Source organism: Streptomyces sp. NPDC005962, assembly GCF_040629205.1.
Taxonomy (GTDB): domain Bacteria; phylum Actinomycetota; class Actinomycetes; order Streptomycetales; family Streptomycetaceae; genus Streptomyces.
In genome coordinates, this window is sequence record NZ_JBEXVE010000002.1 from 402,696 (window position 1) to 460,366 (window position 57,671).

42 protein-coding genes and 2 pseudogenes (2 of these 44 cut by a window edge) are annotated in these 57,671 nt (G+C 72.8%); 34 read left to right on the plus strand and 10 right to left on the minus strand.

Annotated features, from left to right (window positions below; genetic code table 11):
- On the plus strand, window positions 1–848 hold the end of the coding sequence (locus ABZ370_RS05360) for an aconitate hydratase (RefSeq protein ID WP_358616739.1). 1,129 nt of this gene lie to the left of the window's left edge; 848 of the gene's 1,977 nt are visible here — the last part of the coding sequence; the start codon falls outside the window, past its left edge; its stop codon occupies window positions 846–848.
- A 178-nt stretch (window positions 849–1,026) separates the two neighbouring features.
- Here ABZ370_RS05360 and ABZ370_RS05365 read toward each other — a convergent pair whose 3' ends face one another.
- Window positions 1,027–1,713 carry a GAF and ANTAR domain-containing protein gene (locus ABZ370_RS05365; RefSeq protein WP_358616742.1) on the minus strand — a complete coding sequence of 229 codons (687 nt, stop codon included), beginning with the start codon at window positions 1,711–1,713 and terminating at the stop codon, window positions 1,027–1,029.
- A gap of 40 nt (window positions 1,714–1,753) precedes the next feature.
- On the minus strand, window positions 1,754–2,359 hold the full coding sequence (locus ABZ370_RS05370) for an aconitate hydratase (RefSeq protein ID WP_358616745.1): 606 nt from the start codon (window positions 2,357–2,359) through the stop codon (window positions 1,754–1,756).
- A gap of 189 nt (window positions 2,360–2,548) precedes the next feature.
- Here ABZ370_RS05370 and ABZ370_RS05375 point away from each other — a divergent pair, with 189 nt between their 5' ends.
- The 16 genes from ABZ370_RS05375 to ABZ370_RS05450 all read left to right on the plus strand — a co-directional run bounded on the left by ABZ370_RS05375 (window position 2,549) and on the right by ABZ370_RS05450 (window position 18,901).
- On the plus strand, window positions 2,549–3,511 hold the full coding sequence (locus ABZ370_RS05375) for a LysR substrate-binding domain-containing protein (protein WP_358616748.1): 963 nt from the start codon (window positions 2,549–2,551) through the stop codon (window positions 3,509–3,511).
- Window positions 3,508–4,611, plus strand: coding sequence for an enolase C-terminal domain-like protein (locus ABZ370_RS05380; RefSeq protein WP_358616751.1), 1,104 nt, complete (start codon window positions 3,508–3,510; stop codon window positions 4,609–4,611). The genes ABZ370_RS05375 and ABZ370_RS05380 overlap by 4 nt, the downstream gene beginning before the upstream one ends.
- 65 nt (window positions 4,612–4,676) lie before the next feature.
- A complete protein-coding gene (gene catA / locus ABZ370_RS05385) occupies window positions 4,677–5,543 on the plus strand; it encodes a catechol 1,2-dioxygenase (RefSeq protein ID WP_358616754.1) in 867 nt (288 codons plus the stop codon).
- A gap of 6 nt (window positions 5,544–5,549) precedes the next feature.
- Window positions 5,550–5,846: a muconolactone Delta-isomerase gene (gene catC, locus ABZ370_RS05390; RefSeq protein ID WP_358616756.1), complete on the plus strand. Its 297-nt coding sequence runs from the start codon at window positions 5,550–5,552 to the stop codon at window positions 5,844–5,846.
- A gap of 44 nt (window positions 5,847–5,890) precedes the next feature.
- Window positions 5,891–7,075, plus strand: coding sequence for an FAD-dependent monooxygenase (locus ABZ370_RS05395; protein WP_358616759.1), 1,185 nt, complete (start codon window positions 5,891–5,893; stop codon window positions 7,073–7,075).
- A gap of 160 nt (window positions 7,076–7,235) precedes the next feature.
- Window positions 7,236–9,647 carry a glycoside hydrolase family 44 protein gene (locus tag ABZ370_RS05400; protein WP_358616762.1) on the plus strand — a complete coding sequence of 804 codons (2,412 nt, stop codon included), beginning with the start codon at window positions 7,236–7,238 and terminating at the stop codon, window positions 9,645–9,647.
- Entirely contained in the window at window positions 9,644–10,765 is a 1,122-nt protein-coding gene (locus tag ABZ370_RS05405) for a glycosyl hydrolase 53 family protein (protein WP_358616764.1), read from the plus strand. The genes ABZ370_RS05400 and ABZ370_RS05405 overlap by 4 nt, the downstream gene beginning before the upstream one ends.
- 72 nt (window positions 10,766–10,837) lie before the next feature.
- A complete protein-coding gene (locus ABZ370_RS05410) occupies window positions 10,838–11,464 on the plus strand; it encodes an alpha-ketoglutarate-dependent dioxygenase AlkB (protein WP_358616767.1) in 627 nt (208 codons plus the stop codon).
- A gap of 86 nt (window positions 11,465–11,550) precedes the next feature.
- On the plus strand, window positions 11,551–12,309 hold the full coding sequence (locus ABZ370_RS05415; RefSeq protein ID WP_358616770.1) for an IclR family transcriptional regulator: 759 nt from the start codon (window positions 11,551–11,553) through the stop codon (window positions 12,307–12,309).
- Between the two features lie 325 nt (window positions 12,310–12,634).
- On the plus strand, window positions 12,635–13,975 hold the full coding sequence (locus ABZ370_RS05420; RefSeq protein ID WP_358616773.1) for an MFS transporter: 1,341 nt from the start codon (window positions 12,635–12,637) through the stop codon (window positions 13,973–13,975).
- The gene (locus tag ABZ370_RS05425; RefSeq protein WP_358616776.1) at window positions 13,939–14,409 is read left to right on the plus strand and encodes a nuclear transport factor 2 family protein; all 471 of its coding nucleotides are present in this window, start codon (window positions 13,939–13,941) and stop codon (window positions 14,407–14,409) included. The genes ABZ370_RS05420 and ABZ370_RS05425 overlap by 37 nt, the downstream gene beginning before the upstream one ends.
- Window positions 14,406–14,750: a hypothetical protein gene (locus tag ABZ370_RS05430; protein WP_358616779.1), complete on the plus strand. Its 345-nt coding sequence runs from the start codon at window positions 14,406–14,408 to the stop codon at window positions 14,748–14,750. The genes ABZ370_RS05425 and ABZ370_RS05430 overlap by 4 nt, the downstream gene beginning before the upstream one ends.
- 8 nt (window positions 14,751–14,758) lie before the next feature.
- Entirely contained in the window at window positions 14,759–16,042 is a 1,284-nt protein-coding gene (locus ABZ370_RS05435; protein ID WP_358616781.1) for an aromatic ring-hydroxylating dioxygenase subunit alpha, read from the plus strand.
- On the plus strand, window positions 16,032–16,574 hold the full coding sequence (locus ABZ370_RS05440) for an aromatic-ring-hydroxylating dioxygenase subunit beta (RefSeq protein WP_358616784.1): 543 nt from the start codon (window positions 16,032–16,034) through the stop codon (window positions 16,572–16,574). The genes ABZ370_RS05435 and ABZ370_RS05440 overlap by 11 nt, the downstream gene beginning before the upstream one ends.
- 12 nt (window positions 16,575–16,586) lie before the next feature.
- Entirely contained in the window at window positions 16,587–17,531 is a 945-nt protein-coding gene (locus tag ABZ370_RS05445) for a PDR/VanB family oxidoreductase (RefSeq protein ID WP_358616787.1), read from the plus strand.
- 35 nt (window positions 17,532–17,566) lie between these two features.
- Window positions 17,567–18,901 (plus strand): amidase, encoded by a 1,335-nt coding sequence (locus tag ABZ370_RS05450; protein WP_358616789.1) that lies wholly within the window; start codon window positions 17,567–17,569, stop codon window positions 18,899–18,901.
- A gap of 21 nt (window positions 18,902–18,922) precedes the next feature.
- On the opposite strand, the gene ABZ370_RS05455 is transcribed toward ABZ370_RS05450, so the two are convergent.
- On the minus strand, window positions 18,923–19,363 hold the full coding sequence (locus tag ABZ370_RS05455; protein WP_358616792.1) for an Lrp/AsnC family transcriptional regulator: 441 nt from the start codon (window positions 19,361–19,363) through the stop codon (window positions 18,923–18,925).
- A gap of 80 nt (window positions 19,364–19,443) precedes the next feature.
- Between ABZ370_RS05455 and ABZ370_RS05460 the strand changes: the two genes are divergently transcribed.
- From ABZ370_RS05460 to ABZ370_RS05500, 9 genes are all read left to right on the plus strand, one after another.
- Window positions 19,444–20,205 carry an AzlC family ABC transporter permease gene (locus tag ABZ370_RS05460; protein WP_358616794.1) on the plus strand — a complete coding sequence of 254 codons (762 nt, stop codon included), beginning with the start codon at window positions 19,444–19,446 and terminating at the stop codon, window positions 20,203–20,205.
- Window positions 20,198–20,524, plus strand: coding sequence for an AzlD domain-containing protein (locus tag ABZ370_RS05465; protein ID WP_063726969.1), 327 nt, complete (start codon window positions 20,198–20,200; stop codon window positions 20,522–20,524). The genes ABZ370_RS05460 and ABZ370_RS05465 overlap by 8 nt, the downstream gene beginning before the upstream one ends.
- Window positions 20,525–20,992: 468 nt before the next feature.
- Window positions 20,993–28,087, plus strand: a complete 7,095-nt coding sequence (locus tag ABZ370_RS05470; RefSeq protein ID WP_358616796.1) for an SDR family oxidoreductase — start codon at window positions 20,993–20,995, stop codon at window positions 28,085–28,087.
- Between the two features lie 2 nt (window positions 28,088–28,089).
- Complete coding sequence (locus tag ABZ370_RS05475; RefSeq protein ID WP_358616798.1) at window positions 28,090–33,201, plus strand: beta-ketoacyl synthase N-terminal-like domain-containing protein; 5,112 nt, start codon at window positions 28,090–28,092, stop codon at window positions 33,199–33,201.
- Window positions 33,202–33,278: 77 nt separating this feature from the next.
- Window positions 33,279–33,578 carry a phosphopantetheine-binding protein gene (locus ABZ370_RS05480; protein ID WP_358617424.1) on the plus strand — a complete coding sequence of 100 codons (300 nt, stop codon included), beginning with the start codon at window positions 33,279–33,281 and terminating at the stop codon, window positions 33,576–33,578.
- A 2-nt stretch (window positions 33,579–33,580) separates the two neighbouring features.
- A complete protein-coding gene (locus tag ABZ370_RS05485; RefSeq protein WP_358616800.1) occupies window positions 33,581–34,462 on the plus strand; it encodes an alpha/beta hydrolase in 882 nt (293 codons plus the stop codon).
- Window positions 34,459–35,733, plus strand: coding sequence for a glycosyltransferase (locus ABZ370_RS05490; protein WP_358616802.1), 1,275 nt, complete (start codon window positions 34,459–34,461; stop codon window positions 35,731–35,733). The genes ABZ370_RS05485 and ABZ370_RS05490 overlap by 4 nt, the downstream gene beginning before the upstream one ends.
- On the plus strand, window positions 35,730–36,842 hold the full coding sequence (locus ABZ370_RS05495) for a class I SAM-dependent methyltransferase (protein ID WP_358616804.1): 1,113 nt from the start codon (window positions 35,730–35,732) through the stop codon (window positions 36,840–36,842). The genes ABZ370_RS05490 and ABZ370_RS05495 overlap by 4 nt, the downstream gene beginning before the upstream one ends.
- A gap of 268 nt (window positions 36,843–37,110) precedes the next feature.
- Window positions 37,111–38,985, plus strand: coding sequence for an RICIN domain-containing protein (locus tag ABZ370_RS05500; RefSeq protein ID WP_358616806.1), 1,875 nt, complete (start codon window positions 37,111–37,113; stop codon window positions 38,983–38,985).
- A gap of 207 nt (window positions 38,986–39,192) precedes the next feature.
- Here the strand turns inward: ABZ370_RS05500 and ABZ370_RS05505 are convergent, their stop codons facing one another.
- The 3 genes and pseudogenes from ABZ370_RS05505 to ABZ370_RS05515 all read right to left on the minus strand — a co-directional run bounded on the left by ABZ370_RS05505 (window position 39,193) and on the right by ABZ370_RS05515 (window position 42,311).
- Window positions 39,193–40,542 (minus strand): MFS transporter, encoded by a 1,350-nt coding sequence (locus ABZ370_RS05505; protein WP_358616808.1) that lies wholly within the window; start codon window positions 40,540–40,542, stop codon window positions 39,193–39,195.
- A gap of 229 nt (window positions 40,543–40,771) precedes the next feature.
- The gene (locus ABZ370_RS05510) at window positions 40,772–40,852 is read right to left on the minus strand and encodes a putative leader peptide (RefSeq protein WP_358617426.1); all 81 of its coding nucleotides are present in this window, start codon (window positions 40,850–40,852) and stop codon (window positions 40,772–40,774) included.
- Between the two features lie 86 nt (window positions 40,853–40,938).
- Window positions 40,939–42,311: pseudogene (locus ABZ370_RS05515) on the minus strand (FAD-linked oxidase C-terminal domain-containing protein).
- A gap of 279 nt (window positions 42,312–42,590) precedes the next feature.
- On the opposite strand from ABZ370_RS05515, the pseudogene ABZ370_RS05520 reads away from it, so the two are divergent.
- The 7 genes and pseudogenes from ABZ370_RS05520 to ABZ370_RS05550 all read left to right on the plus strand — a co-directional run.
- Window positions 42,591–43,406: pseudogene (locus ABZ370_RS05520) on the plus strand (hypothetical protein); the annotation flags it as partial.
- 176 nt (window positions 43,407–43,582) lie between these two features.
- Complete coding sequence (locus tag ABZ370_RS05525; protein WP_358616810.1) at window positions 43,583–44,392, plus strand: glucose 1-dehydrogenase; 810 nt, start codon at window positions 43,583–43,585, stop codon at window positions 44,390–44,392.
- 33 nt (window positions 44,393–44,425) lie between these two features.
- A complete protein-coding gene (locus ABZ370_RS05530) occupies window positions 44,426–45,796 on the plus strand; it encodes an MFS transporter (protein ID WP_358616812.1) in 1,371 nt (456 codons plus the stop codon).
- A 31-nt stretch (window positions 45,797–45,827) separates the two neighbouring features.
- Window positions 45,828–46,688 carry an isocitrate lyase/PEP mutase family protein gene (locus ABZ370_RS05535; RefSeq protein WP_358616814.1) on the plus strand — a complete coding sequence of 287 codons (861 nt, stop codon included), beginning with the start codon at window positions 45,828–45,830 and terminating at the stop codon, window positions 46,686–46,688.
- Window positions 46,689–46,696: 8 nt separating this feature from the next.
- Window positions 46,697–47,713 (plus strand): C-terminal binding protein, encoded by a 1,017-nt coding sequence (locus ABZ370_RS05540; RefSeq protein ID WP_358616816.1) that lies wholly within the window; start codon window positions 46,697–46,699, stop codon window positions 47,711–47,713.
- Window positions 47,710–49,590, plus strand: coding sequence for a TIM barrel protein (locus ABZ370_RS05545; RefSeq protein ID WP_358616819.1), 1,881 nt, complete (start codon window positions 47,710–47,712; stop codon window positions 49,588–49,590). Before ABZ370_RS05540 ends, ABZ370_RS05545 begins: the two co-directional genes overlap by 4 nt.
- Before the next feature lie 38 nt (window positions 49,591–49,628).
- Window positions 49,629–50,357, plus strand: a complete 729-nt coding sequence (locus ABZ370_RS05550; protein WP_358616821.1) for a GntR family transcriptional regulator — start codon at window positions 49,629–49,631, stop codon at window positions 50,355–50,357.
- 15 nt (window positions 50,358–50,372) lie between these two features.
- Here the strand turns inward: ABZ370_RS05550 and ABZ370_RS05555 are convergent, their stop codons facing one another.
- From ABZ370_RS05555 to ABZ370_RS05565, 3 genes are all read right to left on the minus strand, one after another.
- The gene (locus tag ABZ370_RS05555) at window positions 50,373–51,650 is read right to left on the minus strand and encodes a DUF1266 domain-containing protein (RefSeq protein ID WP_358616822.1); all 1,278 of its coding nucleotides are present in this window, start codon (window positions 51,648–51,650) and stop codon (window positions 50,373–50,375) included.
- 39 nt (window positions 51,651–51,689) lie between these two features.
- Complete coding sequence (locus ABZ370_RS05560) at window positions 51,690–52,250, minus strand: hypothetical protein (RefSeq protein ID WP_358616825.1); 561 nt, start codon at window positions 52,248–52,250, stop codon at window positions 51,690–51,692.
- Between the two features lie 130 nt (window positions 52,251–52,380).
- The gene (locus tag ABZ370_RS05565; RefSeq protein WP_358616827.1) at window positions 52,381–53,370 is read right to left on the minus strand and encodes an FkbM family methyltransferase; all 990 of its coding nucleotides are present in this window, start codon (window positions 53,368–53,370) and stop codon (window positions 52,381–52,383) included.
- Between the two features lie 312 nt (window positions 53,371–53,682).
- On the opposite strand from ABZ370_RS05565, the gene ABZ370_RS05570 reads away from it, so the two are divergent.
- Entirely contained in the window at window positions 53,683–55,248 is a 1,566-nt protein-coding gene (locus ABZ370_RS05570) for a GMC family oxidoreductase N-terminal domain-containing protein (protein ID WP_358616829.1), read from the plus strand.
- Between the two features lie 89 nt (window positions 55,249–55,337).
- On the opposite strand, the gene ABZ370_RS05575 is transcribed toward ABZ370_RS05570, so the two are convergent.
- Window positions 55,338–57,671, minus strand: partial view of a SpoIIE family protein phosphatase gene (locus ABZ370_RS05575; RefSeq protein WP_358616833.1) — the 3' portion only. It continues 366 nt past the right edge of the window; 2,334 of the gene's 2,700 nt are visible here — the last part of the coding sequence; its start codon lies beyond the right edge, outside the window; its stop codon occupies window positions 55,338–55,340.

Genomic DNA, 57,671 nt, shown 5'->3' on the forward strand with positions numbered 1-57,671 from the left:
GGCGCAACTCGCTGCGTACCTTCCCGCGCAACTTCCCCGGCCGCTCCGGCACCGAGGACGACGCGGTGTGGCTGTGCTCGCCGGAGACCGCCACGGCCTCCGCGCTGACCGGCGTCATCACGGACCCGCGCGACTGGGCCGACCGCCTGCCGGTGGCCCCTCCCGCACCGGACACCCCCGTACCGGCGTCGGTCAACGACGCCATGCTGGAGCCACCGCTGCCGCCGGACGAGGCCCACCGCGTCCGGCTGCGGCGCGGCCCCAACATCTCGGCCCTGCCCGACCTCGACCCGCTGCCGGACACCCTCGAAGGCCCGGTGCTCCTCAAGGCCGGTGACGACGTCTCGACGGACGAGATCTCCCCGGCCGGGGCGAAGGCCCTGCCCTACCGGTCCAACATCCCGAAGCTGGCCGAGTTCACCCTCACCCGGCTGGACCCCGACTACCCGCGGCGTGCCGCGTCGGTACGGGACGACGGCGGGCACCTCATTGTCGCCGGTGAGAACTACGGGCAGGGCTCGTCCCGCGAACACGCCGCCATCACCCCGCGCTACCTCGGGCTACGAGCCGTCATCGCCAAGACGTACGCCCGCATCCACTGGCAGAACCTCGCCAACTTCGGTGTCCTCGCCCTCGAATTCGACGATCCCGGCGACTACGAGCGCATCGGGGCCGACGACCGGCTGCGGCTGTCCGGTCTGCACGAGGCCCTCGCCCGGACGGACGACCGTACCCTGCGGGTACGCAATGTCACCCGGGACGAGGAGTACCTGCTGCGCCACCGACTCTCCCCCCGGCAGTGCGAGGCGGTTCTCGCGGGCGGCGTCATCCCCGCGCTCGCCCGCTGAGGGGTTCTCGTCCGCCGACGGGCCGTCATCGGGCCCCGCGGGTATGCATACGGGTCCGGGCGCCGGGTACCCGCGCCCCACGCTGTCGGCGAGTCCCCCGGGGGAACACGATGGCCAGGCTCTTCCGGTCCAGAATGAGGGCCGGTGGAGCCGCCTCCAGGGGCGGCGGCCGGTCGTATCAGTCGTCCAGGCCGCCGCTCTCACAGACCTGGCGGGCGATGTCCCGCAGCTTGATGTTGCGTTCCTGGGACACCCGCCGCAGCATATTGAAGGCGTCGTCCTCGCCGACCTTGAGGCGTTCCATGAGGATGCCCATGGCCTCGCCGATGGCGTGCCGGGTGGAGAGCGCCTGCTGGAGCTGGTCGGCGGTGCGGGCGCTGGAGAAGGCGACCGCGGCGTGCGAGGCCAGCAGCCACCCGGCCGTCTCGCTGCCCTTGGTGAAGGCGCCCGTGCTCCGCGAGTAGAGATTCAGCGAACCGAGTTCCTCTTCCCGGGTGTAGAGCAGGAACCCCATCATGCTCCCGATGCCCAGCGCATGGGCCCGGCGCCCGTACTCGGGCCACCTCTCCTGGGGCTCGGCGACATCTCTGATCCGGTAGACGGGTTCGCTGCGGAGCGCGGCGTCGAAGCACGGGCCTTCGCCGGTGTGCTCCTGCAACTGATCGGAGCGGACCACCAGCCCCTCGGTCGGGGCCAGGGTTTCCACCCGCTGACCGTGGAGGACCAGGATTCCGGCCGCGTCGCACCCCTCGACGTTCTCCACGGCGCCCGCGGTGATCCGCTCCAGCGTCGCGTCCACCGAGTCCTGCGCCAGCAGGTCCCGCGCCATCACGGCCATCCGCTCCGCGAAGCTCTCCCAGTCCATGCCCACCGTCTCTCTTCGCCGTCATCCGCCCGCAGGGTCATCATGGGCCCTGAAGGTAACGGCGGACCACGTAGGGCAGGATGCCGCCGTGGCGGAGGTAGGCCAGTTCCTGACGGGAGTGGACGCGCAGCCGCAGTCCGGCCGTGGTGCGCCGGCCGTCGCTGCGGTGGAGGTGCAGGTCCACCCGGTTGGTGCCGACGCGCAGCCGGCCGAGACCTTCGAAGGAGAGCTCCTCCTCTCCGGTGAACGCGTGCGCCGACGCGCTGTCGCCCTCGGCGAACTCCAGCGGCAGGACGCCCATGCCGATCAGGTTGCTGCGGTGAATGCGCTCGTACGACTCGGCGACGACCGCGCGCACTCCCAGCAGGGCCTGTGCCTTGGCCGCCCAGTCGCGGCTGGAGCCCGCGCCGTAGTCGCGGCCCGCGACGACGACCAGGTCGTAGCCCGCCTCGCGGTAGGTGGGCGCGGCCTCGTACACGGGCAGGACGCGGGTGCGGTCGGCCGTGTACGTGTGGGCGCCGCGTCCCGCCTCGGTGCTGCGGCGGGTGGCCAGCGCCGGCAGGCAGGTGGTGTCGTGCAGCATGATCCGGTTCGGGTGCACCGGCACGTCGCAGCCCCCGCCACCGGCCCGGCCCCGGCCGACCACGTCCGCCAGCGCACCGGGAGCCCGCCGGGCGACGTTCTCCAGCAGGACGCGGACCGCGTACGGGAGGGTGTGAGCCGACCAGCCGCCGGCCCTATTGATATCTCTCGCGTCTCAATAGGCTGCGACCAGGTATTTGTGGTGTATGGGACGTGTTCCCTACGCTGAGGCGCAGTGTGAGGGGAGTTTCCGATGGAACTCAGGCAGCTCCGGTATTTCGCGGCCGTCGCCGAGACCCGGCATTTCGGGAGGGCCGCGGAACGGCTGCACATGGCCCAGCCCCCGCTCTCCCAGGCGATCCGGCGGCTGGAGACGGAGCTGGGGGTGGAACTGTTCGCCCGTACCACCCGGCACGTCGCGCTGACCGGGGCCGGTGAGGTGTTCCGTACCGATGTGGAGCGGATTCTCACGGCGGTCGACGAAGCGGTGGCCCGGGTCGGACGGTTCGCCTCCGGCGCGGAGGGCGTGCTCCGCATCGGGCTGACGGGCTCCGCCTCGTACCGCCAACTGCCCGCGCTGGCACGGCTGGTGAAGCGCGAGCTGCCGCAGGTGATCCTGGAGGTGCACACCGACATGCTCACCCCCGCCCAGGAAGCGGGGCTGGCCGAGCGCCGCCTCGACGTCGGCGTGCTGCGCCCGCCGGTGCGGCGGGAGGGCCTCGTCCACCGCCCCATCGCCACCGAACCCCTGGTGGCCGCCGTCCCCGAGGGGCACTGGCTGGGTGAGGCGGACTCCGTACGGGTGGAGCAGCTGCGCGACGAGAACTTCATCATGTACGCGGCCCAGCTCGGCTCCGTCGTGGGCGACGCGGTGGTCCGCAGCTGCCTCGCCTCCGGCTTCTACCCGCACCGCGCCTACGAGGTCACCGAGACCTCGGCGGCCCTGGCGCTGGTCGCCGCGGGGCTCGGGGTGGCCGTGCTGCCGGACTCGATCCGCTCCGCGCCGCGCGAGGGAGTGGTGTGCAAGGACATCGAGGACGCCCTGTGCGTCCGGCTGGACCTCGCCTGGCGCGCGGACGACGACTCACCGCTGCTGCGGAACCTGCTGAAGGCGCTGGAGCAGAACGACGTGTTTCTCGAAGGAGAGCCCGCAGGGGAGCTCGAAGGCGAGCCCGCAGGAAGGCCTGAAGGAGAGCTCGAAGGAGAGCGGCATTGAAGATCGTCAAGGTGGAGGCCATCCCCTTCGCCATTCCCTACGAGAAGCCCCTGAGGTTCGCGAGCGGTGAGGTCCACACCGCCGACCACGTCCTGGTCCGTGTCCACACGGACGAAGGCCTGACGGGGACCGCCGAGGCGCCACCGCGGCCGTACACCTACGGAGAGACCCAGGAGTCGATCGTGGCGGTGATCGACAAGATCTTCGCGCCGCAGATCCTGGGCCTGACGCCGCTGGAGCGGGAGGCGGTCCACGAGAAGCTCGACCGGACCGTGGGCAACCCGACCGCCAAGGCAGCCGTCGACATGGCCCTGTGGGACATCCTCGGCCAGGCCGCGGGCATGCCGGTGTCCGGACTGCTCGGCGGCTTCGGCGACCGGATGCGGGTGAGCCACATGGTCGGGTTCGCGCCCACCGGGCAGATGGTGGACGAGGCGCTGCGGGTCCGGGACACCTACGGCATCACCACGTTCAAGGTGAAGGTCGGACGGCAGCCCTACCGCGCCGACGTCGACGCCTGCCGGGCGCTGCGCGAGGCCCTCGGCCCGGACACCGGGCTGTACATCGACGGCAACCGCGGCTGGACCGCCTCGGAGTCGGCGCGCGCCCTGCGCGAGATGGCCGACCTCGGCCTGACCTTCGCCGAGGAGCTCTGCCCCGCCGACGATGTGCTGGGGCGGCGCTGGCTGGTCGCCCAGAGCCCCATCCCCTTCATCGCCGACGAGAGCGCCACCCGGGCCGCCGAGGTCACCCGCGAACTCCTCGGCGGCTCCGCCACCGCCATCAGCATCAAGACCGCCCGCACCGGGTTCACCGCCTCCCAGCGGGTGCTGCACCAGTGCGAGGGGCTGGGCGTCGAAGTGGTCATGGGCAACCAGATCGACGGCCAGATCGGCACCCTGTGCGCGGTCGCCTTCGGCGCCGCCCACCGGACCGCCTCCCGGCACGCGGGCGAGCTCTCGAACTTCCTCGACATGACGGACGACCTCCTCGCCGAGCCGCTGACCATCGCGGACGGCACCCTGCGCGTCCGCGAGGGCGCCGGGCTCGGCATCGACATCGACCCCGCCAAGCTGGCCCGCTACCGCCGCGACCGCTGACCCGGCCCCGACACCACGCCACGCCACGCCACGCCACCCACGACCGACGGACAAGGAACGCGATCATGACCGATATCAGCACCGACGCCCCCGCCGAGCAGGCCACCGCGGCCGCCTCCGGAGCCGCCGCTACCGAGCGGTTCCGCACCAAGGGGCACACCGGCGCCGCCGGGGCCGACACCTCACGCGTGGACACCCTGGTCTCCGAACTCCTCGCCGCCACCCACGACATCATCCGCCGCCACAAGCTGAGCTACGCCGAGTACGACGCGCTCAAGTCGTGGCTGATCCAGGTCGGCGAGGACGGCGAGTGGCCGCTCTTCCTGGACGTCTGGGTCGAACACGTCGTGGAGGAGGTCGCGGGCGAGAACCGCGAGGGCAGCAAGGGCACCATCGAGGGCCCGTACTACGTCTCCGGCGCCCCGAGCCTGCCCGCCGAGGCGACCCTGCCCATGCGTGACGGCGAGGAGGGCACCCCGCTGCTCTTCCAGGGACAGATCACCCGCGTGGACGGCACCCCGCTGCCGGGCGCCGTGATCGAGATGTGGCACGCCGACAACGACGGCTACTACTCCCAGTTCGCCCCGGGACTGCCCGAGTGGAATCTGCGCGGCACCGTCGTCGCCGACGGACAGGGCCGCTTCGGGATTCACACCATCGAGCCCGCGCCCTACCAGATCCCCACCGACGGCTCCTGCGGCAGGCTCATCGACGCCGCGGGCTGGCACGCCTGGCGCCCCGCACACCTCCATCTGAAGGTCTCGGCGCCCGGCCACCAGCTCGTCACCACCCAGCTGTACTTCAAGGGCGGCAGCCATGTCGCGGACGACATCGCCCGGGCCGTGAAGCCCGAACTCATCCTCGACCCCGGCCCGGCGGCGGACGGCGGCGGCCGCGAGGTCACCTACGACTTCGTTCTCGACAAGGTGTGACGCACGATGCTGTTCGCGGTACGGATGGACGTCGACATACCGCGCGACCTCGACCCCGAGGTGCGCACGGATCTGGTGGCGCGTGAGAAGGCGTACTGCCGGGACCTGCAGAAGGCAGGCACCTGGGTGCACATCTGGCGCTGCGTCGGGCAGTACGCCAACGTCAGCGTCTTCGACGTCGAGGACAACGAGGAACTCCACCGCGTCCTGTGGAACCTGCCCCTCTTCCCCTACCTGACGATCGAGGTCACACCGCTGGCCCAGCACCCCTCCGACCTGGCGGCCGACGACGCCGGGGCATGAGGGAACGAACGACGAGCAGAGAACTGACGAAGGAGGCGGACACCATGGGGACGGCCGCACCACGCGTGGCCATCGTGGGCGCGGGGATCGGGGGACTGACCCTCGGGCTCTTCCTGCGGCAGCGCGGCATCGACGCCGAGATCTTCGAGCAGGCGGAGGAGCTGAAGGAGACCGGCGCCGCGGTGGCGCTGTCCGCCAACGCCACTCGGCTGCTGGACGAACTCGGCCTCGGCACCGCACTCGCGCGACACTCCGCCGAGCCCACCGAACTGGTCTACCGCCACTGGCGGGACGGCCACCGGGTGGCCGCCCACCCGGTCGGCGAGGTGTACCGCGAGCGGTACGGCGGAGCCTACCGAGGTGTGCACCGGGCGGTGTTCCAGACCATCCTGAGCACGGCGTGGGGCCGGGACGGGCTGCACCTCGGCGCGCGGGTGCGCGGCCTGGCCGAGGAGCGGGACGGAATGCGCCTGGAGCTGGATGACGGCCCCGGCGCGGCCCGCTTCGACCTCGTGGTCGGCGCCGACGGTGTCCACTCCGCGGTCCGCCGCTGGATACACCCCGGTGAATCCGCCGTGTACTCGGGCACCAGTGGCTTCCGGGGCCTGGTGCCCGCCGAACGGGTGCCGTCGCTGCCCGATCCGCGGGCCATCCAGTTCTGGATGGGGCCGGGCGGACACGTCCTGCACTACCCGATCGACCGGCAGGGCACGGTCAACTTCCTCGCGGTGCTCCGGGGACCCGCCCGGTGGACCGCCGGTTCCTGGCGCGCCGAGGCCGCGCCGGGCGAGCTCGCCGCCGCGTTCGACGGATGGCATCCGGCGATGGCCGAGATGGTCACCGGCGCCCCGCAGAGCGACCGTTGGGCCCTGTTCGGCCAGGACCCGCTGCGGAGCTGGGCCCGTGGGCGCGCGGTGCTGCTCGGGGACGCCGCGCACGCCATGCTGCCGCACCACGGCCAGGGCGCCAACCAGACCATCGAGGACGCCGCCACCCTGGCCGACTGCCTGGCCGGGACTGCCGGGCCAAAGGCCCGCGGCGCCGCGCTGAGCCGTTACGAGCGGCTGCGCCGCGCCCGTACCCGGCAGGTGCAGCGCAGCTCGTGGGTGACCTCGGACCTGCTGCATCTGCCCGACGGGCCCGCGGCCGAGCGGCGTGACCGCAAGCTGGCCACCGTGCCCGAGGACTTCGGCTGGATTCACGCGTACGACGTACGACGCGCCGGGTGACGCACGGCGGGTGCCGCGCGGGGACTGCTGCCGGGTTCGGTTGAGACGGTTGACAGTCCTGCGCGGCTCCCCGACCATGCGCTGAGATGGGAGCGCTCCCACCGTCTCGTCCCGCCATGTCCCGTCGTCAGCACGGCCGTTGAGAAGGAGACCCCCGCGCATGACTCGAAGAGCCGCGTCGGCGGCCGTGGTGCTGCTGGTGGCCGCCGCCGGTCTGGCAGGCCCCCAGGCGAGTGCCTTACCGGGCGGGGGAGTGCGGCCCGCCGCCTCCTCCGTCGCCGAAGGCCCCGCCCTCAGCGTCGACACCACCACCGGCCGCAAGGCGATCGACCCGCACATCTACGGGATCAACTTCGCCGACGAGGCACTGGCCGAGGAACTGCGCCTGCCGGTCCGGCGCTGGGGCGGCAACGCCACGACCCGCTACAACTACCAGCAGGACGCGTACAACGCGGGCGCGGACTGGTACTTCGAGAACCTCTTCTACAACAACGGCACCGCCCAGCTGCCGGACGGCTCGGAAGCGGACAAGTTCGTCGAGCAGAACCGCCGCACCGGCACCGACACCGTGCTGACCGTGCCGATGAGCGGCTGGACGACGGCCGAGCGCAACGCCGCCTGCGGCTTCAGCATCGCCAAGTACGGCCCCCAGAAGGCGAGCGACGCCCAGTGGCGGCCGGACTGCGGCAACGGCGTGAAGGCCGACGGCACGAACGTCACCGGCAACGACCCGGCCGAGACCAGCGTCCCCGCGGGCCCGGAGTTCACCAAGGGCTGGGTCGAGTATCTGAAGCGCACCTACGGCGCCGCGGACTCCGGCGGCGTCCGCTTCTACAACCTCGACAACGAGCCCGACCTGTGGTGGAGCACCCACCGCGACGTCCACCCGGCGGGCACCGGCTACGACGAGATGCGCGACAGCACGTACGCCACCGCCGCCGCCATCAAGGACGCCGACCCGGGGGCGCGGACCCTCGGCCCGGTCGGCTGGGGCTTCAACTCCCTCATCTACTCCGGCCTCGACCAGAAGACCTGCAACGAGAAGGGCGGCGACTGCTGGTCCAACCCGCCCGACCGGGCGGCCCACGGCGGGCAGCTGTTCGCGCCCTGGTACCTCCAGCAGATGAAGGCGTACGAGGAGAGCCACGGCCGCCGCATCCTGGACTACTTCGACGAGCACATCTACCCCCAGCAGACCGGGGTGTTCGGCGGCGGTGTGGACGAGGCCACCCAGGCGCTGCGGCTGCGTTCCACCCGGCAGCTGTGGGACCCCACCTACGTCGACGAGAGCTGGATCAACCAGCCCATCCAGTTCATCCCGCGCATGCGCTCCCTGGCCGACGAGAACTATCCGGGCACCAAACTCGCCATCACCGAGTACAACTGGGGCGCGCTGGACCACATCAACGGGGCCCTCGCCCAGGCCGATGTGCTCGGCATCTTCGGACGGGAGGGGCTGGACCTCGCCACCCTGTGGGACCCGCCCACCTCCACCGAGCCCGGCGCCTTCGCCTTCCGCATGTTCCGCAACTACGACGGCGAGGGCGGCTCCTTCGGCGACACCGCGGTCCGCGCCGCCAGCGCCGACCAGGACAAGCTCGCGGTCTACGCGGCCGAGCGCAGCGGCGACAAGGCGCTGACCGTCATCGTCGTCAACAAGACCACCGGCGATCTGACCGCCCCGGTGTCCATGACCGGCACCACCGCGCCGGGCGGCGCGGCGCAGGTCTACCGGTACGGCCAGGACGACGTCACCGCGATCAGGCACCTGGCCGATCAGCCGCTGACCAACGGCGGTTTCACCGCCACCTTCCCGGCCTACTCCATCACCGAGTACGTCCTGCCCGCCGGATCGCCGGAGGCCGAGCCGCCCACCGCGCCCGGCACCCCCGCCGCCACCGCCGTCGGCTCCGACCGGGCCACCCTCGCCTGGGGCGCGTCCACCGCCGGATCGTCCCCGGTGGCGCGGTACGAGGTGTACTCCGGCGACACCACGGGCGCCCCGGTCGCCACGGTCGACGCCCCCGCCACGAGCGCCACCGTCACCGGACTGTCCCCGGCCACCGCCTACACCTTCCGCGTCGTGGCCAAGGACACCGCCGGGCGCAGCTCCCCGCCATCCGCCGCGGTGAAGGTGACCACGGCCGCGGCCCCGGCGGCCTCCTGCACGGTCGGCTACACCGTGGGCACCGACTGGGGCAGCGGCTTCACGGCCACCGTCACGATCACCAACAAGGGACCCACGGTGAACGGCTGGCAGCTCGGCTTCTCCTTCACCGGAAACCAGAAGGTCACCCAGGGCTGGAACGGCACGTGGAGCCAGAACGCCAGCGCGGTCACCGTGAAGGACGCGGGCTGGAACGCCACCCTGGCCACCGGCGGCTCCACCGCCATCGGCTTCAACGGCGCCTACACCGGCACCAACCCCGCGCCACGGGACTTCACCCTGAACGGCAAGCCGTGCACCGCCCCCGGCACCGCGGCCGCCGCACACATCGCGGCCCCGGTCGGCCACGCGCCCGGCGCCGACGCCGTACGAGGAGAGAACCCCGACCGGAGGAGGCCGCGATGACCGCGCACGGATACGGGCGCAGGCTCAGGGCCGCCCTGCTCGCCACCGTGACCGCCCTGGCGGCGGCCCTGCTCGCCGCACCAACCGGGGCGTCCGCCGTGAACGCGCTCAGCATGCGCGGCGCCGATGTGTCGACCGCGCAGCGCGCCCTCGACCTCGGCGCCACGTACTACGACGCGAACGGCAACGCCGCCGACCCCCTCGACATCCTCAAGGGCGCCGGAGTGAACTACGTCCGCCTGCGGGTCTGGAACAACCCCGCCAGCGGCTACAACAACAAGGCCAAGGTGCTGGCCTACGCGAAGGCGGTCAAGGCCAAGGGGCTGGGGCTGCTGGTCGACTTCCACTACTCCGACACCTGGGCCGACCCGGGCAATCAGCGCAAGCCCGCGGCCTGGGCGAGCCACGGTATCGGCCAGCTCCAGACGGATGTCTACAACTACACCTACGACGTCTGCAACAGCCTCAAGGCCCAGGGCACCACGCCGGACAGCGTGCAGATCGGCAACGAGATCAACGTCGGCATGCTGTGGAACGACGGCAAGGTGGTCGACAACGACTTCACCAACCTCAGCCTCCTGCTGAAGGCGGGCTACAACGCCACCAAGGCGTGCAACAGCGCCACCAAGGTGATCATTCACACCGCGAACGCGGACAGCGACGCACACGCCCGCTGGTTCTACGACGGGATCAAGGCCAAGGGGGTCAGCTGGGACATCACCGGGCTGTCCTACTACTGCATGTGGCACGGCTCGCTGACCACCCTGTACGACGTCACCGCCGACATGAGGTCCCGCTACGGCAAGGACGTGGTCATCGCCGAGACCGCGTACCCCTTCACCAGCGCGAACGCCGACAGCACCGGCAACTCGGTCACCTCCGGCTGCTCGGGCTATCCGCTCACCTGGGCGGGCCAGGCCGCCAACTTCACCGACGTCCAGAACACCGCCCGCAACGCCGGTGCGATCGGTGTCTTCTACTGGGAACCCACCTGGTACGCGGTCCCCGGCAACGGCTGGGACCCGGCCGACATCAACAACAGCGGGGACGGCTGGGACAACATGGCCGTCTTCAACTGGACCGGCCGGCTGAATCCGAACATCAGATGGGCCCCATAGCCCACACCCCATAGCCCCACCCCCTAGTCACTCCATCGCACACCTGATCGATTACCTGGGTACACTGCCCCCATGGGCGCGTATCTCCAGGGCTCGCTCTTCGACCAGGCCGACGACGCGGTCCTCGGCCCGCTGCGCGGGGTGCGCAGGACCGCGCTGCGGGACGGGGCCTGGATCGACCTGCTGACCGGATGGCTGCGGGGCGCGGACGACCTGTTCGCGCGGCTCGCCGCCGACGTCCCCTGGAAGGCCGAGCGGCGGCGGATGTACGACCGGACCGTGGAGGTCCCGCGGCTGCTCGCCTTCTACGGCGCCGACGACGCGCTGCCCCACCCCGTCCTCACAGAGGCCCGGGACGCGCTCTCCGCGCACTACGCCGCCGAGCTGGGGGAACCGTTCACCACGGCCGGGCTGTGCTACTACCGCGACGGCCGCGACAGCGTGGCCTGGCACGGCGACCGGACCGGCCGCGGCAGCGCCGAGGACACCATGGTCGCCATCCTGTCCGTCGGCGCGCCCCGTGATCTGCTGCTCCGCCCCCGCGGTGGCGGGGCCGCGATACGGCGGCCGCTCGGGCACGGCGATCTGATCGTGATGGGCGGATCGTGCCAGCGGACCTGGGAACACGCCATCCCCAAGAGCACGCGGACGACCGGGCCGCGGATCAGCGTCCAGTTCCGCCCCACCGGGGTGCGATGACCCTCGGCCTCTTGAGCCGATCAGCGCTGTGCACGATGCTCAAGGCCTGACCACGGACGTGCCCCGGCGCGAGGAAGGTGGCGGCGATGCGTGCCGAGCCGGACGGCGGCGACTCCCTGCTGCGGAAGGTGCGGCTGATCCTGGGGGCCTTCGACACCGGGGCGCCGGTGCTCGGTCTTTCGGAGCTGGCCCGGCGGACCGAGCTGGCGAAGACCACCGTGCACCGGGTGGCCACCGAGATGGTCGGGGTCGGCCTGCTGAACCGGCACGGCCGCCGCTATGAGCTGGGCTCCCTCCTCTTCGAGCTGGGCCAGCGCGCGCCCCGGACCAGGGCCCTGCGGCTGATCGCGGCCCGCTACCTCGAAGACCTGGCGCTGACCACCCGGGAGACCGTCGTGCTCGCCTTCCCCGGCGACCACGACGTGCTCTTCGTCGAGAAGTACTTCAGCCAGCGAGGCGGCGGTGTCGCCGTCACCGAGGTCGAGGGCCGGGTGCCGTTCCACTGCGGGGCGTCGGGCAAGGCGCTGCTGGCCTTCGGCTCCACGGCGACACGCGAGGCCGTCATGGCCTCACCGCTGCGCCGCCGCACCCCGTGGACGATCACCGATCCGGCCCGGCTGGAGGCCGAGCTGGAGCAGGTGCGCCGCCAGGGCTACGCCGTCGAGCGTCAGGAGCTGGTCGTGGGCTACGGGGCGGTCGCCGCGCCCGTGTTCGCCGACGGGGTCGCCGTGGCGACCCTGACCGTGGTCGGCCCGGTCGACCGGCTGGACGTGCGCCGGACGGCTCCCGTGGTCGGGGCGGCGGGCCGCGCGCTGACCCGGGATGTCGCGCCGGTGAAGGGCTGATTTCCGGCTCGGGGGTGTCTTGTCGATCAGGCCGGATCAGCGAGCGGCGTCTGGTGCAGGGGGCACCTCCCAGCGGTAGCTGGGGGAGGCGCTGCGTGCGACGAGCGCGGGGCCGCGAGGTGCCGCCCGCCGCGGCAGCGGCTGATGTCACAGCGGCGTCGGGAGCCCGGCATGATCGGCAAGACACCCTCTGGCGGCCGGGGCCGCAAATTTTTTGGTCCGGTGACCGGGCCATTGGCATTTTCTCCCTCCGGGCCGCCACGAACAATGCGTGAACAGCCGGGCCGCGGTTGACGATCCGAAAAGCGGCCGATGGGAGACCGAGATGGCAGAAACGAAGGGTGCCCCGCGCCAGGTGCGCACGGCGGCGATCGCGAGTCTGGTCGGCAGCGCCCTGGAGTGGTACGACTTCTTTCTCTACGGCACGGCCGCCGCGCTGGTGTTCAATACGCTGTTCTTCCCCACCTTCGATCCGCTGGTGGGCACGATCGCCGCTTTCGGCACCAACGCGGCGGGATTCCTCGCCAGACCGCTCGGCGGCATCGTCTTCGGACACTTCGGTGACCGGCTCGGCCGCAAGGCGATGCTGGTCATCACCCTGATGATCATGGGGGTTTCGACCTTCCTCATCGGCCTGCTGCCGGGCTACGCCGCCCTCGGGGTGTGGGCCCCGGTGCTGCTGGTGGGCCTGCGGATCGTGCAGGGCATCGCCGTCGGCGGCGAGTGGGGCGGCGGTGTGCTGATCGTCAGCGAACACGCCCCGGACCACCGCCGCGGCTTCTACTCGGCCTGGAGCCAGACGGGGGTGGGCCTCGGGTTCGTCCTCTCCGCCTCGGTCTTCACCCTGGTCCAGGCCGTGACCAGCAAGGAAGCGTTCCTCGCCTGGGGATGGCGCATCCCGTTCCTGGCCGGAATCGTGCTCACCGCCGTCGGGCTGCTGATCCGGATGCGGGTCATGGAGACACCCGTGGCCCAGCGGGCGGCACCGGCCGGGAAGAAGGCCCGGCTGCCCATCCTCGACGTCCTGCGCACTCACCCCAAGGCGGTGCTGATCGCCTTCGGCGCGCGCATCGCCGAGAACGGCGCGCTGTACGTCTTCCTCACCTTCAGCCTCTCCTACGCGGCCACGATCGGGCTGAACGGCGACCTGGTGCTGGCCGCGGTCGTGGCGGGGATGCTGGTCGAGTCGTTCGCGATGCCGATGTGGGGAGCCCTGTCCGACCGCGTCGGACGCCGCCCGGTCTACCTCGGCGGTGCGATCGCGATGATCCTCTGGGCGTATCCGTTCTTCGCGATGTTCGAGTCGCGCAACCCGGTCCTGGTGTTCGTGGCCGCGTTCGTGGCGCTCGTGATCTGCCATGGCTCGATGATCGGCACCCAGCCGGCGTTCTTCCATGAACTCTTCGACAGCCGGGTGCGCTACAGCGGGGTCGCCTTCGGCCATGAGCTGGCGTCGATGGTCGCCGGTGGCTTCTCGCCCATCATCGCCACCGCGCTGTTCGCCTGGGCGGGCGCGTCCTGGCCGATCGCCCTGTTCCTGATCGGCATGGGCGTGGTCACCGTCATCGCCGTGGCGCTCGCCCCCGAGACCGCGGCACACCCCGATCAGGGGAAGGAGGATGTTCCCGCATGCCCTCGCCCGAGCATCTCGCACACGGGGCACTGACCCGCTACCTGGAGCTGTGCGACGTTCCCCGGTCCCCGGCTGTGACCGGCACGCTGGAGGACCTCTTCACCCCGGACGCCGTCTGGGAGGGCGTCGGGCCGCTCTACACCGCGAAGTTCGGCCGTACGACCGGCGCCCGGGCCATCGCGGAGATGGTCGCGGCGCATCTGCCGCCGAACCCGCACTTCCAGGCGAATGTGCATCTGCTCCACCCCGGCACGACATCCGCCGAAGGCGACGAGGTCCGGGGGAGGTGGCTGATGCAGCAGCTGTCCCGTTACGTGTCCGGAGCCGCCGAACTCGTCGTGGCCCGGCTGGAGGTGGACTTCCGTATCGACGGCGACACCGCCCGCATCCGCCACTTCCGTACCGAGCGTGTCTTCACGACCGGACTCCCCGACGACGTGGCGACGGCCCCGGAGGCGGCGCGATGACCGCACCCGACGACGGCCGGACGATGCTCCTCACCTGCTACCGCGACATCCGCCCCTACGGCTGGCACCACGTCGACCTGTTCCTCCACGACCGGGACGGCAGAGAGCTGAACTGGGTGCACTGGGGCGCCCCCGAGGAAGGCCCCGACGGCGCGGACGCCGCGTGCGCTGCCGCCGAACCCACCCTGCGCAGAACCACCGAGTGGCGCCACGGCGTCCGGGCCGACGGCAGCGACTACTGGACCGCGGGCGCCGAGTGGGACGACCACGCCGAGTGGGACGACCACGCCGCACGCGACGGCCACGCCGCACGCGACGACTCACAGGAAGCGACGGAATGAACCCATCCGTGAACACATCCACCGAGCCCGCCCCCACCGGCGGCGACCCCGCCGCCCTGGTCCAAAGCGACCGTGTGGACGTCTCGCTCTACACCGATCCGGAGCTGTTCGAGCAGGAGATGGACCGCATCTTCGCCCGCACCTGGGTCTGGGTGGCGCACGAGAGCGAGATCCCGAACGCCGGTGACTTCAGGACCGCGATGGTCGGCCGGCAGCCGGTGATCGTGACCCGCGACCGGCGCGGCGCCATCAACGTCCTGCTCAACCGCTGCCGCCACCGCGGGGCCAGCCTGTGCGAGGCGCCCCGGGGCAACGCCAACGGATTCACCTGCCCGTACCACGCCTGGTCGTACGCGCTCGACGGAAAGCTGCGCGGCATCCCGTACCCGGACGGCTACGAGGACGTCCTGGAGAAGAAGGACTTCCCGCTGCACCGGCTGAAGGTCGACACGTACGCGGGAATGGTCTTCGCCAGCTTCAACCAGGACGTGGAACCCCTCGCCGACTTCCTGGGACCGGCCAGGCACTGGATGGACCTGTTCATGAAGCAGGGCGCCGGATACCCCATCAAGGTCCAAGGCGAGCACAAGTTCCGGTTCGACGGCAACTGGAAGATCCAGCTGGAGAACACCACCGACGGCTACCACTTCCCGATCGTGCACCGCTCCTGGATGTCCTCCGTGGACGCGGAGACCGCCGAGATGCTGTCGTTCATGACCGACGAGAAGGCGGTCACCCACTCCCTCGGCAACGGCCACAGCGTCATGGTCATGGTGCCGGAACATGTCGACCTCGACGAGGACGACGGCACCGAGCAGTTGCAGGGGCGCTTCGGCCACATCATCGAGGAGCTGTCCCGGGAGTTCGAACCGGCCACGGTGCGGCGCATCGTGCGCTCGATGCACGGCGCCGGGTTCAACCTGAACCTGTTCCCCAATGTGGCGATGTCGATGGCGTTCTTCCGGGTGCTGCGTCCCATCTCCGTGAACGAGACGGAGATCCGCCATCTGGCGCTGGGCCTGGACGGCGGCCCGGAGGTCGTCAACCGTGAACGACTGCGCATCCACGAGCACTTCCAGGGGCCGTTCGGGTTCGGCAGCCCCGACGACTCCGAGGCTTGGGACCGGGTCCAGCGCGGTGCGGCGGCCGGTCCCGACGTGCCGATCATGGTGAACCGCGGGCTGTCCCGGGAGCGCGACGACAGGGACGGACACGTGGCGCACGCCACCGACGAGACCGGTATGCGCGAGGCGTACGCGATGTGGAAGGCGATGATGACCGATGTCCGTTGAGACCCCCGCGACCCCCGCGACCATCACGGCCCCGGTGGCACCGGAGCTGTTGAGCCTCGCCGACCCCCGGACCGCCCCGGCCGTCGAACTCATCTGGCGCGAGGCCCACTTGCTGGACCGCAAGCAGTACCACGAGTGGGACCGGCTCTGGGCGCCCGACGGCCGGTACGTGATCCCCATCGACCCCGAGACCGAGGACTACGAGGCCGGCCTCAACATGGTCTACGACGACGACCGCATGCGCCGGATGCGGATCGAGCGGCTGACGTCCGGCTACTCGATCTCGGTCGCCGCCGCCGCGCGCACCGTGCGCACCCTGTCCCGGTTCGTGGTCCAGCACCGCGACGACGCCACCGTCACGCTCAGCTCCGCGCAGGTGCTGGTCGGCCACCGGCGGGAGCGGACCTTCGTGCTCGGCGCGGACATCACCCACCGGGTCCGGCTGGACGGACCCGAGCCGCTGATCCAGGAGAAGGTCATCCGGCTGGTCAATTCCGAGGACGCCGTCAACGCGTCCGGCTTCCTGCTGTAGGTGAGGCACACGATGATCAGGGCCACGGTCAGCGAGGTCACGGCCGAAACCGGCGCCGTGAAGTGTTTCCGGCTGCGGCGCGGCGACGGCCTGCCGTTCGCACCGTACGAGGCGGGGGCGCACGTGGACGTGGTGGGCCCGAGCGGCATCACCCGGCAGTACTCGCTGTGCGGGCCCCCCGACGACGGCGCCTATGTGATCGCCGTCAAGCGGGAGGACCCTTCCCGGGGAGGGTCCTCGGCGCTCCACGACCAGGTCGTGGCCGGGGACGAACTCCTCGTCAGCGAACCCCGGAACCTCTTCCGCGTCGAGCCCGCGGCGGCCCGCCATGTGCTGGTCGCGGCCGGTATCGGGATCACGCCGCTGCTCAGCATGGCGTACCAACTCCACCGCACGGGCGCCCCGTTCCGGCTGCACTACTTCGCCACCAGCCGGGAGCGGGCGGCGTTCGTCCCGCTTCTGGAGAGCGCCTCGTTCGCCGCCGACGTGGAGTTCCACTTCGGGCTCGGCCGGGACGAACACCCCGGGACGCTGGCGGAGGCGCTGGCGGACCCGGACCCCGCGACCCACGTCTACACCTGCGGCCCGAAGGAGTTCATGCGGCGTGTCGAGGACGTGGCGGCCCGCTCGCTGCCCGAGACCCAAGTCCATGTCGAACACTTCCAGCCGCTGGAGCCGGTGGCCGGGGCCGGTGACGCGTTCGAGGTGGAACTGGACACCGGCGAGGTGTTCACCGTTCCGCCCGGGCGGAGCATCGTCGAGGTGCTGGCGGACGGCGGCATCGAGGTCGACACGTCCTGCCGTGAGGGCATCTGCGGCACCTGTGTGCTCCCGGTGCTCGACGGCGTACCGGACCACCGCGACAACTGCCTGACCCGCAAGGAGAAGGAGGCGGGCGACCAGATCGCCACCTGTGTGTCACGGGCCCGCACCGCCCGCCTCGTACTGGAGCTGTAGCCCGCTGTGCTGCCCGCCGGGAAGGAAGAACACCGATGCCGGAAATGCGGTATGAAACGACGGCTCTGTCCGCCCTCGCCGCGAAGGTGGCCGAGGGCGGGCTGAGCGCGGGCCGGGCGGTGGGCGGCGCGCTGGAACGCCTCGACGCCACGGAGCCCGGCATCCGGGCGTGGGTACGGGTGGACCGGGACGGCGCGCTGGACGCCGCCCGGCAGCTCGACACGGCGCCCTCGGGCGGACCGTCGGGCGGACCGTCGGGCGGTTCGGCGGGCGGGCTCCTGCGCGGTATCCCGTTCGGGGTCAAGGACATCATCGACGTCCGCGGCCTGCCGACCGAATGCGGCTCGCCCCTGCGCCGGGGCCGGGTGGCCGCGTCCGATGCCCCGCTGGTCGCCCGGCTCCGGCAGCTCGGCGCGATTCCCCTGGGCAAGACGGTCACCACCGAGTTCGCCTACTTCGCCCCCGGCCCCACCCGCAATCCGCACCACCTCGAGCACACCCCCGGTGGCTCCTCCAGCGGTTCCGCGGCCGCGGTGGCGGCGGGCGTGGTGCCGCTGGCCCTGGGCAGCCAGACCGCCGGTTCGCTGACCCGGCCCGCCGCGTACTGCGGTGTCGCGGGCTTCGTGGCACCGGTCGGGGGACCACTCGACACGACCGGGTTCGCGGGCCTGTCCCACACCCTCGACGCGGTCGGGCTGCTCACCCCGACGGTCGCCGATGTGCGCCTGGCGTACCTGGCCCTGACCGGCGCGGACCGGCTTCCCGGCCCGCCCGGACCGCCCGAGCGTCCCAGGCTCGCGGTGTGGCCGGGCACCGAACTGGCCGAAGTGGCGGACACCATGCGCGCGGCCCTGAAACGGACCGCCGACCGGGCGGTGGCGGACGGCGCGGTGCTCGTGGACATCGACTGGGCCACGCGGACACCCCGGCTCGCCGAGGCCCACGCCACCGTCATGGCCTACGAGGCCGCCCGCGCCCTGGCCACCGAAGGCGCACACCCCGAGCGACTGAGCGCGCCACTGGCCGAACTCCTCGCCCGGGGCCGCGCCACCACGGCCACGGACTACCGCCACGCGCTGTCCGTCGCGGAGCGGGAGCGGGCCGCGATGCTGGCGCTGCTCGGCGATGTGGACGCCGTACTCGGCCCGGCCGCCCCCGGCCCCGCCCCCGAGGGCCTGGCGGCCACCGGCTCACCGGTCCTGAGCCGCCCGTGGCAGCTCCTGGGCCTGCCCGCGCTGACCGTACCGGGCCACCGGGACGGCCGGGGCCTGCCATTGGGGCTCCAGCTCATCGGACACCCGGACCGGCTGGAGCGGCTCTTCTCCCTCGGCCACGCCATCGAGCAGGCCACCGGGCAGTCCATCGAGTAGGCCACCGGCGGGCTCTCGGGGCTACGGGGCCGGTTTGATGGTCTTCATCGTGAAGTGCGAAGTGACGTTCTTGACCCGCGGGATGGTCATGACGTGCTGGCTGAGGAACGTCTCGTAGGCGGCCAGATCGGCCACCGCCACGCGTACGAAGAAGTCGGGGGTGCTGAACAGCCTCCGCAGCTCGACGACCTCCTCGGCCTGCGTGAGCGTCCGCTCGAAGTGTCCGGTGGTCTCCGCGTCCTGGGAGTCGAGGCTGACGTCGAGCAGCACCTCGAAGGCGCGCCCCACGGCGACGGGATCGACGACGGCCCGGTAGCCGCAGATGACCCCGTCGGCCTCCAGCCGCTGCACACGCCTCAGACACGGCCCGGTGGTGAGCCCGACCCGACGGGCCAGCTCGACATTGGTCAGCCGCCCGTCCCGCTCCAGCTCGGCGATGATTGCTCGATCCATGGCATCCATGGCATAAAGATTGCACGACCAGGGGCCTGACCTGCAATATTCGCAACCACATGGCGCGCGTTCCGCGAGACGATGAGCAGGTGCGACACGACGTTCCCACCCAGACAGCAGCGCCGGACCCCCCACCGGCCACGGCCCCCGACATCCGAAGGCGGCGCATCGCCGCGGGGGTGCGCGATTCCTTCTCGGCGGGGCTCGGGATCTTCCCGCTGGGCATCGCGCTCGGCCTGCTGGTCATCCAGGCCGGTCTGCCGTGGTGGCTCGCCCCCGCGCTGTCCCTGTCCGCGTTCGCCGGATCGCTGGAACTGCTGCTGGTGGGCATGGTGGCCACCGTCACGCCACTGGCCTCGGTCGCGCTGACCGTCCTGGTGGTCAACTTCCGGCATGTGTTCTACGCCTTCTCCTTTCCTCTCCACCTGGTCAGGAACCCGTTCGCGAAGGCGTACGCCGTCTACGCGATGATCGACGAGGCGTACGCCGTCAGCGCCTCCCTGCCCGAGGCGGAACGCTCCGCACCCCGCCTGCTGGCGATGCAGATCGCCTGCGAGATCTACTGGGTCGGCGGCGGCCTGGCCGGGGTCGCCCTGGGGGCGGCGCTGCCCGGGCCGATCAAGGGCCTGGAGTTCTCGCTGTGCGCCCTGTTCACCGTGCTCACGCTGGACGCGTTCCGCTCACGCCGGGAGATCCCCTCCGTCCTGCTGGCCGGGGCCAGTGTCACGGTCGCGCTCGTTCTCACCCCGGGCGTCGCGCTGTTCACCGCGCTGCTGCTGTTCGTCGCCCTGCTGCTGGCCCGCCACGCGCTCACCACCCGCCGCCCTGCCGAGGAGCCCGCCGATGCCTAGCACGTCGTACCTGGTCGCCGTCCTCGCGATCGTCTTCACGATCACCCTCGCGCTGCGGGCCGTACCCTTCGCGGTGCTGCGCACCCTGCGCACCTCGCCGATCGTGCGGCAGCTGTCGGCGTGGATGCCGGTGGGCATCCTCGCGATCCTCGCGGTGACCGCCCTGCACGGCAGCGTCGCCGCCGAACCGCACACGACGTCGTACGCGCTGCTCGCCGTCGCCGCCACGGTGGGCGTCCACCTCGCCTGCGGCCGCCGCACGATCCTGAGCGTCGGCATCGGCACCGCCGTCTACGTGGCCCTCGTCAACGCGCTCTGACGCTCCAGTAACAGGCCCCGCACCGGCTGCCTCCGCGGGCTGATTCCGGTCGCACTTTCCGGCGATGTGCCGCGTGTGCGCGGAATTCAGAATCCGGAATGCGTTCCGCCGATTGGGTTCGATCGGCATGCTCGGGCGCTTTTTCCGGCGGGAGTCCCGCTGGGTAAATGGTGTATTCGAGGGGCACAAGGGACGCCGGTGGCACGCTCTCTTCCGTCCCCGCTCACGAAAGGTACATCAACATGTAACAAAGGAAGAGAGGGGCGGTGCCGCGGTGGATCTCCCCGCCTTTGGCGAGAACCAGTCCGTCCTGGCAGGTACAGGGCTCGCAACTTGTTGACGGCTCAGTAACCGGATCGCTAATTTCGCCTCCGCGTCGTTCTGTGTAAATGGCGCAAGCCGTACGTTAGACGTGCATGCCAGAATTATCTCCCCTTTCGCGGCTTTAGCGATTTACCCGGAGAAAACATGTCATCCGTTGCGTATCCTGGCGATCTTGTTATAGGCATCACCCCGTTCGGGGAACCGGACCCACGACTCGCCGCCGCGGTCAGCCGCGCGGGCGGGCTCGGCGTCCTCGACCTGGGAACGACGCGCCGAACGGCACTGGACGCGTGGGAACGCGTCGACGACTGGGTGGCCGACGGACGCTACGGGGTCCGCGTGGCGGCCGGATGCCCTCTCACGCCCGCGGATCTGCGGCAGACGGCACCACCGGACACCGGGCCCCCGGGGCACGGCGGCGGGCCCGGACCGCACACCGTGATCCTCGGCGCCGGGGCGCCCTGGCCGCTCGACGCCGTCGTCGCCCGCCACCGCGTGCTGGTCGAGGTCAGCGACCCGGAGCAGGCCCTCGAAGCGGTGCGGGCCGGGGCGCACGGGCTGATCGCCCGGGGCAGTGAATGCGGCGGGCCGGTCGGCGAACTGAGCACCTTCGTCCTGCTTCAGCGGCTCCTCGCCGAGCCCGGCGTGTCCGTACCGGTGTGGGCCTGCGGTGGCATCGGTCCGCGCACCGCCGCCGCGGCGGTGATCGGGGGCGCGGCCGGGGTCGTGCTGGACACCCAGCTCGCCCTGCTCGCCGAATCGGGGCTCACCGAGGACCGGGCCGCGATGCTCCGGCCGATGGACGGGTCGGAGACCACCGTCGTCGACGGGCACCGCGCGCTGCGCCCGCGGACCCGCTCCCCGCGCTCCGGAACGCCTCTGACGGTCGGTCAGGACGGCTTCCTCGCCGCTCGCTTCGCCGATCGCTGGGGGGACGTCGGCCGCGCCGTCCGAGGCGTCACCGAAGCCGTCCAGGACGTCGTACGGGACGCCGCGCACGAGACCACACCCGTGCCCCAACTCCCCGTCGCACAGGGCCCGATGACACGCGTCAGCGACCGGGCGGGGTTCGCCTCCGCCGTCGCGGCGGGCGGCGGGCTGCCGTTCATCGCGCTCGCCCTGGCCGGACGCGATCAGGCGCGCACCCTGCTGGAGGAGGCCGCGGCGGCGCTGGCCGGGCGTCCGTGGGGCGTGGGCGTGCTCGGCTTCGCCCCGGAGGAGATCAGAAGCGCCCAGCTGGAGGCCGTACGGGAGATCCGCCCGAGCCACGCCATCATCGCGGGCGGACGGCCGTCCCAGGCCGCGGCGCTGGAGCGGGACGGCATCACCACCTCGCTGCATGTGCCCTCGCCCGGACTGCTGCGCCAGTTCCTGGAGGGCGGGGCGCGGCGGTTCGTCTTCGAGGGCTCCGAATGCGGCGGCCATGTGGGCCCGCGCGCGAGCTTCCCGCTGTGGGAGGCGCAGATCGCGGTCATCGAGGACTTCCTCGACGACCCCACGCGCCCGTCCGACCCTGCACGCCCGTCCGACCCCACGCGCCCGTCCGACGGCGGGCACCCCTCCGACGGCGCGGGCATCGAGGTGTACTTCGCCGGTGGCGTGCACGACGAACGGTCCGCCGCGATGGTGGCCGCGCTCGCCGCCCCGCTGACCCGGCGCGGCGTCGCCGTGGGGCTGCTGATGGGCACCGCGTACCTGTTCACCGAAGAGGCCGTCGCGCACGGAGCGGTACGGCCCCTCTTCCAGCGCCAGGTGCTGGCCGCCGAGCGCACCGCGCTGCTGGAGACCGCCCCCGGCCACGCCACGCGCTGTGTGCCGAGCCCCTTCACCGAGAGCTATCGCACCCTCAAGGAGCGGCTGCGGGACGAGGGCGTCCCCGACCGGGAGCTGTGGGAGCGGCTGGAGCGGCTGAACGTGGGGCGGCTGCGCATCGCCAGCAAGGGCCTGGACCGGGGCCCCGACGGCCGGCTGACCGAGGCCGACGAGCAACGCCAGCTCTCCGACGGCATGTTCATGGCCGGGCAGGTCGCGGTGCTGCGCTCGGCCACCACCACGATCGCCGCGCTGCACCACGCGGTGGGCCCGGCCGCGACGGACTTCCTCGCCACGCGGGCCGGGGCGCTGCGGACGCGGCTGGGCGTGGACGCGGCCCCCGTGGCGGCACCGGAGCCCGCACCGCTGGACGTGGCCGTGGTCGGCATGGCCTGCATGTTCCCGCAGGCGCCCGACCTCGCCTCGTTCTGGGCCAACGTGGTGGGCGGCGTGGACGCCATCACCGAGGTGCCCGCCGAGCGCTGGGACCCCGCCGTCCACTACACGGGCGGCGACGACGGCGCCACCGCCTCCCGGTGGGGCGGCTTCCTGCCGCGCATCCCCTTCGACCCGCTGCGCTACGGCATCCCCCCGGCCTCCCTCGGCAGCATCGAACCCGTCCAGCTGCTGGCCCTGGAGGCGGCCCGCCGGGCCCTGGACGACGCCGGGTACGGGAACCCCGGTGACGGCGGCCGGGGCTTCGACCGCTCGCGCACCTCCGTGGTCTTCGGCGCCGAGGCGGGCAGCGACCTGTCCAACGCGCAGACCCTGCGCGCCGTCCTGCCGTCGTACTTCCGCGAGGTGCCGGGGGCCCTGGCCGGGCAGCTGCCCAGGCTCACCGAGGACTCGTTCCCCGGCATGCTCGCCAACGTCATCTCCGGGCGGATCGCCAACCGGCTCGACCTCGGCGGCGCCAACTACACCGTGGACGCGGCGTGCGCGTCCTCGCTGGCCGCCGTCGACGTCGCCTGCAAGGAGCTGACCGCCGGCACCAGCGACCTCGTCCTGTGCGGCGGCGCCGACCTGCACAACGGCATCAACGACTATGTGCTCTTCTCCTCCGTGCACGCCCTGTCCCCGACCGGCCGTTCCCGGGCGTTCGACGCGTCGGCCGACGGCATCGCGCTCGGCGAGGGCGTCGCGTGCGTCGTCCTCAAGCGGCTGACGGACGCCGAACGCGACGGCGACCGGATCTACGGCGTCATCAAGGGCGTCGGCTCGTCCAGCGACGGCCGCTCGCTCGGGCTGACCGCCCCGCGCCCCGAGGGCCAGCGGGCCGCGCTGGAACGCGCCTACGCGAGCGCCGGGGTGTCCCCGGCGAGCGTCGGTCTGGTCGAGGCGCACGGCACCGGTACGGCGGTGGGGGACCGTACCGAACTCACCGTCCTCGGCGAGGTGTTCGCCGAGGCCGGGGCGGACCCCGGCGGCTGCGCGCTCGGCTCCGTCAAGTCCCAGATCGGGCACACCAAGTGCGCCGCCGGGCTGGCCGGGCTCGTGAAGACCGCGCTTGCCCTGTACACGGGCGTCAAGCCGCCGACGCTGCACCTGACGCGGCCGAGCCCGGCCTGGGACGCCGAACGCGGCCCCTTCGCGTTCCACACCGAGGCGCGGCCATGGGCCACGGCGCCCGCGGACCGGGTGGCCGGGGTCAGCGCGTTCGGCTTCGGCGGAACCAACTTCCATGTGGTGCTCGCGGCCCACGCGAAGGGCGCGCCACCACCCGCGCACACACTCGACGCCTGGCCCTGCGAACTCTTCCTCTTCCGTGGCACCGACCGGGCGGCGGCGCTGCGCACGGTCGAGGAGACGCTGCGGCAGGCCGAGGCCAACGACACGGCGGGACGGCCGTGGCGGCTGCGCGACCTCGCGCTGACCGCCTCCCGGCGGGCCGAGGCGGGCCACGAACCGGTGCGGGTGGCGGTGGTGGCCACGGACCTGGACGACCTGGCCGAGCGGTTACGGCGGGTGCTGGCGGGCGACGTGGCCGCCGCCGGGCCTGCGAACAGACCGGGCGGCAGACCGGGCGGCAGACCGGGCGGACGGGACGACGGGCTGTACCTGGCCGCGGACACCGGGCCGGAGGAGCCGCCGGGCAAGGTGGCCTTCCTCTTCCCCGGGCAGGGCAGCCAGCGGCCCGGGATGTTCGCGGACGTGTTCGTGGCCTTCCCCGAACTGCGGCACCATCTGCTCCACGGCTCCGGCTACGCCGATGTGCTGTATCCCCCGGCCGCCTTCGACGAGGCCGGGAAGGAGGCGCAGCGCGCCGCCCTCACCGACACCCGGGTGGCCCAGCCCGCCCTGGGCATCGTGGGGCTCGCCGCCCACACCCTGCTCACCGCGGCCGGAGTACGGCCCGACATGGGGGCAGGGCACAGCTACGGCGAGCTGGTCGCGCTGTGCGCCGCGGGCGCCCTCGACCCGCGCACCCTGCCCCGGCTGAGCGCCGAGCGGGCGGCCGCCATCCTCGGCGCCGCCGAGGCCGCCGGACACGAGCCGGGCACCATGGCCGCCGTGACCGCTCCGGCCGACGCCGTCGAGCGGCTGCTGCGGGAGGCCGGGCTCGCCGGACACGTGGTGGCCGCCAACCACAACGCGCCGCGGCAGACCGCGATCTCCGGCCCCGACCGCGAAGTGGCGGAGGCGGTCGCGCTGTTGCGGGAGGCCGGGCACACGGTCCGACGGCTCCCGGTGGCATGCGCCTTCCACAGCCCGCTGGTCGCCGGGGGCGGTCCGCGCTTCGCCGAGGCACTCGCCGAACACCCGGTGTACGCACCGGAGTTCCCGGTCTGGGCCAACCGCACAGCCGCCCCGCACGGCGACGGACCGGACGCCATCCGCGCCGAACTCGCCGCCCAGATCGGCGCCCCGGTCCGCTTCCAGGAACAGATCGAGGCCATGTACGCGGCGGGCGCCCGGATCTTCGTGGAGGCCGGGCCGGGCACCGTGCTGACCCGGCTGGTGGCGGAGATCCTGGGCGACCGCCCGCACCGTACCGTCGCCTGCGACCGGCGGCGGTCCGGTACCGACGGGCGACGGGCCGGTACGGATGGGCGGCGCGCCGGTACCGACGGGCGGCGAGGTGGCTTCGAGGGGCCGCGCGGGTTCCTCGAAGCCCTCGCCCAGCTGGCCGTCGCCGGGGTTCCGGTGCGCACGGGCTGGCTGTTCCGGGGCCGTGACGCCGTCGACGCGGCGTCCACCGACCCGCCGAAGCGGCCCGGATGGACGGTCGACGGACAACTGGTCCGCACCGCGGACGGTGACCTTCTCCCCGGTGCGCTGGCACCGGCCCGACGTGTCGTGGAGGCGACGGTGAGCCAGACGGACCGCACGGACAACGGCGGATACGGGGACCGGGATGCCCTGATCGCCGAATTCCTGAGAACCAGCCGGGAGATGGTCGCCGCCCAGCGCGACGTCCTGCTCACCTACTTCGGTGGCACGCCGGGGGAGCGGCCCGCGGCGCCGCCCCCGGCCGCCACCGCACCCGTGCCCCTGGCCACCCCGGTCACCCCCGCCGCCACCTCGCCCCTGTCCGCGGAGCCCGCGGCGGCCACTCGCGCTCCGGCCGTCGCCGAACAGGCCACCGACCAACCGGCCGCGCCCGCCACCGGGCCCGATGTCCTGCGCGCGGTCTCCGAGATCATCAGCGAACGCACCGGCTACCCCGTCGACATGATCGAACCCGATCTCGACCTTGAGGCCGACCTCAGCATCGACTCCATCAAACGCGCCGAGATCGCCGGTGAGCTGGCCAGACGCCTCGGTGTCGCGGGCGCCGGAACCGCCGCGCTGGGCGACGAGGAGCTGGAGGAGCTGGCCAAGGCCCGTACGACCGCGGCCGTCACCGACTGGCTCACCGCGCGCCTCGCCCCCGCCGCGCCGGACACGGCCGTGGCGCGGGACGAACCCGTGGTCGAGCCCGCCGCCGCGCCCGGCGTGGCACCCCGGCGGATGCGGCTGACGCCCGTACCCCTGGACAACGTGGACGCCCTGGCCGAGGGCGCCGGGACGCCCGATCTCACCGGCAAGCGCTTCGCCCTGCTCGGCGGGGACGCGGGCGGGGTGGCCGCCGCCGTCGCCGCCCGGCTGACCGGGCACGGCGCCCGGGCCCTGACCCTCGCCGCCGACCATCTCCTCGCCGAGGAAGACGGCCCGGTGGACGGTGTGCTGCTCCTCGACCCGCTGACCGGGTCCGGTGCGCCCCTGCTGCCCGAGATGTTCGCCGTGCTCCAGGCGGCGCTGCGGCGCGCGCCGCACTGGCTGCTGGCCGTGCGCACGGCCGACCCGCTCGACCCGCGCCCGGCCGGGCTGCGCGGGGTGTTCCGTACGGTGGCCAGGGAATACCCGGACACGGCCGCCACTTTGGTGGAGCTGGCCGCCGACGCGCCCGTGTCCGCCGACGACGTGGCCGGTGCGCTGCTCGCCGAGCTGTCCGCACCCGCCCGTACGCCCGTCGTCCTGCGCACCGCCGACGGACGGCGCCACCGGCTGGACCTGACGCAGGCCCCGCTCGGACCGCTCGCCGCCTCGGGTGCCGGGCCCGCCGGGGACGGCGCGGCGGAGGCCGCCGCGCTCGGCCTGGACCGCGACTCCGTGGTGGTCCTGGTCGGCGGGGCACGTGGCATCACCGCCCGGTGCGCCCTCGCCTTCGCGTCCGCCGCCCGCTGCCGTATCGAACTGCTCGGCCGTACGCCGGAACCCACCGGCCCGGAGGCCCCGGACACCGCTGCGGCGGCCGACGAGACGGCGCTGCGCGCGACGCTCGCCGCCCGGGGCGGTGCGACACCGGCCGAGATCGAGCGGGAGGTGGCCCGCATCCTCGCGCGTCGTGAAGTCGCCGCGACCCTGGGGGAGTTGAATGCCCTGGGTGCCCGGGTGCGCTACCGCTCGGTGGACGTCCGGGATGACGCGGCGGTGCTCCAGGCCGTGAAGCAGATCCACGCCGACCACGGGCGGCTGGACGGTGCCGTGTACGCGGCCGGTGTCATCGAGGACCGGCTGATCGCGGAGAAGTCCGCCGAGTCCTTCGCGCGGGTCTTCGGCACCAAGGCGGACGGCGCGCGGACCCTGCTGGACGCCCTCGCGGAACTGCCCGAACCCCCGGCGTTCACGGTGCTGTTCGGCAGCATATCCGCAGCCCTCGGCAACCGTGGCCAGGTGGACTACGCCGCGGCCAACGACGCGCTGGAAACCCTCGGCGCGCGGTGGCGGGACCGCACCGGCCGCCGGGCGCTGACCGTGCACTGGGGGCCGTGGGCCCCGACCGGCGCCCACGGCGGCATGGTCACACCGGAACTCGGCCGGGAGTACGCCCGGCGCGGCATCTCGCTCATCGACCCCGAAGAGGGCGCGCTGGCGCTGCTGCGCGAGCTGGCCTGGGGCGAGGAACCGGACCGGGCCGTCGTCTACACCGCCTCGGGCTGGTGAGCATGACGGCACATCCGCCCGCGCCACCGGTGGCCATCGTCGGGATGTCGGTCCTGCTGCCCGGCTCCCCGGACCTGGACACCTACTGGCGCAACCTGACCGGTGGCGTGGACGCCATCACCGACGTCCCGTCCGGGCGGTGGGACGCGGAGTTCTACGACCCGAGGGGCGCCACGGGCACACCGGCCGCGCCCGACCGGGTGTACTGCCGCCGGGGCGGCTTCGTCGACCCGTACGCGGAGGTGGAGGCCGCCCGGTTCGGCATCATGCCGAACTCGGTGTCCGGCACCGAACCCGACCAGCTGATCGCCCTCCGCGTCGCGGCGGCCGCCCTCGCCGACGCGGGCGGCGACGACCGGCTGCCCGACCGGGAGCGGGTGGGCGTCGTACTGGGCCGCGGCGGCTACCTCACCCCCGGGCTGGTCCGGCTCGACCAGCGGGTCCGTACCGCGCACCAGCTCGTACGGACCCTCGGCGAGCTGCTGCCCGGCATCGGCCCCGGCCAGCTGGACCGGATACGGGACGCCTTCACCGAACAGCTCGGCCCGGACCGCCCCGAGGCGGCCATCGGTCTGGTGCCCAACCTCGCCGCCTCCCGCATCGCCAACCGCCTCGACCTGCGCGGGCCCGCCCACACCGTCGACGCCGCCTGCGCGTCGTCGCTCGTCGCCGTCGACCAGGCGGTGGGGGAGCTGGCGTCCGGGCGGTGCGACGTGATGCTCGCGGGCGGTGTGCACCACTGCCACGACATCACCCTGTGGAGCGTCTTCGCGCAGCTGCGCGCCCTGTCGCCGAGCCAGCGCATCCGGCCCTTCCACCGCGCCGCCGACGGTCTGCTGATCGGGGAGGGCACCGGGGTGGTCGTCCTCAAACGGCTCGCCGACGCACGGCGCGACGGCGACCGCGTCTACGCCGTCATCCGCGGCACCGGCGTGGCCTCGGACGGCCGCGCCACCGGGCTGGTCAACCCGGACCCGGGAGGCCAGGCCCGCGCCGTACGGCAGGCCTGGCGCGCCGCGGGCCTCGACCCGCGCGCACCGGGCTCGATCGGACTGCTGGAGGCCCACGGCACGGCCACTCCCGCCGGGGACGCGGCCGAACTCACCACCTTGGCCGAGGTGTTCGGGCCTGAGGGCCCGCCGGGCGAGCCCGCCGTCATCGGCTCGGTGAAGTCGATGATCGGCCACACCATGCCCGCCGCCGGTGTCGCGGGCCTGGTCAAGGCCGCCCTCGCCGTCCACCACGGATGGCTGCTGCCCACCCTCCACTGCGACGACCCGCACCCGGGGCTGCTGGCCACCCGCTTCCGCACCCTCGACGCGGCCACGCCCTGGGAGGCCCCCGTGCGGCGCGCGGCGGTCAACGCCTTCGGGTTCGGCGGGATCAACGCACACGTCGTCCTGGAACAGGAGCCGACCGCGGCGGTGAAGCGCCGCCCGCCGACCGTCGTGACCGAACCCGAACGGGTGCTGGCCCTCGCCGTCGACACTCCGGAGCGGCTGGCCGAACTGCTCACGGCCGACGACGCGACGTTACGCGCCACCGCGCCCGCGCCCGCTGCCGCGTCCGGGCGGGGTGCCCGCACCCGGCTGGGCATCGTCGACCCCACCGCCAAGCGGCTCGCCCTCGCGCGGCGCGTGGCCGCCAAGGGCCGCCCGTGGCGTGGCCGCAACGACGTCTGGTTCACCCCGGAGCCGCTGCTCGCCGCCGCCGGGAAACTGGCCTTCGTCTTCCCCGGCCTGGAGGCCGACTTCGCACCCCGCACGGACGGGATCGCCGAGTACTTCGGGCTCTCCCGCCACACCGACGACCGCCCGGGCGAGCGCTACGGCGACGCCGCCCGCGCGGGCGACATCGGGCGCCACGGCATCGGTGTCGCCCGCGTCGGACGACTGCTGCACGCGGCGCTCGGACGCATGGGAATCGTGCCGGACGCGGTGGCCGGACACAGCGTCGGCGAGTGGACCGCGATGGCCGCGGGCGGCCTCTACGCGGGCGAGGCCGTCGACGCCTTCCTCGACTCCTTCGACCCCGACACGCTGCGCGTCCCCGGTGTGACCTTCGCCGTCCTCGGCACGGGTGCGGAACGCGTCCTCACCGCACTCGCGGAGCGGCCGGAGAGCCGGATCGTGCTCTCGCACGACAACGCGCCCGGCCAGTCGATGGTGTGCGGGCCACGGGCCGACATCGAGGACTTCGTCCGGGCGATGCGCGCCACTGGCGTGATCGCGCAGGTCCTGCCCTTCCAATCCGGCTTCCACACCCCCATGCTGGCCCCCTTCCTCGACCCCATCCGGGCCCTGGCGGAACGCTTCGAACTGCTCCTGCCGCCCCGCGTCCCCGTCTGGTCCGGCACCACCGCCGCGCCCTATCCGGAAACCGAGGCCGAGGTGCGGCGGCTGTTCGTCCGGCACCTCCTGGAACCCGTGCGGTTCCGGCTGCTGATCCAGGCCCTGCACGACGCGGGCTTCCGCGCGTTCGTCCAGCTCGGCACCGGCCAGCTGGCCTCGCTCATCGGCGACACCCTGCAGGGCCGCGACCACGTCGTCGTGGCCGCCAACTCCCCCCACCGCGACGGCGTCGCCCAGCTGCGCCGCGTCGCCACCGCGCTGTGGACGGAGGGCGCCGAGGTGGACCCCACCCTCCCGCGCCCCGGCACGACGAGACGGCCGTCGGCCCCGGTACGCCTGAACCTCGACGGCGCGCTGATCTCGTTGGCCGGGCCACGGCTGGCCGAGCTCCGGGGCGTGCTGGCGGCTGGCCTTCCCCCCACCCCGCCCCTCCCCGAAACCGAGGGGCTCCGCCCCCCGGCCCCCCAACCCGCGGCAGCGGCGACCACCGACCAGCCCGCGCCGCCCCCGCCCGCGGTGGGCATCCACCAGGCCGTACCGCTGTATCCCGCGACGGCGGGCTCGACGGAGGCCGCACCGCCGCACGGGGCGGTGGGCTCGGACAACGCCACGCCGCCGCTTCCGGCGACGGGCACGCATCACTCCGCACCGCCGCTCGGGGCGGCGGCCACCGACCAGCCCGCGCCGCCGCACTCGGCGACGGCGGGCGCGGGCCAGGCCATGTCGCCGCACCCGGCGGCGGGCATGGACCACTCCGCGCCGCTGCCCGCGCCCGTGGCGGGCATCGACCAGGCCTTGCCGCGGTATCCCGCGGCGGGCTCGGCCCAGGCCGCACAGCCACTTGCGGCAACTGCGGGCGCGTCCCGCACCGTGCCGCCGTACCCCGCGACGGGGGGTGCGGACCAGGCTGCGCCGCCACTTCCGGCGGCGGTGGGCAGCCCGCATGTCGGGCCGCCGCACACGGCGGTGGCGAGCGCTGACCAGGCCACGCCGCCGCACGCGCCGGTGGTGGGCATCCAACAAGCGCTGCCGTATCCGGCGACGGCGGGCACCCGCCACGCCGCACCCACATCCCTGCCGCACCCCGCCGCGCCCTGGGCCGCCGAGTTCGACGCGCTTCTGCGGGAGACGGCCGATGCGGCGGCCGTCGTGGTCGCGGCGGGGCGGGCCCGGCAGGCGGTGGGCCATGCGTGTACCTACGACGTGCGCGTTTCCACCGAGGCCATGCCCTATCTCCGTGACCACTGCTTCTTCCCGCAGCGGCCCGGCTGGCCCGATGAGTCCGACCGGTGGCCCGTGGTTCCGGCCACCACGATCGTCCAGCACCTCATCGACGCGGCGGAGCGCGCGGCGGGCGGTGGGGTGGCTGTGGCCGTGCGGGGTGCGCGGTTCGACCAGTGGGTGACCGCGACGCCGCCCAGCACCGTGCCGGTCACCGTGACTCCGTCCGCCGACGACCCGGCGCATCGCACCGTCACTTTCGGCCGCAGCGCCCGCGGCACCGTGCAGCTCGCGCCCGGCTACCCGGATGCCGCCGACCGCCCCGCGCCCTGGCGTATCGACCCCGCAAGCGAGCGGGTGCCCGAGCACACCGCGGCGCAGATCTACGGCGAGCGCTGGATGTTCCACGGACCGGCGTTCCAGGGGCTCACCCGGCTCACCGCGATCGGTGAGAGGCATGTGCGCGGCACGATCACCACTCCGGCCGCGCCCGGCGCGCTCCTGGACAACGTCGGTCAGCTCCTCGGGTACTGGATCATGGCGACCCGCACCGAGCGCTCCGTGGTCTTCCCGGTCGGCATGCGCCTGATGCGTTTCTTCGGTCCGCCCCCGCGGCCCGGCGCCGAGGTGGAGTGCCTGGTCAGGATCGTCGCGCTGACCGACGCGGCGCTTGAGGCCGATATCCAGCTGCTGACCGGCAGTCAGGTGTGGGCGGAGCTGAACGGCTGGCACGACCGCCGGTTCGACAACGATCCGCAGACCCGCCCGGTGGAGCGCTTCCCGCAGCGCAACACGCTGTCGCGGCCGCAGCCGGGCGGCTGGTCACTGGTGCACGAGCGCTGGCCGGATCTGGCCTCGCGGGATCTGATCATGCGCAACCACCTGGGCGGCGCCGAACGCGCCGAGTACGGCCGGCGGCCGCCGCTCGGCCGCAGACAGTGGCTGCTGGGCCGGATCGCGGCCAAGGACGCGGTACGGCGGTGGCTGTGGGAGCAGGGGGAGGGGCCGGTCTTCCCGGCCGAGATCCGGGTGTGCGACGACGAACACGGCCGCCCGTACGCCGTCGGCGTCCACGGCCGGACCCTGCCCCCGCTGGATCTGACGCTGGCGCACGCGGCCGAGGCCGGGGTCGCCCTGGTGGTACCGAGACGCGAAAACACGCAATGCGGCATCGGCATTGGCACCGGTATCGGCATCGCCATCGAGGAGATCACCGACCGCGACGAGGCGGCCCTCGCGGCCACCTTCGGCCCGGCCGAGCGCGAACTCCTCGCGACCGCCCCCGCCCGGTGGGCCACCGCCACCGCCGCCAAGGAGGCGGTGGCGAAGGCAGAGGGCACCGGTAGCCAGAACACCACCATCGTCGGCGCGGACACGTCGCGGCTCACCGTCGAGGTGGCCGCCCCCGGACACCGGCCGCGCCGCTACCGGGTGCACTGCACGACGACCGCCAACCCGTCCGGGCTGCCGGGCAGGGAGTACGCCGTGGCCTGGACGACCGGTCCGGACCACCGGGATCAGGACGAGGAGACCGCTCAGTGACCACCGTCGAACCCACCGCCCCGGCACCCGCGCAAAAGACACCCACCGCACCGGCCGTGCTCGCGGACGTCGCCGGAATGCTCCGGACCATGCTCGACGAGGAGGGTCTCGACGACATCGAGATCGCCATGGACACCCGCTTCACCGACGATCTGGAGCTGGAGAGCATCGACCTGGTGACCCTCGCGGGCACCCTTCAGGACCGGTACGGGCAGGAGGTCAACTTCGCCGAATTCGTGGCCGATCTGGAGCTGGACGAGATCATCGGCCTCACCGTCGGACAGCTCGTGGAGTACATCGTGCGGTGCCTCAATGTGGCCGAGATCCAAGCGGCCGAGGTCAAAGCGGCCACAGCCGGCGTGGCCGAGGGGAGCTGACCATGGCGATGATCCACCTCGGTGGCCCGCCCGGCACCGGCGACGGCCCGGACGGCATCCGCCTGCACGTACAGCGGTTGTCCCCGCCGGGCGGCCGCCCGCCCACCGCCACCGTCGTACTCGTCCACGGGCTGCTCACCGACTCCCTGGCCAGCTGGTACTTCACCGTGGCCCCGGACCTGGCCGCCGCCGGGCTGGACGTGGTGATGTACGACCAGCGGGGGCACGGCCGCAGTGAGCGCCCCGGCTCCGGCTACCGGCTGGAGACGTTCGTCAGCGACCTCGAACGGCTGCTGGACCAGCTGGACATCACCACCCCCGTCCACCTGGTGGGCAACTGCTTCGGCGGCACGGTGGCGTACGGATACGCCCTGCGCCACCCGGAACGGGTGGCCGGTATCGCGACGATCGAGGCGAAACCCGCCACCGAGAGCTGGCTGACGGACATCAGCGGCATCATGCGCCGCATCGTCGTCGAACTCGTCGCACACGAGGCCGAGTCGCTGGCCTGGGTCACCGCCCACCGGGGCGCGCACACCGCGCGGCTGGCCAAGTCGGCGGCCCGGCTGGTGCGTACGACCACGATCGCCGAGGACGTGGCGGCGAGCCGGACGGTGAGCGAGGAGCGGGTCCGCTCCCTGCGCTGCCCGGCGCTGGCCGTGTACGGCGCCGACTCCGAACTCGCCGGGGAGGACGGCTGGCGCAGGGCGCTGCCGCCCGGCGCCCGGACGGTGATGCTGCCGGGGGAGGGGCACTCGGTGCTGGCCGAGGCCCCCGCGCGGATACGCACACTGCTGCTGTCCTGGATCGGCGAACAGGGAACCGCCACGCCGCCGGTGACCGTCCCGGTGGCGGCCGGGCTCGGAGGGGCTGATGTCTCGTGACCGACGCGACCACCACCACCGACGGCAGCCGTTTCCTCTTCGTCGTGCCGCCGCTCGTCGGCCACGTCAACCCCACCGTCGGTGTCGCGGCCGAACTGACCGCCCGTGGCCACCAGGTGGCGTGGGCCGGGCTGCCGGAGGTCGTCCAGCGGCTGGTCGGCCCCGGCGCCACGGTGCACCGCTGCGCCGGGCCGGTGATCGGCGAGGGCGGGGCGGAGCGCCCGCCAGAGGTGCGCGGCCCGGGCGCGCTGAAGTTCCTGTGGGAGGACTTCCTCGTGCCGCTCGCCGAGGCCATGGCACCCGGCGTGGCGCGGGCCGTCGAGGCGTTCCGCCCGGATGTGGTGGTGGCCGACCAGCAGACCGTGGCGGGTGCGCTCGTGGCCGAGCGGCTGGGCGTACGGTGGGCCACCTCCGCCACCACCTCGGCGGAGTTCACCGGCGCGCTGGACGGCATGCCCAAGATCGACGCCTGGCTGGACGGACTGCTGGACGGGTTACGGGGCCGGATCGGCGATCCGCACGGCACGGCCGACCCCCGGTTCTCGCCCGCTCTGGTGCTGGCGTTCACCACCGAGGAGCTGGCCGGGCAGCCCGTCCGGGCGGCCGACCATATCCGGTATGTGGGCCCGTCCATCGCCGGGCGCCCGGCCGAACCGGACTTCCCGTGGGAGTGGCTGGACCCCGCCCGCCCCACCGTCCTGGTCACCCTCGGCACCGCGAACACCGACGCCGGGGCGCGGTTCCTCGCCGCGTCCCGGGAGGCCGTACGCGCCCGGGCCGACCGCTTCCAGACGGTCATCGTCGACCCGGCCGGAACTCTCGAGCCGGTGGCCACCGGAGGGGACAAGAACCTGCTGACGGTCCCGCGAATCCCCCAACTGCGCCTGCTGGAACGGGTGTCCGCGGTCGTGTGCCACGCGGGACACAACACGGTGTGCGAGGCCCTGTGGCACGGGGTCCCGCTCGTGGTGGCCCCGATCCGGGACGACCAGCCCGTGGTGGCCGCCCAGGTGGTGGCCGCGGGCGCGGGCGTCCGCGTCAGGTTCGGCAGGGCGCGGGCCGCGGCGCTCGGCGAGGCCATCGACGCCGTACTGGACGAACCGGGCCACCGCGCCGCCGCCGAGCGCGTCGGCGCGTCCTTCCGGGCGGCGGGCGGCGCCCGCGCGGCCGCCGCCCACCTGGAACGACTGGCCGCCACCACCACGGCCGCTACCCATGTCACCACGACCCCCACCATCCACCCCGCCACGACCCCCGAGGGAGAACGATGAGCCAGGACAACGCCACCTCCCCCATACCCGGGGCGACGGCCCCGCGCCCGTCCCGCGCCGAGGCCGTCGCCGCCCTCCGCCCGCGTTACCGGGCCGACCTGGACCAGGGCACCGAGCGGTTCTTCGAGCCGCGCCGTACGGACTGCCCCTGGTGCGGCTCACCCCGGCTCAAGCGCCGCCTGCGCACCAGGGACCGGTTCCAGAACAAGCCGGGCGGCTTCCGGCTGGACACCTGCCGGGACTGCCGCCTGGTGTTCCAGAACCCCCGCCTGAACGGCGAGGGGCTGGAGTTCTACTACCGCGACTTCTACGACGGGCTGGGGGAGGAGGGCATGGGCAACGTGTTCTCCGGACGGCGGACGATGTACCTCAGACGGGCGGAGGCCCTGAAGCCCTCCGCCGACTCCCCGGCGAAGTGGCTCGACGTCGGCACCGGCCATGGCCACTTCCCCGAAGTGGCCCGCACCGTCTTCCCCGACACCGTCTTCGACGGGCTGGACTTCACCGAGGGCGTCGAACTGGCCGAGCGGGAGGGGCGGATCGACCACGGCATCCGGGGCAGCTTCCCGGAGCTGGCCGGGGAGCGGCTGGCCGGGCGCTACGACGTGGTGAGCATGTTCCACTACCTGGAGCACAGTACGGACCCCCGCGCGGAACTCCGCGCTGCCCACCGCACCCTCGGCCCCGGTGGCCACCTGCTCATCGAAGTGCCCGACCCGGAGTGCTGGTTCGCCCGGCTCTTCGGCCGCTTCTGGCTGCCCTGGCTCCAGCCCCAGCATCTGTACTTCCTCCCGGTGGCGGGGCTGCGCAAGGAGCTGGAAGCGCTCGGCTTCACCGTGGTCCTCGAACAGCACCGCGAGTCGTCCGACACCGTCGACCTGCTCGGCGCCGTGTGGCTGGCGGCCAACGCGGCCCTGCCGCCCGACGACGCCCCCTGGCTGGCCGAGCCGCCCGGCCGCGCGCGATGGCTGCTGCGCTGCGCGGGCCTGGTGGTGGCCATTCCCGCCCTCGTCGTGGCCACCACACTGGACCGGCTGCTGCTCAAGCCACTGGCCGGGCTGGGAAAGGTGTCCAATGCCTACCGCCTGGTAGCCCGGCGCAATGGGTGAATTCGTTCGTCAGTTTGCATTTCGTAACACGAACGGGTGCGCCAGTGTCCCTTAGTCGTGCCCGAACTCGAAAAATGTGAACTCCCTTGTTCCGCATCGGTTCCGTATGCAAAGGTGCAGATGTTGCCACGTGGGCCAGGCGTTTCCCCGCGCCGCCGACACGGCCGACACCCCCCTGGTACGGACTTTTCTCGCTGCCCTGTGAAAGGGAAAAGACGTGAACGATGCCGCCCCGGCGCATTTCTTAACCCCCACCCCCCTCTTCGGCGTGACGGATGAACAGCTCACGGCCGAACTCCAGAAGTGTGCGGGGAAACTGGACGACCATCACCCCGTCGGGGAGCTGCTGGGCCGCCACTGGGAGGCGGCCTTCTCGTACGCGAGCCTGTGCACCACGAGCGCCCACCCCGCGGGAATCCTCACCTCCGCCGCGTTCACCAGGCTCTTCGGGGAAGCGCTGCGACTCACCGCACCGGCCACCGCGTGGCGGCCACGGGTGCTGGCCACCGTGCGGGGCATAGCGGAGGAGTGGAACACCGGTCCGCGCGGCGCGTTACTCCATCCCGGCCTGCGGGCCCTCCCGGGGGAATGGGGGCGCACGGACGGGAGACACCGCCCGCCGGAGAACAGACGGCTGGTGTTCCGCGCGTTCCAGCAGCTCCCCGAGACGGCCCGCTGTCTGCTGTGGCACACGGAGGTCGAGGCGGAGCAACTGGCCGTACCGGCAGGGCTGTTGGGGCTGTCCGAGGGTGCGTCCGCCGAGCTGGAGCGGGCCCGGCAGCGCTGGCGGCAGGCCTGTCTCGACGCCCACTGCGAGACGGCCCCCGAGGAGGAGTGCCGCCAGTACAGCCGTCTTCTGGATGTCTCGCTCCACCGCGGGGACACCTGGCTCGACCCCGATCTGCGGCAGCATCTGGCCAGGTGCGAGCACTGCCGTCAGGCCGCCGACCAGTTGGACCACTCCACCGGCCGACCGGGCGTCCTGCTCGCCGAAGCGGTCCTGGGATGGGGTGCGTGGGATTATCTCGACTCCCGGCCGGGCCGCCGCGCCCCCGAACCGGACCCGGCCGCGCACACTCCTCCCGTATCATCCGATCCGCCACGTGGCGGCGGACCTCGCCACTCGGCGCGCAAACACCCGTGGTGGAAGGCGCGCCCAGAGGTGCCCTCGGGGGTGCGCTCCGCGGTGCGTCAGGCGGTGCGCCCGGCGGCGCGCCGAAGGCGACGAAGCGTCACCCGCGGGCGGCTCCTCGTCGTGGCGGCGGCCACGGTGAGCGGCTGTGTGCTGGTGTCGGTGGCGGTGGCATCCGTCCTCCCGTCCGGCGGTGCCGACGACGCCGCGTACGAACGCGACACCCCCTCGACGACCCCGGGCGCGGACAACACGACCGCCCCCGGCCCGGAGCCCTCCTGGATCGGCGCCGGTGGCAGCCAGGACGGCGCCCCGCGCGGCCGGTTGCGCAACGCCGCGAACGGACTGTGCCTCGACATCGTGGGCGGCAAGCCCGGCGTGGGCGCCGAAACCGAGACCACGCCGTGCACTTCCGCGGCCACCCAGCAGTGGGCGTACGAGGCCGACGGCCTGCTGCGCAGTGGCGCCGACCCCGGACTCTGCCTCAACTCCCGGCTGAGCTTCGCCATCCGGCTCGGCCCCTGCGAGGCCACCTCACGCCGGGACGCCGCGAACGTGCGCTACGACTTCACCCTCCAGGGCACTTTGGTGCCGCGCTGGAACCAGGAACTGGCACTGACCCCCGACTCCACGGAGAAGGGAGCCGCGCTGGTGCTCAAAACACGGGACGACTCCGCGATGTCACAGCGCTGGGCGGTGGGCGGCGCGGCGGGCGGGCGCGGATACCGGACCGAGACGGTCCGCCCGGACCGGGAGGTGGCGCCCCGCCAGGTGTCCGTCGTCCGCCCGAAGCCCGCCCGCACCACGCCCCCGGCACCCGAGCCCAAGCCCAAGCCCAAGCCCCCGACACACGCGCCCGAGCGCCCGGCATCCGAGCCCCCGGCGCACGGCCGGTATGAGCCCCCGGCACACGGCCGGTACGGGCTCCCGGCGCACGGCCGGTACGGGCCCCAGGACCCCTGGGGCCGGGCCGGACACGAACGCGGCCGGGGGAGCGGCGGCCACCGCTGACGACTAGTGCCTGTCGTTTGGATCAGGGCCGGGCTCGCGGGCCCTGGCACGCGCATCTGCGGCGTTGTCGTCACTCGCCGACGCTCCGCGTCGACTCCCTCCTCCGCCTTGCAGCTACACGCTCCCCCAGCTACCGCTGGGAGGTGCCCCCTGACCCCGCTCCCTGATCCGGCCTGATCCAAACGACAGACCCTAGGCGCCAGGTCGCTACTTCACGGCCACCGCCGACCTCGTGGCCGCAGGGCGGGCCGGGCGGTCGGCGGTCCCGGACGCGAAGTACACCCCGGACGGCCGGATACGCGAGGTCGCCCAGACGCTGACGACCGCGGTGGCCGCGAGATATCCGCAGGCGATCCACGGCGTGCCGTGGCCGAGCGCGAGGAAGGTCGTCATGAGCAGCGGTGTGATGCCGGAGGCGTAGACACCGGACAGCTGGTAGACCACGGACATGCCGGTGTACCGGACCTCCGCCGGGAACAGGGAGGCGAACAGGGTGCCCTGGGCCCCGTAGAACGAGGCGTGGACCACGCCCAGCGTCAGCGCGATCGCCGCGGCGAACCCCCAGACACCGGTGGAGTGGAACAGCCAGAACGCGGGGAACACGCTCAGCCCGAACAGCGCCATGCCGAACATGTACATCCGGCGTGCGCCATACCGGTCCACCACGGAGCCGGACAGCGGGATCAGTACGGCCATCACCAGCGCGGCGAAGGTGACGGCGAGCAGGACCGGGGTGCGGGGCAGATCCAGGGTCGAGGTGGCGTAGGAAATCGCGAACACACCCCAGGTGTTGAACGCGGCGCCCTCACCCCACCTGGCCAGCATGCCCAGCACGGTGTGCCGCCGGGTTTCCGGGTCCCGCAGCAGCCGGGCCACCGGAACCCGGGACGCCGACTGCCGCTGCTCGACCTGGCGGAAGGCCGGGGTTTCGTCGACCTTGAGCCGCACCGTGATTCCCAGGACGACCAGCAGCAGGCTCACCAGGAAGGCCACCCGCCATCCGTAGCTGAGGAAGGCCTCGTCGCTGAGCACATTGCTGAGCAGGGCGAAAACACCGGTTCCCAGCGCCAGCCCGAGGGCCAGGCCGATCTGCGGGAAGCTGCCGTAGCGTCCCTCGCGCCCGGCCGGACCGTGCTCCACGGACAGCAGCACGGCACCCGCCCACTCCCCGCCGAGCGCCACGCCCTGCGCCACGCGCAGGACGAGGAGGAGGATGGGCGCCCAGACGCCGATCTGCTGATAGGTGGGCAGCAGGCCGATGAGTGCGGTGGAGCCGCCCATCAGGCTCATGGTGACGGCGAGGGTGCGTCTGCGGCCGATGCGGTCGCCGATGTGTCCGAAGAGCAGGCCCCCGATGGGCCGGGCCAGGAAGCCGACCGCGAAGGTGGCGAAGGAGAGGATGGTGCCGACGGTGTCGTTGCCGGTGGGGAAGAACAGGTCGCCGAAGACGAGGCCCGCGGCGGTGCTGTAGAGGAAGAAGTCGTACCACTCCACCGTGGTGCCCAGGAGGCTGGCCAGCACCACGGTACGAAGTGGCCGTCGGGACGTGTCGGACATGGGGGGACTACCGTTTCGTTGCATGCCGGGGCGCCGGGGCAGGCGTGAGCGCGCGACGGCGAGCGGCGCGGCGCGCGCACACCGGCCTCGGCGGCAGGGTGCGATGAGGGAAGGACAGCGGCTGTGGTGTGAACGCCCCACGGACAGACGTCATGTGACGGAACGTCAGATGGCCTGCGCGGTGGCGGCTACGGAGCCGGGAGCGTGGTGGTCCGCGGGGGAGCCGGGATCAGGGACGACAGCAGGCGCTGGACTGGCGGCACAGGTCGACGTGGAGGCGTTCCACGAGCGGGCCGGCAGTATTCGACATGGCCGACAGTATGGTCGGCCCCCGGCGCCCGGCTCAAGGTGTCACCGGAACGGTCTCACCGACTGGGACGCACTCGCGGCCCCCGCTCAGCCCCGGCCGATGACCTTTCCGGGGTTCAGGATGCCGTGCGGGTCGAGGGCCGCCTTGACGGCACGGTGCATCTCCAGCACGGCGGGCGAGAGTTCCTGTTCCAGGCCGTCCCGCTTCAGCAGTCCGACGCCGTGCTCGCCGGTGACCGTCCCGCCCAGGTCGAGGGCGTCGGCGATGATGTCGCGGAACGCGGCCTGGGCCCGCTCCCGGGCCGCGGTGTCGCCGGGCCGGGTGATCAGCAGCGGATGGAGGTTGCCGTCACCGGCGTGGGCGATGTTGGCGATGAGCGTGTCGTGCCGGGTGGCCGCGCGCTCGATCCGCGCCAGCATCTCCGGTACGGCAGCCCGGGGCACGCACACGTCCTCGGTGAGCACCGGGCCCAGCCGCTCCAGCGCCGGGTAGGCGAGCCGCCGCGCCGCGAAGAGCGCGTCGGCCTCCTCCTGGTCCGTGGACTGCGCGGCCCAGTCGCCCCCGCCTCCTCGAAGCAGGCGAGCATGCGTGCCGCCTCCTGCTCCCCGGCCGGGCCCGGCGCGTCCGTACGCCCGAGGAGCACCACGTCCGCGTCGACGGACAGCCCCATGTTCTTCCACTCGTCGACCGCGGCCAGGCAGTGCCGGTCGATCAGCTCCAGCGCGGACGGGGTGAGCCCCGCGGCCCCGACCGCGGCGACGGCGCGGCCCGCCGCCACGACCGACGAGAAGTATCCGGCGACCGTGCGCTCCGCCTCCCGCCGCGGCCGCAGCCGCACCGTGACCTCGGTGATCACCCCGAGGGTGCCCTCGGAGCCGACCATCAGCCCCGCCAGGTCGTACCCGGCCACGCCCTTCGCCGTCCGGCGGCCGAGCCGCACCAGCTCGCCGGTGCCGGTCACCGCCTCCAGGCCGAGGACATAGTCACCGGTGACGCCGTACTTGACGCAGCACAGCCCGCCCGCGTTGGTGGCCACGTTGCCGCCGATGGTGGACCAGGGCGCGCTGGCCGGGTCCGGCGGGTACCAGAGCCCGTGTTCGGCGCACGCGGCCCGCAGATCGTCGTTGACCACACCCGGGCCGACCACCGCGAGCCGCTCCACGGGGTCGATCTCGTGGACGGTGTTCATCTGCTCCGTGGAGAGCACGACGCAGCCCTCGACGGCGTTGGCACCGCCGGAGAGGCCGGTTCCGGCGCCCCGGGTGACGAGCGGAACGCCGTGCCGCAGACAGGCGCGCACCACGGACCGCACCTCCGGCGCCGTACGCGGCCGTACGACCACGCACGGGGTGCCGTGCGGCGCCCACTCCGCCTCGTCGTGCGTGAACCCGGCCGCCACCTGCGGGTCCTCGACCAGCCGTCCGGCCGGCAGTTCCCGCCGCAGCTCCTCGACCAGCACGCCCGGTTCCCCCGCCCTGTCGTCGCACCCGTACCGCATCCCCGCACCGTACCCACCGCGAGGAGACGGGATGATCACCGCCCTCGCCGGGCCCCGGTGGCGACGGTGGGACGAAAGCCACAAAGCTGCGCAATATACGCACAATGGGCTAGCGTCGTAGATATGAAGGCCGTACGACGCGTCTTCCGGATCACGCCGGTGGTTCCGCTGGTCGTCGCCGCGCCGCTGCTCACCGCCGTCGCAGCCGCTCCCGGCACCACCCCCAGCGGAAGTACCGGCGCGATGGGCCTGCTCATCACCCTCGGCGTGCTGATCGTCGTCGGCGTCGGCGGCACCTTCCTGGTCGGCAGGCGCGTCACCAGGCGGCGGCAGCAGCAGGAGCGGGCCCGGCTGGAAGAGCTCCGCCCGGTGGTCGACGAGGACATCACCGCCTTCGGCGAGGAGCTGACCCGGATCGGCTTCGAGCCGACGTCCCCGAAGGCCGACGACGCGATGCGCGCGGACTACACCCGGGCCCTGGACTCCTACGAGCGCGCGAAGACGCTGATGGAGAGGGCGCAGGCGTCCAGGGACGTACGGGATGTGAGCGAGGCGCTGGCGGACGGCCGGTTCTCGCTCGCCACCCTGGCGGCCAGGATGGACGGCGAGCCGCTGCCGGAGCGGCGGCCCCCGTGCTTCTTCGACCCCCGGCACGGCCCCTCGGTCGAGGACCGGCGATGGACCCCGGCGGGCAGTACCTCCGAGCGGACCGTCCCGGTCTGCGCGGCGGACGCCGCCCGGCTGGACGACGGCGAGGAACCGATGGCCCGCGAGGTCGACACCGCCGCGGGGCGGCGCCCGTACTGGGACGCCGGACCCGTCTACGCGCCCTGGGCGTACGGCTACTACGGCGGCGCGCTGCTGCCGGGCCTGCTGACGGGCACCCTGCTCGGCACCGCGCTCGCCTCGCCCTACGCGTACGGCGACTACTACGGCGCCGGTCCGGCGGGCGACTACTCCGGTGGCGACTACTCGGGCGGTGACACTTCCGGCGGCGACGTCGACCCCGGCGATTTCGGCGGCGGCTTCGGCGGGGGAGACTTCGGCGGCGGGTGACACCCCGGCCGGGCCGGAACGCGGCCCGCCAGATTCACGCACAGATCCACCCGCAGATCCACGCGGCAATCTTGTGCACACATCTTGTATCCCAGATTGCCGAACTCTAGTGTCCCAGTCTCAGCCCCCGGCCTGTCCACCCTCCCCGGCCGGGCGCACCGACGAAAGGGACGAGAGTGGCAGACCTCAGCGGCCTTTGCGTCGCGGTCACCGGTGCCGGGCGCGGCATCGGACGGTCCATCGCCCTGCGGCTCGCCTCGGCGGGCGCGCACCTAGCCGTCATCGACCGCGACGCCGCCCGCGCCGAGGCCGTACGCGCCGAGGTGGCCGAACTCGGCCGTCCGGCGCTCGCCGTCGCGGGCGATGTGACCCGCGCCGCCGACTGCGCCGAGATGGTGCGGCGCACCGCCGACGGCCTCGGGCGGCTCGACGTCATGGTCTGCAACGCGGGCATCGTGCAGGTCAAGCCCTTCCTGGACATCACCGAGGAGGACTGGGACGCCACGTTCGCCGTCAACGTCAAGGGCGCCTTCCTGACCATGCAGGCCGCCGCCGCCCGGATGCGCGGCCAGGAGCCCCTCGACGGCACCCGTCCGCGCGGAAAGATCATCACGATGTCGTCGATCGCCGGGCGCTACGGCGCCGGGCCGATGGCACCCCTCACCCCCCACTACCGCGCCAGCAAGGCGTCCGTCATCAGCCTCACCCAGACCGCGGCCTACGCACTGGCGCCGGACATCACCGTCAACGCCATCTGTCCCGGCCTGGTCGGCACCGACATGTGGCGCCAGATCGACCAGGAGTGGTCCGCCACCGAGGGGTGGGCCGCGGGCGAGGCGTGGCAGCGGCGCACCGCCGCCGTACCCATGGGCCGCCCCCAGACCCCGGACGACGTCGCGGGCCTCGCCCTCTATCTCTGCTCACCCGATTCCGACTACATGACCGGACAGGCCGTCAACATCGACGGCGGACTGATCATGAGCTGAGCCGCCCTCCTCCCCGCACGATCGAGGAAGCACATGACACACGCATCCAGCGGCACCCCCGCCACGACTCTGGACGAGGCCGGGCAGCGGGCAGCCGTCTCGCGCATCTCCTGGCGCATCCTCCCGCTCATCGCGGTCGGCTACGTCATCGCGTACGTCGACCGCACCAACATCGGCTTCGCCCAGCTGGGCATGGGCACCGAACTGGGCATCAAGGCCGCCGCGTACGGGCTTGCCGCCTCGATCTTCTTCGTCGCCTACTTCTTCTTCGAGGTGCCGAGCAATCTGCTGCTGCGCCGCTTCGGCGCCCGCGCCTGGCTCGCCCGCATCATGGCGACCTGGGGGATCATCACCGTGATCACCGGGTTCACCACCAACGTGCAGATGCTGTACGTGATGCGCTTCCTGCTCGGCGTCGCGGAGGCCGGTTTCTTCCCCGGCATCATCGTCTACCTCACCCTGTGGTTCCGCTCCGGCGACCGGGCCGTCGCGCTCGGCTGGCTGGTGCTGGCCCAGCCGGTCTCGTTCCTCTGCGGCGGGCTCCTCGGCGGCCTGATCCTGGACCACACCGGCTGGTTCGGCATGGCGGGCTGGCGCTGGCTGTTCATCCTGACCGGCGTCCCCGCGGTCCTGATGGCCGTCGTGACGTACGTCTTCCTCCCGAACTCCCCGGCGACCGCGCGCTGGCTCGCCCCCGCCGACCGCGACTGGCTGCGCGGCTCCCTGGAGGCCGAGCAGGGCACCGGCCATGACGAGGGCGTACGGGCGCAGCTCGCCGCGCTGCGCAACCCCCGGGTGCTGCATCTGGCCGCCACCCATCTCGCGCTGGCCATCGGCACCTACGGGTTCAACCTCTTCCTGCCGCTGATCATCAAGCAGATCAACCCCGCCTACTCGGCCACCAACATCGGCTTCACCGCGGCCATCCCCTATGTCTGCGCCGCGCTCGCGCTGCTGGGCACCGCCCAGCTGTCCAAGCGCGCCCGCGAGCGCAAATACCTGGTCGCCGTACCCCTCGCCATGGGAGCCGTGGGCCTGGCCGCCGTGATCGCCCTGCGCGACCACCCCGGGCCCGCGGTGGTCGCGCTCGCCATCACCGGGATCGGCGCGTTCGCCTGGCTGCCGCCGTTCTGGGCGCTCACCACCGACAGCCTGTCCAGGACCCACGCCGCGGTCGGCATCGCCGCCATCAACTCCATCGGCAACCTCGGCGGGTTCTTCGGCCCGTACATCGTCGGCAAGGAGACCGACGGCGACACCGTCACCGCGGGCCTGCTCATCCCCGTCGTGTCCCTGGCCGTCTCGGTCGTGCTGATCCTCCTGTGGCGCAGCCCCGCGCGGCAGCCCGGCTCCGGCACCGGCGGCCCGGCCCCGGTGGCCGACGCCCCCGCCACCGCCCGCTGACGCACCCGCGTCCTATCGAAAGGAGCCGACCGTGTCAGCCGCCACGTCGCTCATGGCCCTCCTGGACGGCCCCGGCATCGTCCAGGCCCCGGGCGCGCCCGACTCGGCCACGGCCCGCCTCGTCCAGGCCGCCGGATTCCCGGCCGTCTACCTGACCGGCTTCGGCGCCACGGCCAGCCGACTGGGCACCCCCGACATCGGGCTGCTCACCCAGACCGAGATGACCGAACACGCCCGCAACATGACCCGCGCCGTGTCCATCCCCGTCATCGCGGACGCCGACACCGGCTACGGCGGCCCCTCCAACATCCACCGCACCGTGCGCGAGTACCTCCAGGCCCAGGTGGCGGCCATCCACCTGGAGGACCAGGTGGCGCCCAAGCGGTGCGGCCAGATGAGCGGCATCCGGCTGATGGACGAGGACGAGAGCGCCGCCCGGATCGCCTGCGCCGTCGAGGCCCGGGGCACCGACGACCTGCTCGTCATCGGACGCACCGACGCCCTGCCCGCCGCCGGGATCGAGGAGGCCGTACGCCGCGCCCGCCGCTACCGGGACGCGGGCGCCGACCTGGTCTTCGTCGACGGCATCAAACGCGTCGAGGAGGTGGAGGCCGTCGCGAAGGCCGTCGAAGGACCCAAGGTCGTCTCCATCGTGGACGGCAACGAGACCACCCGGCTCACCGCCACCGACCTGGCCGACATGGGCTTCTCGCTCGTCTTCTACGCCGTCACGGCGCTGTTCACCGCCACCCGCGCGGTCGCCGACGCACTGGACCACCTGCGCGCCGCCGGAACCCCAGCGGGCGGTCCGGCCCAGCACACCTACGCCGAGTTCTGCGACCTCGTCGACCTCGGCTTCCACCAGGACCTCGACCACCGCTTCGGGAGCTGAGCGCCATCATGTTCAAGGTAGTCGTCACCGACTACGAGTTCGCCGACCTGGAGCCCGAGCGGCAGGTCCTGGAAGCGGCCGGACTCACCCTCGTACCCGCCCAGGCCCGCACCGAGGACGAGCTGATCGAGATCTGCGCCGACGCCGACGCCGTGATCAACCAGTACGCCCCCGTCACCGCCGAGGTCATCCGCAACCTGAACCGCTGTCAGGTGATCTCCCGCTACGGCATCGGGCTCAACACCATCGACGTCCCGGCGGCGACCGCGGCGGGCATCGCCGTCGCCAACGTGCCGGACGGCTCCCTGGAGGAGGTGTCAGACCACGCCGCCGCCCAGATCCTCACCCTCGCCCGGGGCCTGCACCGCTACGACGCCGCGATCCGCCGGGGCACCTGGGACTACACCGTCGCGAAACCCCTGCGGCGGCTGCGCGGACGCACCCTCGGACTCATCGGATTCGGCCGCATCCCGCAGCGGCTCGCCGAGAAGATGAGCGGCTTCGGGATGACACTCCTCGCCCACGACCCCTATCCCGACCCCGCTGCGGCGGCGCGGCTCGGCGTCCGGCTCGTGGACCTCGACACCCTCTGCCGCGAAGCCGACGTGGTGTCCGTGCACACCCCGCTGACGGAGCAGACCGAAGGGATGATCGGGCCCGGCCGGTTCGCCGCCATGAAGCCCACCGCCTGCCTGGTCAACACCGCCCGCGGCCCGGTGGTGGACGAGGCCGCGCTCATCGCGGCGCTGCGGTCGGGACGTATCGCGGGCGCCGCCCTGGACGTCTTCGCCCACGAACCCCTCGGGCCCGACAGCCCGCTGGCGAAACTCGACAACGTCGTCCTCACCCCGCACACCGCCTGGTACTCGGAGGACTCCGAGATCGAGATCCGTACGAAGACGGCCCGCAATGTGGTAGACGTCGCCGAGGGACGGCCGCCCACGTACCTGGTCAACCACGACGTGGCCGCCGCCCCGCACAGCACCGCCCGCCCGGCCCGCCCAGCAGGAGGACGAACGACATGACCCGTACAGCGGTGGCCACGGTCTGCCTGTCGGGAACCCTGGACGACAAGCTCACCGCCGCGGCGGACGCCGGTTTCGCCGGGGTGGAGATCTTCGAACCCGACCTCGTCGCCTCCCCGCTCGCCCCCGCCGCGATCCGCGACCGCTGCGCCGGCCTCGGCCTGTCCATCGACCTCTACCAGCCCTTCCGCGATCTCGACTCCACCTCGCCGGACCGCTTCGCCGCCAACCTCACCCGCCTGGAGCGCAAGTTCGAGGTGATGCGGCAGCTGGGCACCGACACTCTGCTGGTGTGCTCCTCGGTCTCCCCGGACGCGGTCCGCGACCCCGACCTGCTCGCCGGACAGCTGCACACGGCGGCCGAACGCGCCGCCGCCCACGGCATACGCATCGCCTACGAAGCCCTCGCCTGGGGCGCCCACATCAACACCTACGAGGCGTCCCTCGACATGGTCGACCGGGCCGGACACCCGGCGCTCGGGCTGTGCCTGGACAGCTTCCACATCCTCTCCCGGGGCTCGGACCCGGCGGGCATCCGCGACATCCCGGCCGAGAAGCTGTTCTTCCTCCAGCTCGCCGACGCGCCCCACCTGGACATGGACGTCCTCCAGTGGAGCCGCCACCACCGGCTCTTCCCCGGCCAGGGCGCCTGGGACCTGTCCGCGTTCCTCGGCCATGTGCTGGCCGCGGGCTACCGGGGACCCCTGTCGCTGGAGGTCTTCAACGACGTCTTCCGCCAGGCCGACCCGGGCCGCACCGCCATCGACGCCCACCGCTCACTGCTGGCGCTGCGGGACGCCACCGACCGCCGCGCGGAGGCGCGGTCGCCGGGCACCGTGCCGCCCGCCGTACCGGCCGTGCCGAAGGGGTCCGCGCCCATCGGCGTGGCATTCGCCGAGGTCGCCGTCGACGCCGAGTCCGGGCCGCTGATCGCCCGGGCCCTGGCCGGGCTCGGCTTCGTCCACACCGGCCACCACCGCACCAAACCCGTCCAGCTGTGGACCCAGGGCGAGGCCCGGCTGCTCCTCAACACGGGCGTCACCCGCCCCGGCGGCGCGATCAGCGCCCTGGGCCTGCACACCGACGACCCGGGCGCCTCGGCCACCCGCGCCGAGGCGCTGCTCGCACCCGTCCTGCCGCGCACCCGGGGCCCGGCCGAGGCCGACCTCGCCGCCGTCGCGGCCCCGGACGGCACCGAGGTCTTCTTCTGCGGCACCGGGGACGACTGGCTCGCCGACTTCACCCCCGCCGCCTCGCCCGACCGGCCCGGCGCGGGCGTCACCCGCATCGACCACATCGCGCTGACCCAGCCGTTCGACCACTTCGACGAGGCCACGCTCTTCTGCCGCGCCGTCCTCGGCCTCACCCCGCAGCCCACCGCCGAATACGCCGCCCCCTTCGGCCTGGTCCGCAGCCGGGCCTTCACCGACCCAGCCGAACAGGTCCGCATCGCGCTGTCGGTCACCCTGCTGCGCCGGGGCGACTGGGCGCCGCCGGTCGCCAGCCCCCAGCACATCGCCTTCGCCACCGACGACATCGTGGCGACCGCCCGTGCCGTACGCGACCGCGGCGCCCCCCTGCTGGCCGTCCCGGACAACTACTACGACGACCTCGACGCCCGGCTCGGCCCCGACCCCGCGCTCCTGGCCGACCTCCGCGAGCTGGGCATCTTCTACGACCGCGACGCCGACGGCGCGTTCCTCCACTGCTACACGGAGATCCTGGGCGGTGCGGTCTTCTTCGAACTCGTCCAGCGCGTCGGCCCGTACACCGGCTACGGCGCCGCCAACGCCCCCGTCCGCATGGCCGCCCACCGCACCGCCCGCCTGGCCCTCGCCCAGGCCGGGCCGGACCGGGCGATACGGCCGCTACGGTAGCGTTCGGGATACCGATGGACATACGCGCTGGGAGGGGCATGGCACGCGACACGGGCGGCGGACGGTCCTCGTCGCTGGCCTCCGAGGTGGCACGCCGGCTCCGCGCGGCGATCGTGGACGGCGAGTTCGACCTCGGCGAGGCGCTCTCCGAGGACGGCCTCGCCACCGCCCTCGGGGTGAGCCGCACACCGGTCCGCGAGGCGCTGCGCATGCTGCAGCTCCAGGGCCTGGTCGAGATCGTGCCGAAGTCCGGGACGTATGTCTTCCAGCCCACCGAGGACGAGATCTTCGAGCTGTGCGAATACCGCACCACCCTGGAGATCCGCGCCGCCCAGTTGGCCCTCGAACGCGCCCCGGACGCCGCCCTCGCCGCCATGCGCCGGGCCGTCGAGGCCATGACGGACGCCCTGGCGGGCAAGGACACCAAGGCGTACGGCACCGCCGACACCGCCTTCCACGAGGCGTTCTTCGCCCACTGCGGCAACCGCTATCTGAGCGACGCCTACCGGATGAGCCTGGCCCGCGTCTCGGCCCTCCGCGTCCACCTCACCTTCCTCGCCACCACGGAACCGGCGCGCTCCTTCGCCGAACACCGGCGGATCACCGAGATCTTCGCCGAGGGCCGTACGGACGAACTGGAGGAGATCCTCAAGGCGCACATCATGCGGACGCGCGAGAACTACCTGCTGGCCCTGCGCGCCCGTGCCGCCCGCGACACCGAGTCCAAGGCGGCGGGCCTGCGCCGCAAGCTGGGCCTGTCCAGCTGACCGCCCACTGACCCCCTACTTCCAGGGGACGGTGAGCCAGGGGCTGCCGGGGTCGGTGGAGAGGATGCGGTGTGCTTCGAGCATGTCCTGGTACCAGGTGCCGAATTCCTCTTCGTCGAAGTGCAGACACCGGCCGAGGATGTAGGACGCGGAGAACTCTTCCCAGGAGCGGTAGTTGGCCCGGCTGAGCTTCCCGGCCCGCAGGATCGCGCTCTCGGCCTCCCGCTGGTCGCAGAACCGGGCTCCCAGCCCCCAGCGCGCCATTCCGGCGGCCCGTCCGTAATCCCACGCCTCCACGGAGGGGACGAACTTCCCCTCCGCCAGCAGACCGTCGGCGCGGAAACGCTTCTCGTAGCGGGCGATCCGGCCGATGAGCCGCTGTACTCCTGCGATCTGCGCCGCCACCTCGGCGCTGTCGCGGGGGCCGACCTTCGTCACCCCGTCGGCACTCAGCCGGTACTCGGTTCCCTCGGCGCCCCGTCGCAGTACCTTCTCGGCCGCCTGCCGCCACTGGTCCATCTCGACGTGGCCGCCGAAGTCCCGGGACAGCGACCGCCGGACCCCGAGAACGAACTCCCAGGCACCGCTGACCATGTCCGCGTCCAGCAGGCGCTGCTGGCAATCCCGCCACTCCTCGCGGCTGGTGACGCCCCACCAGTCCTTGAGGCGCCGCTTCTCACCGGTGTGGCCCATGCCGTGGTAGGCCATGTTGTTCCACAGCTCACCGTTGTTGACGGACAGCAGCGCGATCAGCCCCAGCCCGTGTGCCACCGCCCCCGTCGCTGCTCCGCTTCCCTCCAGCGCGCGCAGCCGCATGTGGTCGTGCGGGTGACCGCAGTCGGATTGCGCGAGGCGCCGCACATGCTCCTGCCACAGGGCGCGATGGGCCGGTGTCGCCGGGAAGAACACCTCGCACGGGCTGCCCGGGTTGACCACGATCCATGAGGTGCCGCGGTCCCGCCACCCGTCCGCGAACCAGTCCAGGGAGGTGTTCCAGAAGAGCGTCTCCGGTTCGGGATCGGGCAGCATGCCCTCGGTGAGGACGGGCAGACAGTTGGCCCGCACCTGTGAGTACCAGTAGGGCAGGCACTGAGGCGTTTCCGGATACGCCTCGGCCCACTCGGCGGACTCGGCGATGAAGAGGTCCGCCCCGGCCAGCGCGTCGAAGAACGCGGGCCAGTCGCCGCGCAGTTTGGCCTCGTACAGCGTCCGCTCGACCACACCCGGCGGCTGCCACCCGGACGCCGCCTGGTGTTCTTCCCCGCCGACCGCGTTTCCCTCCCCGTAACCCATGACAGAGGACTCTACCGAGCGCCGCCGGTGCGCTGTCCGCTACCCCGCGATCACCATGGCCAGGATGTACACGACGAAGGCGGCGGGCAGCAGCCCGAAGAGGGCGCCCGCACGGAGGAGCAGGGGCTTGCCGGGGGCCTGCCGGGAGGCGAAGGGGTCGGGGCCGGGCTCCGGCAAGCGCTCGATCTTCGAGCGGACCCGCAGATTCAGGATGATGGTGACGGGGTTGAACAGCAGCGCGGACAGCGGATGCCACCACCCCTGCCAGAGCGTCGTGGCGGTGTGCTTGCGGAAGAGCGCCGTACCGCAGTCCCGGCAGAAGCGCCCCCGTCGCTTCCGGAACAGCATGAAGAAGAAAAGACCCTGGTGGTGACGGACCGCCAGCTCGGCTGCGGGCGCCCCGCCGCACAGCTGGCACGCGGGCTGCCGCGGCGCGGCGTACGGGGCCCCCGCACCGGCCGCGTCCGCGGCGAGCGCCGACGGAGCGGGGTGAAGCGGGTACCCCGGCAGCGGCGCCTCAGCGGCCGCCGGACCCGCCGTTCCGTACCCCGTACCGGGAATCGCGCCGTAAGGGTTGCCGGGCAGTGTCGGCAGCGACATGGACTTCCTCACCCCAAGTGATCCAGTTGTGCGCCACCTTATGCGACGTGGGGTGCGCGGGGCCGGGGCCGGGGCCGCCGCACGGGCCGGTCGGGCCGGTCGGACGCACCGGCCCCGTGCGGGCGGTGGCTCACCCGGGTACGGCGTCCGCGCGCATCATGACGCAGTCGAACTCCACCACGCGTCCCGTCGTGTCCTCGCGTGTCACCGGGTACATGCCCGTGATCCCGAAGCCGTGGTCCTCGTACGCGGCGATGGCCTCGTTCATCGGAGGGCTCCCCTCGTAGAGCCGCAGCACCGCGACCTCCGACTGCAACCCCACGAACTCCTTGATCCGGTCCCCGGCGCCCGCGAACACCTCCAGGTCGTACCCCTGGGTGTCCATCTTCAGATAGGGGCGGGGGTCGGTGAGACCGGCCAGCGCCTCGTCCAGCACGGCGTCCAGCCTGCGGATCTCGATCTCCTCCGTGCGGTCCCGGGCGAACCGCCGGTAGCGGTCCTTGCCGTAGTCGCTCGCGGGGAGCAGGGAGTTCATGGTGGCCCAGCCCACGTGCATGGACTGGCTGGACTCCTCGCGGCCGAGGGCGAAGGGGTACACCCACCACTCGGGATCGTTCTCGGCGGCCTTCTCCAGCTTCGCGAACGCCTCGTCGGTGGGCTCGAAGGAAACGATTCTGCCTGTATAGCCGAGGCTGCGCAGCCGCCTGCCGTACTGCCCGGCGTTGGCGCCCACGTCGAAGACGCAGTTCACCTCGTACTTTTCCAGCAGCCCGGCCACATGGTGGCCGCACAGATAGGCGGCGGCCGCCAGCTGGAGCGCGCGCTCGTCGGAGGCCTTCGCGTCGTACAGCAGATGGGCGCCGGTGTCCCCGAGCCGGACGTTCGTCCACGCGTTCTTTCCCGGGTCGCCGCGGCCACGGGCCACCACCCAGGTATCCGGCCGCACCCGCGTCACCGCGTAGCGGCCGCCGCCGCGCGTCACCAGGTCGGCCTCCCGGCCCACGGAGACGCGTTTCCGCTTGCCGCGCCGGGAGAGCACCGCGGTGCCCGAGCCGAGGTTGAGCACCTGCACTCCGAGCCGGGGAAGCACATTCAGCAGACTTCTGTAAAGGGTTCGCATCCAGACAGCGTCGCAGGTCTCGGCCGTCTCGGCTTCCCCTTACGGCCAATTGATTCGCTTCTCTGTCGTCTCCCGGTACTGGCCTCCTATTTTGCGAGAAAAAGTGTGCCAAGCGGCCCGATCGCCGGGGACGGCCGGGCCGCGCCGGGGCCGACGGGAGCTGGCCGAAAACCGAGGCTGGTCCGTATCGCGTGCCTGCGAGAGTGTCGATCACTGTCGAGGCGTCAGATCCACCTGGCTGAGCCTCACATGACATGCGCCAAGCACAATGGGGTGCGCACAGTCCGCGAAGTCTCGGTCAAAGGAAATGGGATGAACACTCACGACTACGTCATCGTCGGTGCCGGATCGGCGGGATGTGTGCTGGCGGCCCGGTTGTCGGAGGACCCCGAGGTCCGGGTGGTGCTGATCGAGGCGGGGGGCCCGGACACGGCGGAGGAGATCCATGTTCCCGCCGCCTTCCCGCAGTTGTTCAAGAGCGAGGTCGACTGGGATCTCCATTCGGGCCCGGAACCGGGGCTCGGCGGCCGGCGGACCTATCTGCCCCGTGGCAAGGTGCTGGGCGGCTCCAGTTCGATCAACGCGATGATCTATATGCGCGGCAACCGTGCCGACTACGACGGCTGGGCCGCCGCCGGGGCCACGGGCTGGTCGTACGCCGAGGTGCTCCCGTACTTCCGGCGCGCGGAGGACAACGAGCGCGGCGAGGACGCGTTCCACTCCGTGGGCGGGCCGCTCACCGTCAGCGACAGCAGGTCCCGCCACCCGCTCGCCACCGCGTACATCGACGCCGCCGAGCAGGCCGGACACCCGCGCAACGAGGACTTCAACGGCGCGACGCAGTTCGGCGTGGGCCGGTTCCAGCTGACCCAGCGCGGTGGCATGCGCTGCAGCGCGGCCGCCGCCTATCTCCGTCCCGTCCTGGGGCGGCCGAACCTCACCGTGCTCTCGTCGGCCCGGGTCCACCGCGTGCTGATCGAGGGCGGCCGGGCCACGGGTGTCGAGGTGGAACGCGGCGGCACGGTCGAAGTGATCCGCGCCGAGCGTGAGGTGATCCTGTCCGCGGGCGCCTACGAGTCCCCGAAGCTGCTGATGCTGTCCGGGATCGGGCCCGCCGCCACGCTGTCGTCCTTCGGTGTCGACGTGGTGCGCGACCTCCCGGTGGGGGAGGGCCTGCAGGACCACTACATGGCCCTGCTGAACTTCCGTACCGATGTCGAATCGCTGATGACCGCGGCGACCCCGGAGAACGCCGCGCTGCTGGAGAACGAGGGGCGCGGCCCGCTGACCTGCAACATCGGCGAGGCTGGTGGCTTCTTCCGCAGCCGGGCCGGACTGGAAGCGCCGGATGTGCAGTTCCACATGGCCCCGGTGCTCTTCCATCAGGAGGGGCTCGGCCCCGCCACCGAGCACGGCTTCGCGCTGGGCCCGTGTGTGCTCGCGCCGACCAGCCGCGGCCGGGTTTCCCTGGGCTCCGCCCACCCGGACGCCGAACCCCGGATCACACACAACTACCTCATGACGGCCGAGGACCAGCACTGCATGGTCCAGGGGGTCCGCATCGCCCAGCGGATCGCGGCGCAGGACGCGTTGACCAAGATCACCACCGGACCGTTCGACATACCGGACTCGGACTCCGACGCGGAGCTGCTCGCCTTCTCGCAGCGGGTCGGACAGACGCTCTACCACCCGACGTCGACCTGCGCCATCGGCTCCGTGGTCGACCCCGAGCTGCGGGTGCTCGGCACGGAGGGGCTGCGGGTCGTCGACGCCTCGGTGTTCCCGACGGTGCCGAGGGGGAACACCAACGCACCCGTCATCATGGCCGCGGAGAAGGCCGCCGACCTCATCCGGGGATTCCCCGCCGCCATACGCTGACGGCCCCCGCCCCCGGCGCGCGGCTTGCGTGGCCTCGGGCGGCCTCGGGCCTCGGGCGGCCTTGGGCGGTCCTGGGCGGTCCTGGGCGCTCAGCCGTCGGTGCCGGGGAGTGTCTGCTCGGCCCAGATGACCTTTCCCTGCGCGGTGTAGCGCGTGCCCCAGCGCAGGGCGAGCTGGGAGACCAGGAACAGGCCCCGGCCGCCCTCGTCGGTCACAGCGGCCCGCCTCAGATGGGGCGAGGTGCTGCTGCCGTCGGACACCTCGCAGGTCAGGCTGTGCCCGCGCAGCAGCCGTATCCGGACCGGGGGGACGCCGTAGCGCAGTGCGTTGGTGACCAGCTCGCTGATGACCAGCTCGGCGGCGAAGGCGGCGTCGTCCAGCCCCCAGTCCCGTATCCGCTGGGCGCAGGCCGCCCGCAGCGGGGCGACCGCCGCCGGGTCGGCGGGCACCTCCCACTCGGCCACGTCCTTGAGGTCGAGCAGGCGGGTGCGGGCCACCAGCAGGGCCGCGTCATCGGTCGGACGGGCGGGGAGGACGGTCGCGAACAGCTCACGGCAGGTCTGGCCGGGGTTGAGCTCCGGGGCGGCGGCGAGGGTGCGGCACAGGAGGTCGAGACCGGTGTCGTGGTCCCGGTCGTGGCTTGCGACGAGTCCGTTGGTGTACAGGATCAGGCGGCTGCCCTCGGGCACCGCCAGGTCGGCCGCCTCGAAGGGTTCGCCTCCCAGGCCCAGCGGCGGGGAGGCCGGAACCTCGGGGGTGAGGACGGTGCCGTCCGGGCGGGCCAGGACGGGGCCCGGGTGACCGGCCCGGGCCATGCTGCACCGTCCGGAGACCGGGTCGTAGATCGCGTACAGACAGGTGGCACCGGTGATGCGCGCGGTGTCGGTGTCCGTCGCACGCTCCTGGTCGAGCCGGGCGACCAGCTCGTCCAGGAGGGCGAGGACCTCGTCGGGAGGCAGGTCCAGGGCCGAGAAGTTCTGCACCGCGGTACGCAGCCGCCCCATCGTGGCCGCCGCGTGCAGCCCCTGCCCGGCCACGTCCCCGACGACGAGGGCGACCCGGGCTCCGGGGAGTGGGAGCACGTCGAACCAGTCCCCGCCCACCCCGGCCCGCGCGGGCAGATAGCGGGAGGCCACCTCCACGGCGTCCTGGTCGGGCAGGGCGCCGGGCAGCAGATTGCGCTGCAGGGTGGTGACCATGGTGTGCTCGCGGGTGTAGCGGCGCGCGTTGTCGACGCACACCGCGGTACGCGCTGCCAGCTCCCCGGCGATCACCAGATCGTCGTCGTCGAACGGCCCGCTCGGCCGGGTCCGGCAGAAGGTGGCCACGCCCAGGGTGACGTCGCGGAAGCGCAGCGGAACCGTGATCAGCGAGTGGATGTCCTGGTCGAGCAGGCGCCGGGCCTCGGCCTCGTATCCGGCGGGCCACGCGGCGGTGTCGCCCAGCTCGGCGTGGAGGACGGCCTGTCCGCTCTCCAGCGCCCGGCGCTGCGGCGAGGACGGCGCATGGACGGCCTTCTCACCCGGACGGAAGAGCGGGTGCCCGGGGGCCACGCCGCCGACCGCCGTGCGGTGCAGGACGCCGTGCGAGGCGCCCGGTTCCTCGCCCCGCAGCACCGGCTCCAGCAGTTCGACGGTGGCGATGTCGGCGAACCGGGGGACGGTCACCCCCACCAGCTCCTCGGCGGTGCCGCTCAGCTCCAGGGTGGAGCCGATCCGTACGCCCGCGTCGTACAGCAGCCGCAGCCGCTCGCTCGCCGCCTCGGCCCGGCCGGACAGCGCCCGCAGCTCGGTGGTGTCGCGCAGCGTGGCCACGCTTCCGGCGGGGCCGCCCGCCCGGTCGGTGGGCCGGATGTTCACGGCCAGCAGCCGGTTTCCGGCGGCGTGCACCTCGTCGGTGACGGGCTGCCCCGCGGCCAGCAGCCTGGCCAGCGGTGGTTCGAGGCCCAGCTCGGTGACCTGCCGCCCCTCGGCGCTCTCGGCGCCCCCCGCGTCGGGGGTCAGCTGGAGCAGCCGCCGGGCCTCGTCGTTGATCAGCAGCAGCCGCCCGTCGGCGTCCATGATCAGCACGCCTTCCCGGACCGAGTGCAGCACCGCGTCGTGGTGGGCGTACATGCGCGTCATCTCGGCGGGGCCCAGACCATGCGTCTGCCGCCGCAGCCGCCTGCCGGCCAGCGCCGTTCCGGCCGTGGTGAGGGCGAGGGCTCCGCTTCCGGCCCCGAGCAGCAGCGGCAGCTGGTGGTCGACCTCGCTGTTCACGCTCTCGATCCTGACCCCGACCGACACCCCGCCGACCAGGGTGCCGTGGGCGCCGGTGACGGGGACCGCCGAGATCACGGAGGGGCCCTGGCTCGCCCGGAAGGTCCGCGCGATCGTCTTCCCGGCCAGTTCCTGCCGCACCACCGATTCGGGGCCGACGATCCG

Excerpts from the sequence above, each read along its gene's own strand:
- catA (WP_358616754.1), top strand. The coding sequence starts at position 4,677 with ATGACCGATATCAGCACCGACGCCCCCGCCGAGCAGGCCACCGCGGCC.
- ABZ370_RS05470 (WP_358616796.1), top strand. The coding sequence starts at position 20,993 with ATGTCATCCGTTGCGTATCCTGGCGATCTTGTTATAGGCATCACCCCG.
- ABZ370_RS05405 (WP_358616764.1), top strand. The coding sequence starts at position 9,644 with ATGACCGCGCACGGATACGGGCGCAGGCTCAGGGCCGCCCTGCTCGCC.
- ABZ370_RS05450 (WP_358616789.1), top strand. The coding sequence starts at position 17,567 with ATGCCGGAAATGCGGTATGAAACGACGGCTCTGTCCGCCCTCGCCGCG.
- ABZ370_RS05415 (WP_358616770.1), top strand. The coding sequence starts at position 11,551 with ATGCGTGCCGAGCCGGACGGCGGCGACTCCCTGCTGCGGAAGGTGCGG.
- ABZ370_RS05555 (WP_358616822.1), bottom strand. The coding sequence starts at position 51,650 with ATGGGTTACGGGGAGGGAAACGCGGTCGGCGGGGAAGAACACCAGGCG.
- ABZ370_RS05545 (WP_358616819.1), top strand. The coding sequence starts at position 47,710 with ATGACCCGTACAGCGGTGGCCACGGTCTGCCTGTCGGGAACCCTGGAC.
- catC (WP_358616756.1), top strand. The coding sequence starts at position 5,550 with ATGCTGTTCGCGGTACGGATGGACGTCGACATACCGCGCGACCTCGAC.
- ABZ370_RS05550 (WP_358616821.1), top strand. The coding sequence starts at position 49,629 with ATGGCACGCGACACGGGCGGCGGACGGTCCTCGTCGCTGGCCTCCGAG.
- ABZ370_RS05445 (WP_358616787.1), top strand. The coding sequence starts at position 16,587 with ATGATCAGGGCCACGGTCAGCGAGGTCACGGCCGAAACCGGCGCCGTG.
- ABZ370_RS05565 (WP_358616827.1), bottom strand. The coding sequence starts at position 53,370 with ATGCGAACCCTTTACAGAAGTCTGCTGAATGTGCTTCCCCGGCTCGGA.
- ABZ370_RS05475 (WP_358616798.1), top strand. The coding sequence starts at position 28,090 with ATGACGGCACATCCGCCCGCGCCACCGGTGGCCATCGTCGGGATGTCG.
- ABZ370_RS05485 (WP_358616800.1), top strand. The coding sequence starts at position 33,581 with ATGGCGATGATCCACCTCGGTGGCCCGCCCGGCACCGGCGACGGCCCG.
- ABZ370_RS05465 (WP_063726969.1), top strand. The coding sequence starts at position 20,198 with ATGCCTAGCACGTCGTACCTGGTCGCCGTCCTCGCGATCGTCTTCACG.
- ABZ370_RS05375 (WP_358616748.1), top strand. The coding sequence starts at position 2,549 with ATGGAACTCAGGCAGCTCCGGTATTTCGCGGCCGTCGCCGAGACCCGG.
- ABZ370_RS05570 (WP_358616829.1), top strand. The coding sequence starts at position 53,683 with ATGAACACTCACGACTACGTCATCGTCGGTGCCGGATCGGCGGGATGT.
- ABZ370_RS05410 (WP_358616767.1), top strand. The coding sequence starts at position 10,838 with ATGGGCGCGTATCTCCAGGGCTCGCTCTTCGACCAGGCCGACGACGCG.
- ABZ370_RS05560 (WP_358616825.1), bottom strand. The coding sequence starts at position 52,250 with ATGTCGCTGCCGACACTGCCCGGCAACCCTTACGGCGCGATTCCCGGT.
- ABZ370_RS05495 (WP_358616804.1), top strand. The coding sequence starts at position 35,730 with ATGAGCCAGGACAACGCCACCTCCCCCATACCCGGGGCGACGGCCCCG.
- ABZ370_RS05395 (WP_358616759.1), top strand. The coding sequence starts at position 5,891 with ATGGGGACGGCCGCACCACGCGTGGCCATCGTGGGCGCGGGGATCGGG.
- ABZ370_RS05455 (WP_358616792.1), bottom strand. The coding sequence starts at position 19,363 with ATGGATGCCATGGATCGAGCAATCATCGCCGAGCTGGAGCGGGACGGG.
- ABZ370_RS05505 (WP_358616808.1), bottom strand. The coding sequence starts at position 40,542 with ATGTCCGACACGTCCCGACGGCCACTTCGTACCGTGGTGCTGGCCAGC.
- ABZ370_RS05420 (WP_358616773.1), top strand. The coding sequence starts at position 12,635 with ATGGCAGAAACGAAGGGTGCCCCGCGCCAGGTGCGCACGGCGGCGATC.
- ABZ370_RS05480 (WP_358617424.1), top strand. The coding sequence starts at position 33,279 with ATGCTCCGGACCATGCTCGACGAGGAGGGTCTCGACGACATCGAGATC.
- ABZ370_RS05440 (WP_358616784.1), top strand. The coding sequence starts at position 16,032 with ATGTCCGTTGAGACCCCCGCGACCCCCGCGACCATCACGGCCCCGGTG.
- ABZ370_RS05365 (WP_358616742.1), bottom strand. The coding sequence starts at position 1,713 with ATGGACTGGGAGAGCTTCGCGGAGCGGATGGCCGTGATGGCGCGGGAC.
- ABZ370_RS05530 (WP_358616812.1), top strand. The coding sequence starts at position 44,426 with ATGACACACGCATCCAGCGGCACCCCCGCCACGACTCTGGACGAGGCC.
- ABZ370_RS05510 (WP_358617426.1), bottom strand. The coding sequence starts at position 40,852 with ATGTCGAATACTGCCGGCCCGCTCGTGGAACGCCTCCACGTCGACCTG.
- ABZ370_RS05400 (WP_358616762.1), top strand. The coding sequence starts at position 7,236 with ATGACTCGAAGAGCCGCGTCGGCGGCCGTGGTGCTGCTGGTGGCCGCC.
- ABZ370_RS05425 (WP_358616776.1), top strand. The coding sequence starts at position 13,939 with ATGCCCTCGCCCGAGCATCTCGCACACGGGGCACTGACCCGCTACCTG.
- ABZ370_RS05430 (WP_358616779.1), top strand. The coding sequence starts at position 14,406 with ATGACCGCACCCGACGACGGCCGGACGATGCTCCTCACCTGCTACCGC.
- ABZ370_RS05540 (WP_358616816.1), top strand. The coding sequence starts at position 46,697 with ATGTTCAAGGTAGTCGTCACCGACTACGAGTTCGCCGACCTGGAGCCC.